The sequence below is a fragment of the bacterium genome, assembly GCA_035691305.1.
GTDB lineage: Bacteria > Sysuimicrobiota > Sysuimicrobiia > Sysuimicrobiales > Segetimicrobiaceae > DASSJF01.
The window spans coordinates 1-56,574 of the sequence record DASSJF010000010.1 but is presented as its reverse complement, the minus strand read 5'-3'; the positions used below and the strand labels follow the sequence as shown (position 1 = coordinate 56,574).

Sequence of the window (56,574 nt, the reverse complement as noted above, 5' to 3'; positions counted from 1 at the left end):
CCCCGTCCGGATGAGCCTGCCCTGGGAGCTCTCCCTCAGCGAGGCCGCCGCCGCGATCGCGGCGGGACGCCTCTCGCCGGGCGAACTGCTCGACGCAACGCTCGACCGCATCGAACGCGTGGATCCGCGCGTCCACGCGTGGGCGCGCGTCCGCGCCGACGACGCGCGCGCCGCGGCCCGCAAGGCGACCGGCGGCGCGCTGCGCGGCATTCCGATCGGCGTCAAGGACATCTTCTATACCGAGGGCGTGGAGACGTCGTGCGGCTCGAAGATCATGGCGGGGTTTACGCCCGCGTACGATGCGACGGCCGTCGCCCGCCTGCGGCGCGCCGGCGCCGTCATCGTGGGTAAGACGCACACGACGGAATTCGCGTCCTTCGATCCATCGCCCGCCCGCAACCCGTGGGCGCTCGGGAACACGCCGGGCGGGTCGAGCAGCGGCTCGGCCGCCGCGCTCGCGGCGCGGATGTGCCAGGGCGCGCTCGGCAGCCAAACGTCCGGATCGATCTGCCGGCCGTCCGCGTTCTGCGGTGTCGTTGGGCTCAAGCCGACGTTCGGCCGCGTAAGCCGCTACGGCGTGCATCCGCTCGCGTGGACGCTCGACCACCCGGGCCCGATGGCCCGCACCGTTCACGACGTCGCGATGCTGTTCGACGCGATCGCCGGGCCGGATCCGAACGACCCCAGCACAGTCGCCGCGCCGTCCGCGGCCCGCGCCGCGGATGAGCTCGACGACGCGCGCGCGAGCGACGCGGCCGTCCGGGGACTGCGGGTCGGTGTGCCGGACCGCTACTTCAACGAGAACCTCGACCCGGAGGGCGCGACCGCGTACCGCGAGGCGCTGCGGGTGCTCGGCGACGTCGGCTGCCGCGTGGAGAACGTCCGGCTGCCGGACCTGTTCGAGGCGGCGATGGACGCCCACGAGATCATCCACAACACCGAGGCCGCGGCCGTCCACGCCGACACTTACCGCGCGCGCCCTGACGACTACGGACACAGGCTCCGTGCGATCATCGAAACGGGCTTCCACGTCCCGGCGCCCGCCTACCTGCGCGCGCAGCAGATCCGGACGCTGCTGATCGAAGAGATGCGCGGCCTGCTGCAGACGGTGGACGTGCTCGCCACGCCATCGGCGCCGGGGCCCGCGCCGGCGGGCCTTGCCAGCACCGGATCGCCGGTCTACAACCGGCCGTTCAGCTTCCTTGGCTTCCCGAGCGTCACGGTGCCGTGTGGATTCACCAACGCGGGGCTGCCGCTCGGGCTGCAGCTTGGCGGCCGGCCGTTCGATGAAGTGACCGTTCTACGGCTCGCCGCGGCGTATGAAACGGCGACCTCATGGCGCGCGGCGGTGCCGGTGCTCTAGACACCACGCACAAGGCGCGTCGCATTCGCCTTGCGAACCGGACGCGATCTACCGCAGGATCAAATGCCCGGTCATCGCGAGAATCAGCCCGGCAAGCAGCATGAACACGAGAAGCATCGGCCGATTCCTCCTCACAAGTGATCTTGATATGAGATTGCGGTCTTTCGCCGCGTTGCCGCGCCGACCTCTTACAAACGTGCGCCCTAGCGGGCGCCGCCGGTCTGCTGCCAGATCCGGAAGAGGACGGCCAGTGTCGCCACCATATCGGCGAGATCGATCGTCGGACTCTTGACGATGCGGGCGATCATCATGCCCGCGACGACCACGATGGCCGAGTACATCACCTTGGTCACGAACACGGCCCAGTGCTCGAGTTCGCCGCCCGGGCCTCGTCCCGCGGCGGCCGGGCCCTGCCAGGTGGGCCGGCCCGGGGTTCCGGCTCCGAATCCTCCATCGTACCCTCTCGGCGCCGTCCGGGCACGGGCTTGGTCGTAGGCGCGCCGGAGGTCCGGGTCGCCGAGGACCGAGTAGGCCTCGTTGATCGCTTTCGCGCGCTCTTCGTCCCCGCCGAGGTCCGGGTGCCCGCCCATCTCGCCCATGAGCGTGCGGTAGGCCTTCTTGACCATCTCCGCCGAGGCACGAGGGTGGACCTGAAGGATCTCGTAATAGTCGACTTCCGGCCGAAACCGCATTGGGCCCTCATTGTAACATCTCAGGGCACGACCACCCTGGGGCCGGCCGGCGAGCAGGACTTCCCCGTAACACGAAGAACGGCGTCGCGAGAATCCCCAGACTTTCCCCCCCTCAGGGAGGTCGCGGAAGGAGGCCCGTCATGTTGAGACTGTTCACCGCGTTGATCGCGGTGGCCGCGGTCGCGATTGCGGCGACGGCCGCGTTTGCGTGCAACAACAATGTCTACACGCCACCGCCGCCCCAGGTCCAGGCGCCGCCCGCCGACGGCAGCGGCTCGTAAGCACGACGACAAGACGCGACACTCGTCCACGGCGGCCGGGGCCGAATGCCCCGGCCGCTGTGCTGTCTTAGGTAACCGCGCCGGCGACTACTGCCGCGCGATCGCGGCTTTGGAGCCTCGCAGCGCGTACTTCTGAATCTTGCCTGTCGCCGTTCTCGGCAGGTCTTCGACGAAGTGGAACGCTCGCGGTACTTTGAAGTGCGCAAGCGCCCCGCGGGCGAACTCTCGCAGGTCCGCCTCGGACGCGGTCTGTCCCGCCTTCAGCACCACGAACGCGTGCGGCGCCTCACCCCACTGCTCATCTCGCAGACCCACAACGGCGGCTTCCTGGACCGCCGGATGGCGGAGCAGCGCCGCCTCGACCTCGACGGACGAGATGTTCTCGCCGCCGCTGATGATGATGTCCTTGATGCGGTCGCGGATCTCCACGTAGCCGTCGGGATGCACGACCGCCGCGTCGCCGGTGTGGAACCAGCCGCCGGCGAACGCCTTGGCCGTCGCCTCCGGATCGTTGAAGTAGCCCTTCATCACCACGTTGCCGCGCACGACGATCTCCCCCACCGTGCGGCCGTCCCGCGGGACTTCGCGGGCGTCCGGATCCACTACCCGCAACTCGCCCGACGAGAACAACTCCACGCCCTGCCGCGCCTTCACGGCCGCGCGCGCCTCCGGGGACAGCGCGGCGTGCTCCGGACGCGGCTCGCTGATCGTGATGAACGGCGACGTTTCGGTGAGGCCGTAGACGTGGATGATCTCCCACCCGAGGTCGCCCTCGATGCGCCCGATCGTGGCCGCCGCCGGCGGCGCCCCCGCGGTCACCACCCGGATGCCCTCGGGGATGCCGCGGCGCAGATCTTCCGGCGCGTTCGCGAGCCGGATCAGCACCGTCGGCGCCGCGCACATCATCGTCGCGCGCTCGGCGCGGCAGAGCGCGAAAACCTGGTCGGGCTCCACGCGCCGGAGACACAAGTGCGCGCCGCCGACCGCCGTGACGATCCAGACAAACGTCCAGCCGTTGCAGTGGAACATCGGGAGCGTCCACAGGTAGCGCTCTGCGGGCGTCATGTGGACGTGCGCGAGCGTCCCCACGACGTTCATGTAGGTATTGCGGTGCGTCATCATGACGCCCTTCGGCCGGGCGGTCGTCCCGCTCGTATAGTTGATGCTGATGAGATCGCCCTCCGCGATCTCCGGCCGCGTGAACTCGGCGTCCGACTGGGCCACGAGGCCGTCGTAGTCCAGCCACCCGTCGGCGGGACCGTCAAGCGCCACGAACTGCCTCACGTTCTCGAGCCGGGCCCGGATCCCGTCGACCGCCGCGAGATGCTCCGCCGCGGCGCAGACGATCCGCGCGCCGCTGTGGTTGATGATGTATTCGAAATCGTCCGCCGCGAGCCGGTAGTTGATCGGCACCACCACCGCGCCGATCTGCGGCACCGCGTAAAAGGCCTCCAGCAGCTCCGGGGTGTTGGGCGCGATATAGGCGACGCGGTCGCCGGGCCGCACCCCGAACGCCTGCAGGCGGCTCGACCAGCGGTCGCACCGGCTGAAGAACTCCTCGTAGGTCAGCCGCCGGTCGCCGTCGACTACGGCCTCGCGCGTCCCGTATAACGCGCGCGCCCGGCGCGCGAACTCGAGCGGGGTCAGAGGTAGTTCCATCGCGTCCCTCCGGAAAAAACGGCTGCGTAGCGAGGCGCCGGCGCGGCGCCCGCACGGTGCGCTGCGCTACGGAAGCAGGAGCAGGTACGGGTGCTCGAGCATCTGCTTGACCCGCTGCAGGAACTGCGCCGACGGCGCGCCGTCCACGACGCGGTGGTCGAACGTCAGCGACAGCACCATTACCGGCCGGACCTCCACCCGGTCTGCCACGGCGGCCGGGCGCCTGTGCACGCGGCCCACGCCAAGAATCGCGGCCTCGGGCGGGTTGAGGATCGGTGTGAACGCATCGACATCGTACATGCCGAGGTTGGTGACCGTGAACGTGCCGCCCTCCATCTCCGGCGGCTTGAGGCGGGACGTCCGCGCGCGCGCCGACAGGTCGCGCACCGCGGTCGAGATCTGAGCGAGCGTCGCACGGTCGGCGTGGCGGACCACCGGCACGACGAGTCCTTCGTCGAGCGCGACGGCCACGCCGATATGAATATCGGCCTGGAGGCGCACGCCGTCGCCGGTCCACCGGGCGTTCAGTCGTGGATGATCGCGCAGCGCAATCGCCGCGGCCCGCACGACCAGGTCCGTGTACGTTGGCCGCACGCCGCCGCGCCGCTCGAGTTCCGCGCCCACCTCGTCGCGCAGGCGGGTCGCGTCCGCCATGTCGGCCTCGGTCGTCAGCGTCAGCTGCGCCGCCTCGCGCAGGCTCTCCGTCATCCGCCGCGCGATGATGGTCCGGAGGCGCGCGGAGACCACGGACGGAACGGGCGGCCCCGCCGGCGTCGCGGTCACCGCCGAAATCGTCCGGGCCGGGGGCGCCGCGCCGCGCTGCGCGCCGTCGATCGCCCGCTGCACGTCGCGCTCGACGATGCGGCCGTCGGGCCCGCTTCCCCGGAGCGCGCGCAGATCGATCCCATGCGACTCGGCGAGCGCCCGCGCCCGGGGAGACACCCGGACTCGTCCGTCCCGCACGGGAACACCGCCGGCGGCGACACCGGCGGGAGCCGCCTGAGCGGCCGGCAGGGCGCGAACAGGCGCCGCGCCGGATTCCGCCGGCGCAGGCCGCGCCGCAGCCGCGATACGCTCGCCGGGCTCGCCGATCACGGCGATCGGCGTCGCCACCGGAGCAGTCGTCCCTTCCGGGACCAGGATCTGCAGCAGGATCCCGGAGGCCGGGGCTTCGACCTCGATCGTCGCCTTGTCCGTCAGGACTTCGAAGAGCGGCTCGCCCTTGGCGACCCGGCTGCCCTCGGTCTTGACCCAGCGGACGACCGTGCCTTCTTCCTGGGTCAGGCCGAGTTTCGGAAGCACGACCTGCGTCGCCATCAGACGATCAGGCCATCAGCGCGCGCGCCGCGGCGACAATGCCGTCCACCTGGGGAAGCGCGGCCGCTTCCAAGACTCCGCTGTAGGGCACCGGGACGTTCGCGGCGCAGAGGCGCACCGGCGGCGCGTCGAGCGCGTCGAACGCCCGGGCAACGACCTGCGCCACGATCTCGCCGCCGATGCCGCCCCGCTCGTACGCTTCGTGCGTAACGATGAGCCGGCCCGTTTTTTGAACGGACTCGACGATCGTATCGATGTCGAGCGGGACGAGCGTCCGCGGATCGATCACCTCGAGCTCGATGCCCTCGCCGGCGAGCTGCTCCGCGGCCTGCAGGGCCTTGAACACCATCGTATGCACTCCCACGACGGTGACGTGCCGGCCTTCGCGCTTGCGGTCCGCCACGCCGAGCGGCACGGTGTGCTCGCCGGCCGGGACCGGACCCTTCGTGTTGTACAGCATCTTGTGCTCGAGGAACACGACCGGATTGTCGTCGCGGATCGCCGAGATCAGGAGGCCCTTCGCGTCGGCCGGCGTGCTGGGGGTCACAACCTTGAGGCCGGGAATGTGGCAGAACCAGGCTTCCAGAGACTGGGAGTGCTGCGCCGCGTTGCCGCGGCCCGCGCCCTCCTGGGCGCGGAAGACGGCCGGCACGCGTGCCTTGCCGCCGAACATGTAGCGGATCTTGGCCGCCTGGTTGACGACCGGCTCCATCGCGAGCGTCATGAAGTCCGCGTACATGAACTCCACCACCGGCCGCGCCCCGGCCATCGCCGCGCCGACCGCGAGCGCCGCGATGGCCTCTTCCGAAATCGGCGTGTCGCGGACGCGGTCCGCGCCAAACTCCTCGACCAGACCCCGCGTCACGCCGAAGACGCCGCCGCCGCCCCACACCGCCACGTCCTCGCCCATCACGAACACGCGGGCGTCGCGCCGCATCTCCTCGCGCAGCGCCTCGTTGAGCGCCTCGGCGTAGGTCAGGACCCGCGTCCCCGCGTGCGTCTCGACCGCGCTCATGCGTACACGTCCTCGGCGAGCGTGCTCGGATCCGGCTCCGGGCTCGCCTTCGCGAAGACGACCGCGTCGTCGATCTCCCGCTCGACCTCCGCCCGCACCGCGTCGACGTCGGCCGCCGAGAGAATCCGCCGCGCAATCAGCGCCGCGCTCAGCCGCTCGATCGGATCCTTGGTACGCCAGGCCTCGACCTCGGCCTTGTCGCGGTAGTTGAGCGGATCGCCGACGTGGTGGCCGAGGTACCGGTAGGTCACGCAGACCACCATCGACGGCCCGCCGCCGGCCCGCGCCCGCGCCACCGCGCCGCCCACGGTCTGGTAGACGGCCAGCGCGTCCATGCCGTCGCATGACAACCCCGGGAAGCCGTAGGCGCCCGCGCGCACGGAGGGATCCGGCACCGACGTGAAGCGGTCCGCGCGCGCGGACATCGCGTACTGGTTGTTCTCGCAGACATAGACGACCGGCAGCCGCCAGATCGCCGCCATGTTGGCGGCCTCGTGGAAGATACCCTGGTTGAGCGCGCCGTCGCCGAAAAAGCAGACCGCGACGTCGTCGCGGCCCGCCAGCTTTGTCGCGAGCGCCGCCCCCGTCGCGAGACCCATGCCGCCGCCGACGATGCCGTTGGCACCGAGAATGCCGGCTGCGACGTCCGCGATGTGCATCGAGCCACCCTTCCCCTTGCAGTAACCCGCCGCGCGCCCCAACAGTTCCGCCATCATGAGCCGCGGATCCCCGCCCTTTGCGAGGCAGTGGCCGTGGCCGCGGTGCGTACTCGTGATGCGGTCTGACGGCCGCAGCGCCGCGCACGTGCCGACGGCGACGGCCTCCATTCCGATGTAGGGGTGCGTCGTGCCGCGCATGACGCCCTCGCGGTACAGGTCGAGCGCCCGCTGCTCGAACTGGCGAATGCGCAACATCATCCGCAGCATGTCGATCAGCTGGGCGGCGCTGAGGTCGGGAGGCGAGGCAACCGCGCTCATTCCGGCTTCTCCTCCAGGCCGAGCGAGAACGGCCGCTCCAGCAGCGACTGCGGGAACGCCCGGAACGCCAGGTGCGTGTTGGTCCGGACGATGCCGGGAACGTCCGTCATCCGGCTCGTGACGGCATCCGCGAGCTCCTCGTAGTCGTGCAGCTTGAGGATCGCGATGATGTCCCACTCACCGGTGACCGAGTAGACCTCTTCCACTCCGGGGATCTCGGCGAGCCGGCGGGCGACGTCCTGGATCCGTCGCCGCTCCGCCTGAATCATCACGAAGGCGGTGAACATCGATCGGCTCCCTTCACGCGGCCCCGGCGTACCGGTATGCGAGATCGAGATACACGGCGGTCTGCAGCACGAGGTCGCGGATCGCGACGGCTTCGTTGGGCCCGTGCGCGTGGTGGCGGCTCGGATCGCTGTCGGGGTGTCCCGGCGAGAAGCCGTATGCCGGGACGCCGATCTCCCGAACGAACCGCGAGTCGGTAAAGCCGCCGCTGAGGCTGGCCACCACCTCGACCGGGCGGCCGAGATTGCGCCGCAGTACGTCCGTCAGGGTCGCGAGCAGCGGCTCGCCCGCCGGCGATGTGTTGGCGACGGCGGTCTGGTCGACGCGCACGTCCGCCTCGCCGAGCAGGCGCTGCGCCTGCGCTTGGACGTACGACGGCCCTTGGTGAGGCAGCGCGCGTACGTCGCAGGTCAGCCGGCAGACGTCCGGGACGCTGTTGGACTTCACGCCCCCCGCGATCAGCGTCGGCGTGACGAGCATACGCGAGACCTGACGCAGGTGATCGGCGAGGCGCGGACTCGATGTGCCGAGGCGCGCGATGACGGCGTCGACGTTCGAGGGCACGACGGGTCCCACGAGGCGGCTGACCGCGTTGAAGATCGGGCCGCTCGTATCGCGCTCCGGCTCGTAGACCCGGAGGCGCTCGAGGGCCGCCGCGGCCTTGTAGAACGCGTTGTCGCCCTGCCACGGCCGGGCGGCGTGCGCGCCGCGCCCGTGGAAGGTGGCGCCGATCTCGAAGCGGCCCTTCTCGCCGACGCCGAGCACGCACCAGTCGCGGCCGTCGACGGGGATAAAGAAGCCGCCGCCCTCGTCGAGGCACAGGCCGCCGCGGATCCAGTCCGGCCGCTCGCGCGCGACCCATCCCATCCCGTACGATCCGCCGGCCTCTTCGTCGGCCACGCACACGAAGCTGACGCCGTGCGCGAGCGCGGCGCCGGACCGCTTCAAGAGGACGAGCGCCATCGCCTGGGCCGCGACGGTGCCCTTCATGTCCGCGGCCCCGCGTCCCAGCAGGTGACCGTCCTCGACGGCGCCGCCGAACGGTGGATGGGTCCACTGCTCAGGATCGCCGGACGGCACGACGTCTGTGTGGGACGCCAGCACCAGCGCGGTCTTCCCGCTGCGGCCGGGGAGACGCGCGACGATGTTGCCGCGCTCGGGAACCCGGCCGTCGACCTCGGAGTCGATCCCGGCCTCGCGCAGCACGCGCCCGAGATGCCTCGCGGCTTCGGTCTCGTTGCCGGTCGGCATCAGGCCGGTGTTCGTGGTGTCGATGCGGACGAGATCGCGGGCAAGGGCCACGAGTTCGTCCTGGTGTGCTTCCGCGAGACGTCGACAGTCGGGAGCGGCCATGGCAACAGGCACGTTCCCGGCGGCGCGAACCGCTTCCTCCCGCGGACGGCCTGCGCCTCCCGCTCCCCCCGGCCGAAGATGCCGCGAACGCCGCAAAATCCCCGGAGGGATCCCGGGGGCCGCGCCGCGCCCGGCTAGACGTTCAATTCCTTCAGGGTCCCCGTGACCATGTAGATGACGCGCTCGGCGATGTTCGTGCAGTGGTCGCCCATCCGCTCGAGCGCCTGCGCGGAGAAGAGCAGGTGCGTGGCGCGCTGGATGTTGTGCGGGTCCTCGATCATGTAGGTGAGCAGTTCGCGGAAGACCTGGCCGTACAGATGGTCGACTTGATCGTCCGCCGCGGCCATCCGCTGAGCCAAATTGACGTCGCGCTGCACGAACGCGTCGAGCCCGGTCCGCAGCATCCGCTGCACCATCTCGGCCATCCGCGGAATGTCGATCAGCGGCTTCAGGAGCGGCTGATCGGCCATCCGCTTCGTGGCCCGCGCGATGTCCTCCGCGTGGTCGCCGATGCGCTCGAGGTCCATCGTCATCGCCCAAATCGCGGCGATCGTCCGGAGGTCCTTGGCCATCGGCTGCTGGGTGGCCATCAGCATGAGGCAGCGCTCTTCGAGTTCGAGGTGGAGCGTGTCGATGGCGTTGTCGGCGGCGATCACTGCCTCTGCGCCCGGGGTGCTGCGCGCACGAAGGACGTCGACGGAACGGCGGACCGCTTCTTCGACAAGGGCACCCATGCGGAGCAGGTCGTCCTGGAGACCGGCCAGTTCCCGGTCAAACGTTTCGCGCGTGTGAATGGCGCCGTCCCCCCCGGGCCCCGCGACCGTCGGGGACGTTTTCCCGTTTCCGGAGAACAGCTCCTCTCGACCGCCGCGCATCGCTCGGCGCGCGCGATCTAACCGAAGCGCCCGGTGATGTAGTCCTCGGTTTGCTTCTCGCGCGGCCGGGTGAACATCTCCGACGTGGGGCCGTACTCGATCAGCTCGCCGTGCAGCATGAAGGCGGTGCCGTCGGAGACCCGGGCGGCCTGCTGCATGTTGTGCGTCACGATGACGATGGTCAGGGTCTCGCGCAGCGTCTTCGCCAGCTCCTCGATCTTCAGCGTCGAGACCGGGTCCAGCGCGGACGCCGGCTCGTCCATCAGCAGCACCTCGGGCTGCACCGCCAGCGCGCGGGCGATGCACAGCCGCTGCTGCTGACCGCCCGAGAGGCTGGTTCCCGGCCGGCCGAGGACGTCCTTGACCTCGCCCCACAGCGCGGCATGCCGGAGACTGCGCTCCGCGACCTCGTCGAGCACGCGGCGGTCGCGAACGCCGTTAAGACGCAGCCCGCAGACCGCGTTCTCGTAGATCGACATCGTCGGAAAGGGATTGGGCCGCTGGAACACCATGCCGATCCGCCGCCGGATCTCGACCGGATCCACCGACGGCGCGTAGATGTCCTCGCCGTCCAGCAGCACTTGTCCCTCCATCCGGGCGCCCGGCACAACCTCGTGCATGCGGTTCATCGAACGCAGGAACGTGGACTTGCCGCACCCTGACGGCCCGATGATCGCGGTAATGCGGTTGGTCGGGATCGACAGCGAGAGGTTCTTCACGGCGTGGGTCCGCCCGAAGTACAGGTTGAGGTCCTTGGCGACCAGCTGCGACGGCGCCTCGATGTCGACCGCTTGTCCTTTCGCGAGGGCGGAAGAGATGGCCTTATCCCACACCGTTATGCCGGATGACCGCAGGATCACGAGTTCGGATTCCATCGCCGGCCTACCTCCCACCGATCGTAAATCGCTGCCGGCCGGCGGCGCGCGCAGCCACGTTCAGCAGCAGCGTCATCGTCATCAATACCAGCGCGGCTGCCCACGCCTGCCGGTGCCAGTCGTCGTACGGCGCGATCGAGTAGGTGAACAGCTGCACCGTGAGCGACGAGATCGGCTGGTCGAGGCCCGCCTGCCAGAACTGGTTATTGAATGCGGTGAACAGCAGCGGTGCCGTCTCCCCGCCGATGCGCGCGATCGCCAGCGTGATCCCGGTGATCACCCCGGCGGTCGCCGTCCGCAGCACGATGCGCACCGTCGTCACCCACCAGCGGATGCCCAGCGCGAGCGACGCTTCCCTGAGCGCGGCGGGCACGAGCCGGACGATCTCCTCCGTCGTCCGCACGACCAGCGGGATCATCATCACCCCGAGCGCCACGCCCCCGGCCAGCGCCGAAAATCGGTGCATCGGCACGACGACCAGACCGTACACGAAAACACCGATGACGATGCTGGGCAGCCCGTTGAGGACGTCGGCGGTGAACCGAATCCACCACCCGAGGCGCCCGTCGCCGACTTCCGCGAGGTAAAGTCCGCCGAGGATCCCGATAGGAACACCGACGCAGGCGGCCAGCCCGATGAGGGTCAGCGTGCCCAAGATCGCGTTCGCCATGCCGCCGCCCGGCTCGCCGACCGGAGCCGGCAGGTGCGTGAAGAACGCCCAGTTGAGCGCCCCGGCCCCCTGTAGGACGACGTACCCGAGCACACTCGCCAGCGGCGCGACCGCGAGGAGGACCGCCGCGAGGCACGCCCAGCCCATAACCTGGTCGGTCAGCCGGCGGCGCCGCGCGGAGCGGTGGCCCAGGACAATCACAAGCCTATCCTCGAACCGGCCGTCACGCGCGTTACCAGCCACCGGGCCAGCGCGTTCACGATCAAGGAGACCGCGAAGAGCACCAAGGCCATCTCGATCAGCGCCGACAGGTAAAGATCGCTGGTCGCCTCCGTGAATTCGTTCGCCAGCACGGCCGCGATCGTATAGGCCGGCTGGAACAGGGAGGTCGGGATCTGCGGGCGGTTGCCGATGACCATGGTCACCGCCATCGTCTCGCCAAGCGCGCGCCCGAGGCCGAGGATGATACCGCCGATGATGCCGACCCGGCCGTACGGCACGACGGCGCGGCTGATCGCCTCCCACCGGGTCGCGCCGAGCGCGTACATCGCCTCCCGCTGCTCCTGCGGCACGGCGCGCAGCACGTCGCGCGAGACGGAAGAAACGATCGGAATGATCATGATCGCGAGGATGATGCCCGACGCGAGCAGCCCGAACCCGTACTGGGGCCCGCTGAACAGCGGCAACCAGCCGAGTGTCCGCGCCAGTGCCGGCTCCACGGCGGACCGCACCCACGGCGCAAGAACGAACACGCCCCACAGGCCCAGGATGACGCTCGGAATCGCGGCCAGGAGCTCGACGATGAACGACAGCGCGACCGCGGTCGGGTGCGGCGCGATCTCGACGAGGTAGACCGCGACGGCGAGGCTGATCGGCACCGCGATGATGAGCGCCAGCGCCGAGGACGCGATCGTACCGAAGACGAACGGCAGCGCCCCGAAGACGTTGTGCACGGGGTCCCAGCGCGACGTCCAGAGAAACGCGGGCCCGAAGCGTTTGATCGCCGGCATCGCGTCGCCGACGAGGACGAACGCGATCGCCGCGACCAGCACGATCACGCTCGCGCCAAAGACGGTCAGCAGGCCGCGAAATACCAGGTCGCTCCCGCGGCCGCCCCGGGTCCGAGACAAGGCCGGGAGGGGCGGTACTCCTCTCCCGGCCGGGACTGCGTAAGACATGAACGACGGTTACTGCGTGACGAGCAGCGCCCTGCCCTGGGACGTGACCTGCCTGATGATCCCTTCGTCGATCTTAACCACCGCGGGCGGCGCCTGCGCGTACAGCAGCGGCGCGGCGTCCTTTTCACCGTCGTGGACCGCCCACCACAAGAAGTCGACGAACGCCTTGCCCTTCACCGCGTCGGTCTGCTCCTGCGGGATCAGCAGGTAAGTAAACCCGGCGATCGGATAGTTCGTCGCTCCCGGTGCGTACGAGATGGACACGCGGACGTCGTGGGTGCGCACCATCTGCGCGGCCCCGCCCGCGGCAGCCAGCACAGTCGCGCCGAGCGAGGGAGCAACCCAGTGGCCGTCACGGTTCTTGACGAGGGCATAGGTGAGGTTGTTCTGCTTAACGTACGCCAGCTCGACGTAGCCGATGGCGCCCGGGGTCTGCTTGATCGTGCCCGCGACCCCCTCGTTTCCCTTGCCGCCGATCCCCACGGGCCACTCGACCGAGGTGCTGTGGCCGATCTTGTTCGACCACTCGGGGCTGACCAGTGAGAGGAACGACGTGAAGTGGAACGTCGTGCCGCTGCCGTCCGACCGGTGCACGACGGTGATAGGCATGTCCGGCAGCTTCGTGCCGGGGTTGTCGGCCGTGAGCTTCGGGTCGTTCCACTTGGCAATCTGCCCCATGTAGAGCGCCGCGATGTTCTGCGGCGTGAGGCGCAGGCCGGTCCCGACGTTCGGGACGTTGTAGCTCATCGCGATCGCGCCCGCGACGGTCGGCATCAGGAGAACCGGGCGGCCCATGACCTTCAGTTGCTCGTCGGAGAGCGGCGCGTCGGATGCGCCGAAGTCCACCGTGCGGTTCTTGACCTGCTCGATCCCGCCGCCGCTGCCGATCGACTGATAATTGATCCGCACGTCCGGATGCGCGCGGTTGTACTCCGAGAACCACCGCGAGTAGATCGGGTACGGGAACGTGGCGCCCGCGCCGTTCAGCGTGATGATGCCGGCGCCGCGCGCCGGCCGCAGCGCCGAGCTCGTCCCCACGACGAGGGCGCAAATCACCGCGGCTGCCAGCACGGACCGTACGATTGGAGCTGTTCTCATCGAATCCCCCTTGTGTGGTCGTGTTGTTCAGAGTGGAGCATAACGTGGGTTTATTAATCCTGCGGCCCGATACCCATTAACGGATCGTTAAGAACGCGTTAACGATGAGCCAGCGGGACTCCCCGGCGCGCCGCCCGAGTTCTTGTCCATAGATCGCGATGATGTGGTTGATCCGGTCGAGCGGCACCGCGGCGCGCGCCGAGGCGAGTATGATCGTTGGGGAAGCGGACTGCGAAAGAGACCCGAAAGTCTGGGGCCGGGCGGTGCCGCCGGCGCGCTCCGTCAGTCCGGCGCCCGCGGCAGCAGCAGGGAGAACCGTGTGCCCTCCCCTTCGACGCTGTTCACCTCCACGTCGCCCCCGTGCGACGTAGCGATGTGCTTCACGATGCTGAGACCGAGCCCGGTGCCGCCGAGCGTGCGCGACCGGGACCGGTCGACGCGGTAGAATCGCTCGAAGATGCGGGGCAGGTGCTCCGGCGCGATGCCGATGCCGGTGTCCGCCACCGAGACCGCCACCATCCCATCCCGAGGCTCGCCCTCGACCGTGACGGTGCCGCCGTCCGGCGTGTACTTGATCGCGTTCTCGACGAGGTTGGCGACCGCCTGGGTGATGCGGGCCCTGTCGGCCCACGCACGGAGCTGCCCGAGCTCCCCGCCCGCGCCGTTGCCGCGGAGCACAATCCGGCGCCGGTCGGCCATCGGGCGCAATTTCGTCACGACGTCCTCGATCACCTCACCGAGCGCGACCGCTTCCATCTCGAGTTTGGCGCTCCCGCTTTCGATCGCCGACAGGTCGAGCAGGTCGTTGACGAGCAGCGTCAGGCGGTCGATCTCTTCGATGACGCGCTCGAGGAAGCGCGGCCCCACCTCGGGATCCTTGGCGGCGCCTCCGGCCAGCGCCTCCGCGAGCGCCCGAACCGAGGTGAGCGGCGTCCGCAGCTCGTGGGAGACGTTCGCGACGAACTCGCGGCGTACGAGGTCGGTGTGGCGCCGCTCGGTGACGTCCTGGGCCACGACGACGACGCCGAGGAATTCGCCGCGCGGCCCCGAGACCGGATTGGCCCGGATCATGAGCAGACGGCGTGCAGGATGGTGCAGTTCGATCTCGCGGCTATACGGGGCCCGTTCGCGCTCGGCCCGGCGGACGAGCGCGTCGAGTTCGAAATGCCGCAAGACCTCGATGAGACGGTGGCCGATGACGAACGGCGCAACGACGCCGAAAAAGCGCTCCGCCGCAGGGTTCACAAGCGTCAGCAGGCCCTGCGCGTCGAGGACGAGCAGGCCGTCGCTCATGTGGGCGAGCACCGATTCAAGCGTGAACTTTCGGAATTCCAGCGCGGCGATCGTATGGGTCGCCTCGAGCACCAGGGCGTTGTAGGCGGCGATCGCCTCGCGGATCTCCTCGAAGGACGCTCCGGCGGACGGTTCGCGCGCCGGCCGCAGCCGGCCCTCGACCCCCGACCACGCGGCGGCGGCAAGATCACGCAGCGGCCGGCCCAAGCCGTTGGCGGCGCGACCGGCGATGAGCACCGCGGAGGCGGCCGCGACGAGCAGCGTCGCCGCGAGCGGCAGCAGGAGATCGGGAAACCGGCCGGGCCGGCCGGCCGCGGCGAGCAGGGCCGCGGCGGCGCCGAGGATGACCAACGCGTACAGGGCCAGCGCCGCCATCACCGCGCGGTGGAGGCGCATGCTATGCCCCGAGTTTGTAGCCTACTCCCCGGACGGTCTCGATGGTCGTCTCCGCGCCGGCCTCCTGCAGCTTCTGCCGGAGCCACCGCACGTGGACGTCCACCGTCCGATCGTCGCCGGTGAAGTCGTACCCCCACACGTGCTGCAGCAGTGCTGCGCGGGTCAGCACGCGGCCCGGGTTGGCGAGGAAGGCCCGCAGTAGATCGAACTGGCGCGGCGGCAGGGCCATCGGCCGTCCGCGCACGGTCGCCTCGTGGCGCGCGACATCCATCGCGATCTCGCCCACGGAGAGCAGCTCTTCGCGATCGCGCACCCCGCGCGCCGTCGTCTGCGCACGGCGAAGCGCCGCGCGGACGCGCGCGAGCGCTTCGCGAAGGCTGAAGGGCTTCGTGATGTAATCGTCGGCGCCGAGATCGAGGCCGACCACGCGGTCGGGCTCGTCGCCGCGGGCGGTGAGCATGAGGATCGGCACCGCGGATTCCTGACGGAGGACGCGGCAGACCTCGAAGCCGCTCATGCCCGGCAGCATGATATCGAGGAGCACGAGGTCGGGCGACGCCCGGCGCGCGAGATCCAACGCCTCGCCGCCCTCGCCGGCCTCGAGCACGTCGTAGCCTTCCTTTTCCAGCGCGTAGCGCAGCGATTCGACGATCGCGCGCTCGTCATCCACGACGAGAATTCGCGGCTTCTGACCCCGGCGTGCGCCGGCGGCGTCGTGCGTCAACATGATTCGCAACGAGCATAGCACGGAACCCATCCAACGTCACGCAATCGCTGCGCGCCGCTGACTCCGACGCGGTCGGCCTGTACCTCGAGGCGCGAGCCCAGATGCACCTGTACAGCGCGCGACAATCGACCTGGGAGAGTTGATGCAGGCGGCGCCGGCGACCGAGTGCGCTACGCCTGCTTCGTCCTGATCGTCTCGAGGACGTTCGCGACGTCCTCGGCCTGATCCGTCGCCTCCTCGAGCGTCTCGTAGATCTCCTTCCACTTCATGATGTCGATGGCGCTCGCGGTGCTCGCGAACAGCGCCGCGACCGCGTCGCGCTGCACGTGGTCCGCCAAGTTCTCCAACCGGTTGATCTCACGGACGGGCCCGGCGATCTTGTCGAGCGACCGAAGGTGGCCGACCGCTTCCACGATCGCTTCGGCCGCGTTGACGATGATGTGGGTCATCTCTTGTCCTTCGCGGGTCGGCCGCGCGATCCGGTAGACGACCATCCGCGCCGACGCGGCCTCGATCCAATCGACCACGTTGTCGAGCTGCCGGGCGAGCTCGTAAATGTCCTCGCGGTCGAAGGGGGTCACGAACGTCCGGTTCAGCCGCGCGATGATCTCGTGGGTAATCTCGTCGCCCTGGTCCTCGAGCGCCTTGATGGCCGCCGACCGGGCTTCGACGTCCCGGTAATCGTCGAAGAGATCGCGCAACAGCATCGCCGAATGCAGGATGTTTTCCGCGGCTCGGTTGAAGAGCACGAAGAAACCTTCTTCGCGGGAAAATAGCCGGAGCACCATGTCGTAGCCTTCTACGGCGGCGCCGGGGTCTCCTGACGCGGTCCGCGAACGGTCCCGCCGTCCGGCGCGGCGGGCGGCGCGAGCGCAGCGGCCGCGCGGCGGTAGACGTCGACCTGCCGGGCTGCCTCCTCCGGAGACCAGCCCAGCGCGGCGGCCATCAACGACGCGACAACCGGGGCTGCGGCGCCGCCCTGATCGGGCAGGAGATGCCCGAGCCGCGTCCTTCGCAGCAGCACGTCTTCGACCGTGACGGCCATCTCCTCGCGCACCGCCAGCTCGACCTCGGCGGCGACGTGCGGATGGCCGGCCGCGATCGGCGCCGCGAGCGCCGGCGTCTCCTCGATCAGGTCGAGCGCGCGCGCCGCTCGCGTGCCGTACGCGCGCACGAGATGCCGCAGCGTGCTGCCGCGCACGCCGTCGCGGCGGGCGCGGGCGCGCAGCGGCGGGATCGCGCGCATCAGATCCGCGGCGCCGTCGAGCGGCAGATTGCACGTGGGGGACGGCGCGCCGGCCGGCAGACCGAGGACGCGGTTCATCGTCTCTTCGGCCATGCGCCGGTATGTCGTCAGCTTGCCGCCGGTAATCGTGACGAACCCCGGCGGGCCGGCGAAGATCGCGTGGCGGCGCGACAACCGCGCTGTGGAGGCGGCGTCCCCCGCGGTCAGCAGCGGCCGGAACCCGGCGTAGGCGCTGAGCACGTCCGTCTCGGCCGGACGCGTTGTGAGAAACCGGCCGGCGTGGTCGAGCAGGTACGACACGTCGGACGCGGCGGCCGCGGGACGCGGTTCGGGCGGGCCGGGCCATTCGGTGTCGGTCGTTCCGATGAGCGCGGCGCCCTGCCAGGGCACCACGAACGCGACGCGCCCGTCGTCCGTTTCCGGCAGGACGAGCGCGGCGCGGCCGAGCCGGAGCCGGTCCGCGCGCACCACCAAGTGTACGCCCTTGGCCCGCCGCAGGTGAAACCGCGGCGGGCCCGCGAGGGCCGCCACCTCGTCCGCCCACACGCCGGCCGCGTTGACCGTCGTACGCGCGGAAACCGAGAAGGTCCGGCCGCTCTGAACGTCCACGATCCTCGCGCCCGCGATCCGCCCGTCGCGACAAATCAGCTCGACGGCGCGCGCGTAGTTGAGCGCTGCGGTGCCGCGCGCCTGCGCGGCGCGCAGCACCGCGATGACGAGCCGCGCGTCGTCGGTGCCGGCGTCGTAGTAGAGGTACGCGCGGCGAAGACCGTCGAGGCGCATCGCCGGGAACAGACTCCGCGCCGCGGCGGCCGGCAGCGTGCGGTGGCGACGAACGGCGCGGCCGCCGGCCAGCACATCGTATGCCCACAGCCCTACCGACACCCCTAGCGGCGCCGCCCGGCGCAGCGGCCCGGGCAGGGCGACGCCGAGCGGCCGGCGCGCGCCGGCGTAGAGCGGCAGCACGAACGGCAGCGGCCGAACGAGATGCGGCGCGTTGCGGAGCAGGTGCGCCCGCTCGGCGAGGTCTTCCCGGACCTGATGGATGTCGCCGAGCGGCAGGTAGCGCAGGCCCCCGTGCACGAGCTTCGTCGAGCGGCTGCTGGTGCCGGAGGCAAAGTCCCCCTGGTCGACGAGCGCCGCGGACAGGCCGCGGGCCGCGGCGTCAAGGGCCACGCCCGCGCCCGTGATTCCCCCGCCGATCACGAGGACGTCGAAGGACGTCGACTCGAGACGCGCGCGGCAGTCCCGCCGGGAAGCCGAATCAGGCACGGCCTGCACTTGGCGCCGCGCCGGGTCGGGTCCTGTTCGGCATGAGCGGCGTGCGACCGCGCAGAAGTACGCGGCGCGGAGCCGGATACCGGGGGTGCGAACGATGAGCGATCTTGCCCGTCTGGGGTCCGAGGGCGACCTCAATCTCTCGCCCCGGCGCGGCCGCTGGCAGGCGGAGCATCTCGACGCCGGGACCCGCGCGCTCCTCGACGAAGACGCGAAGTACTTCCTGCACCAGTCCCTCTCCACGCCCTGCCTCGACGCGCTGCGCGCCTGCGGAGGCGCCGTGATCGAAGATCTGCGGGGTCGGCGGTTCCTCGATTTCCACGGCAACTACGTCCACCAGGTCGGATTCGCCAACCCCGCCGTTGCCGCCGCGATCAAGACGCAGCTCGACGAGCTGTCGTTCTGCACACGCCGCTACACCAACCGGACCGCGGTCGCCCTGGCGCGCCGGCTCGCTCAGCTCGCGCCCGGCGACCTCAACAAAGTGCTGTTCTGTCCGAGCGGCACGGGCGCCGTCGGGATGGCGCTCAAGCTGGCGCGCGCCGCGACGGGGCGCCACAAGACGATCTCGATGTGGGAGTCGTTCCACGGCGCATCGCTTGACGCGATCTCGATCGGCGGCGAGCGCATCTTCCGCGAAGGCGCCGGGCCGCTGCTCCCCGGCGCCGAACATGTGCCGCCCCCCGACCCCTACCGCTGCGTCTGGGACTGCCATACCCGCGGCGGGTGCGACCTCAAGTGCGCGTCGTACGTCGAGTACGTGCTCGAGCGAGAGGGCGACGTCGCCGCCGTCGTCGCGGAGACCGTCCGCGCGACGCCGGTCGTCCCGCACCCCGACTTCTGGCGGACGGTCAGGCGGGCCTGCGACCGCCATGGGACGCTCCTGATCCTGGACGAGATTCCGACGGCCCTCGGCCGAACCGGCACGATGTTCGTCTGCGAGCAGTTCGGCGTCGTCCCGGACATGCTCGTCATCGGCAAGGGGCTGGGCGGCGGGGTCCTGCCGCTGGCGGCGCTGATCGCCCGGGAAGGCCTCGACGTCGCCGCGGACCGAGCGCTCGGGCACTACACCCACGAGAAGAACCCGGTGCTCTGCGCCGCGGGCCTGGCGACGCTGGATTATATTGAAGAACACGGACTGCTCGCCCGGTCGCGCGAGCACGGGCAGTATCTGCTCCGGGGCCTCGAGGGCCTCCGGACGCGGCATCCGCTCGTGGGTGACGTCCGCGCGCTCGGGCTTCTCGCCGGCGTCGAGCTCGTCGCCGATCGCGGCTCCCGCGCCCCGGCGGCGGAGGCGGCCGACGCCGTCATGTACGCGGCGCTGTCGCGCGGGCTGAGCTTCAAGCTCACGATGGGCAGCATCATCACGCTGGCGCCGCCGCTCACGGTCACGAACGACGAGTTGGACCGGGCGCTCGCGATACTCGACGAGTGCCTGACGGACGTCGAAGGCCAACGACGCTAGACGGAGGGTATCGCATGTCGGTCCGTAATCCGCTGGATCTCCCGCCCGATCTGCCCGTCCCGGTGGACGACGGCGCCGCGGCGCATCTCTCCGGCATGCGCGTGCCGCCCGTCGCGCTGGCGTCGACCGCGGGCGGCACGGTCGACCTCTCGTCGCTGAAGGGGCGGACGGTGGTGTACTGTTATCCACGCACCGGGCGGCCGGATCAGGCGGTGCCCGACGGCTGGGATCAAATTCCGGGGGCGCGGGGCTGCACCCCGCAGTCGTGCGCGTTCCGGGATCACTACGCGGAGTTCGAGCGCCTGGGGACCCGCGTGTTCGGCCTCAGCACCCAGACCACCGGGTACCAGCAGGAGGCGGTGACGCGCCTCCACCTGCCGTTCGCGCTGCTGAGCGACAAGGACCTCGAGCTCACGCGCGCGCTCCGCCTGCCCACGTTCGAGTTCGTGTGGGCCTTCGGCAACCAGCCCGCGGAGCTGATCAAACGCCTGACGATGGTGATCCGGGACGGCCGCATCGAGCACGTCTTCTATCCGGTCTTCCCGTCGAACATGGACGCCGGGCGGACCGCGGCCTGGCTCACCCAACATCCCGCGTAGTCCCGGCGCGGCCGGTAGTTGACATCAACAAATCAGTCTCTTATGATACGTACAAATCAACGTATCACGAGAGGGTGATGTATGCCATTTCCGAACGCCGGCGGCTCCCGCCGGCCGGCCCCCGCGGGGCGAGACGCCTCCGTCATCGCCCAGGCGCTCGCCGATCCCATCCGGTTCAAGATCCTGGAGCGGCTCACCGACGGACCCGCGGCCGTCTCGGAGCTCGTGCTGCTCACGGGTGAGGCGCAGTCCAACGTCTCCAACCACCTCTCGGTGCTGCGCGGCCGGGGGCTCGTGGCGGTAACCCGCATCGGCCGCCAGCGGGTCTACGAAGTGGCGAACCCGACGGTGAGCCAGGTGGTCGAGTCGCTCGCCATGATCGCCGGATGCGAGCGGGTCAGGCTGAAGATGTCCCCCTCCTTGGCGAAGGCCCGGACCTGTTACGACCACCTCGCGGGCCGGCTCGGCGTCGCGATTTTCGACTCGCTCGTCGCGCGCCGCGCGATCGCCCATCCGGGCGCGCGGTACCGCGGACCGATCGAATTGGGCCCCGCGGGCCCGGCGGTGTTCGGCGAACTCGGCGTCGGCTTGGAGGAAGCCGGGCGAGAGCGGCGCCAGTTCGCGACCGCCTGCGGCGATTGGAGCGAGCGGCGTGCGCATCTCGGCGGTGCGCTCGGCGCGGCGCTGTGGGTGCGCACCCTCGAACGCGGGTGGGTCGTCCGCAGGCCGGGCACCCGCATCATCGTCGTCACGGACAAGGGACGGCGGGGCCTCGCCAAGGAGCTCGGCGTCCGCCCGGAGGTGCTCAGCGCGTGACCCTTGGGGAGGGATCGGTCGCGGCCGGCGCCGCCGCCGAGCGCGGGACCGGACCCCGGCCGGGCCGGATTGACCCTTCCGCGCCGCAGATCTGCGGCGACGCCCGCGGGCACCACCTGTTCGGCATCGTCTTGAACCTCGCCTCGGCGGTGGCGTACAGCACGTCCGGCTTCTGGACGCGGCTCCTCCCGCTCGACCCGTGGACGATCCTGTTCTGGCGCGGCCTGTATGCCGGCGTGTTCATCGGGGGCGTCATCGTCTGGCGCTACGGCCGGCGGACCCTCGGGATCGTGCGCGGCATCGGCGCGCCGGGCATCGCCGCGGCATGTCTGTCCACGTTCGCGACGATCATGTACATCAACGCGTTCCGGCGCACGTCGGTGGCGGACGTCATGATCATGAACGCGACGACGCCGTTCATCGCCGCGGTTGCGGGCTGGCTGTGGTTGAAGGAACGTGAGCGCACGAGCACACTCGCCGCGAGCGGCGTCGCCCTGCTCGGCACGATGGTCATGGTGGGCGGATCCGTACGTGAGGGACATCTCGCCGGCGATTTGCTCGCGTTTGGCATGGCGTTGTGCATGGCCGGCATGATGCTGCTCATACGCCGGCACCGCGAGACGCCGATGCTGCCCGCGGCGTGCCTCTCCGCGTTGCTCTGTCCGATCTTCGTATGGCCGTTCGCGCACCCCGGCGCGGCCGCCGGCACCGACATGCTGAACCTTGTGCTCTTCGGCGTAACCCAGTTCGGGCTCGGCCTGCTGCTCCTCACCCTCGGCGCACGGCTGATCTCGGCGACGGAGACCGCGCTGATCCAGGCGATCGAGGTGCCGCTCGGCCCCTTGTGGGTGTGGTTCGCGTTTCGCGAAGTCCCGCCGCTCCCGACGTGGCTCGGCGGGATCATCATCATGGCCGCCGTCCTCGGCCACGTCGCGGCGGGCCGGACCCGCGGGGTCCGAAGCTGAGTCGGAGCGCGTTACGTCTGTCCGCTCTCGTATAGCCAGCGCGCGATCAGCGCGTCCGTGTCGCCGCCGAACGATTCCCGCGAGCCCTCCGACAGCACCGCGCCGGTCCGCATCACGTAGACGTAGTCCGCGATCTCGAGCGCGCGCTTGATGTTCTGGTCGACCAGCAAGACCGCTTTGCCGGCCGCCGCGAGGTCCTTGACGAGACCGTAGATCTGGGCGGCGACGCGCGGTTCGATGCCCGCGGTCGGCTCGTCGATGAAGAACACCGTGGGGTCGTACATCAGGCTGCGGGCCATCTCCAGTTGGCGCTGCTGGCCGCCGCTGAGGGTGCCGGCAGCCTGCCGGCGCTTCTCCTTCAAAATCGGAAACTGCTCGACCGCCCGTTCTACGAGCCGGTCGACCCGAGCCCGCTCTCGCTTGTGCCGCCACGCACCGAGACGGAGGTTCCACTCGACGGTGAGGTGCGGAAAGATGCTGGGCCGCTGCGGCAGGTAGGTGATGCCGTAGTCGCCCATCCGGTGCGGCATCGCGCCGCGGATCGAACGGCCGTCGAGCGTGACGTCGCCCTCCGACGCCGGCAGGAAACCGAAGAGCACCTTGAGGAGCGTCGACTTCCCGGTGCCGTTTGGCCCCAGCACGCAGGCGATTCGGCCGCGCCACGCCGTGACGGAGACGCCGCGCAGGATGTTGATGCCCGGCAGGTAGCCGGCGACCAGGTCGCGCGCGACGAGACAGGCCTCGTTCGAGCCGGCGCTCGGCGCTTCGTTCGCCGCCACGCTACAACCCCGAGTACGCGGCCAGAACGTTCTGGTCCGCGCGCACGGCGTCCGGCAGGCCGTCGGCGATCTTGCGCCCCCGCGCCATCACGACGAGCCGCTTGGCGATTCGCAGAATCGACTCCATGTCGTGGTCGACGACGACGAACGTCCGGCCCGCGGCGTGCAGCTCCTGAATGCGCTTGATCAGCTCGTCCCGCAGACGCGGGTGAACGCCGGCGAACGGCTCGTCGAGGAACAGCACCGACGGCTCCAGCATGAGCGCCCGGCCGAGCTCGAGCAGCTTTTGCTGGCCCCCCGACAGGTTCTTGGCGTCCAGCCCTTCGAGATGAATCAGGTTGAGAAACGTCAGGTACCCGCGCGCCTTCTTCGCCGCGGCCTCGCGGCTCGAACGGGGCCGCGTGAGTCCGGGCACCAGCATGTTCTCGAGAACCGTCATGCGGCCGAAGAGCTGGGTCAGCTGGAACGTGCGGGCCACGCCGCGTCCCGCGAACTCGTGCGCCGGCCGCGCCGTCATCCGGTGCCCGCGCACCTGCACCCGGCCGCCGTTCGGGCTGAGGTGGCCGGTCAGGATGTTGATGAGCGTCGTCTTGCCGGAGCCGTTCGGCCCGATCAGACCGATCAGATCGCCCGCGGAGACCGTGACGTCGACCCCGTCGACGGCCGCGATGCCCCCGAAGTGCTTGGCCAACCCGACGCCTTCGATGAGCACGCCGTCGGCAGCCGCGTGGGAGGGGCCGAGGACGCCGTCCACCGCCGGGTTCATACCGCCGATCCGCCCTGACTCGCCTCGCCGCCGATGCCCTCAGGCACCGTGGCCGCGACGGCGGGCCGGCCCGCATCGCCGAGGCGCACAAACCAGAGCCACAGCGGCGTCAACAAACCGTTGCGCGCGAACCGCATCGTGAACAGCAGGACGATACCAAAGATCTCCAACCGCCAGATGCCGAATTCGCGCAGGTACTCCTGCAGGAATTCGACGCCGATCGCGCCGCCCACGGCCGTGGGAATGCGTTCCATGCCGCCGATCACCGTCATCACGACAAGCAGGGCCATCCGGTCGAGGTCCCCGATGTCGGGCGTCAGCACCGGCGTGTAGTGCGCAAAGAACGCACCGGCCAGGCCGGCGAAGCCGCTCGCGATCGCGAACACGAGAATCCGAAAGCGCGCCACGGCCACGCCGGACGCCGCGGCGGCCTGCTCGTCCTCGCGAATCGCCCGGAGGAACAACCCCCAACGCGAGTGCACCAGAATCCCCATGAGGGCGAGCGACCCGGCTAGCAGGCCGAACGACGTGTAGAAGTACGGCAGGCGGGACGCGGTGTGAAACAGCGGGACGGTGTGGAGCCCCGTCATTCCTCGGGTGACTTCGTCCTCCGTCGAGACGGTGATGCGGACGATCTCGGAGAAGGCCAGCGTGAAGATGGCGAGGTACGGGCCGGTGAGGCGGAGGCAGACCCAGCCGATCCCGGCGCCGACCAGGCAGCAGGCGACCGTGCCGGCGGCCATCCCGAGCGGGACCGGCATCCCGGTGAACTGGACCAGCAGCGCGGACGTGTAGCCGCCCACCGACGCGAAGGCCATGTGCCCGAGCGAGAAGAGCCCGGCGTACCCGGCGAGCAGCGACCAGCTCGACGACAGAATCGCGTAGAACATGGCGATGATGAGGACGTGCATCCAGTACGAGTTCAAGAGGTGCCCGTAGCCGAGGAGCAGCCCCGCGGCGACGACCAGGATGGCCGCGTACAGTCCCCGCACCGGCCTAGTCCATTCGCAGGTGGCGCCGGCCGAAGAAGCCCGTCGGCCGGAAGATCAGCACCACCATCAGGACGAAAACGGAAAACGCGTTCGAGTACGACAGCGCGCGGGTGACATCGGGCAGGAATGCGGTGAACAGGGCCTGGGCCTCGCCGAGCGTGACACCGGCCAGCACGCTCCCCGCCACCGACCCCATACCGCCGAGAATCACGATGACGTACGACTGGATATTGGGCAGCACACCCATGTCCGGCGAGAGCGAGAAGATCGGGCCGATCAGCGCGCCCGCGGCCGCGGCCAGCGCGGCCCCGACGGCGTACGCCAGCGTGTTGAACCGGCGCGGATTGATGCCGACGATCGACGCCGAATCGCGCGACTGGCTGACCGCGTCGAGGGCCTGCCCCCAGATCGTGCCGGTCATGAAGTAGAGCAGCGCGAAGATCAACACGAGACCAAAGATACCGGCGAACAGCCGATCGTTGGTGATGACGAGCGCGCCGATCCGGTGCACGCCCGCGATGAACGACGGCGGCTTCAGCGGGAACACGCCGAACACGATGATCGCCGCGTTCCGGAGAAAGAAGGCCAGGCCGAAGGTGATGATGATGCCGTATTCGTCCTTCCGTTCGGTCCGCTCGCTGTACAGCGGCGTCAGCAGCAGGCGCTCCAGCACGACCCCGAGGATGAAAACGGCCGCCATGGCGATGAACATCGCGGCGAACGGTGGGATCCCGGCCAGCGTGATCGCGTAATACGCGGTGTAACCGCCGAGCATGTAGAGATCGCCGTGCGCGAAGTTGACGATCTTGAGGATCGAAAAGATCAGCGTGACGCCGACGGCCACCAGCGCGTAGATGATGCCGATGACGAGGCCGTTGGTGGCCTGGATCAGGAAATAATCGAGCATTGGCCGGCGGCGGCGCCCGTGAGCTCAGAAAACGGGGGAAGGCGCGTCCCGGTACATCGTGACGGCCTTCCCCCGAACGGTCCGGTTATTCCGCCGCGTGCGGGCTACTTCGGCTTCTGGTACGTGTACGCCACGGTCGCGAGGTTGCGCGGCCAGATCACCGGCGCGTCCTCAGGCTTCTGTCCGACCTTGTCGTACTGGAGCAGGTAAAGCGGCGCGTCCACGTACTGGTGATACGCCCAGTCCGGGCTGTGGCTGGTCGAGAACGCGTAGACGCCGCGCGTGCCGCTCCACTTCGACGTCTCGAGCGCGTGGATGATGGCCTTGGAATCGGTGCTGCCCGCGCGCTTGATCGCGTCGACCATGATGTACGCCGCGTCATAGGACTCCATCGACTGCGGCGTAGTCGCAGACTTGAAACGCGCCTGGAACGCCGCCACGAACGCTTTGGTCTTGGCGTTCCACTTGGCCTTCGGCAGACCGGGGTTCTCGGTCACGATGCCGATGCCCGCCTCGCCCACGTTCTTCCAGAACGCCTCGGTGGTCGCCGGGCCGCCGGAATCGTACAGGCCGGTCTGAGCGGTGGGGGCGAGTCCAAGGCTCTTCGCCTGGCTGACCAGCGGGTAGAGCCCGGCCTCGCTGTACGCCGCCGCAATGAAATCGTAGCGCGGGGCATGGGCGAGCACGCGCTGCAGCTCAGCGGTGAACTCGGTCTGGTTCAGGTCCACGCCGACGACGTCGTAGCGGATGCCGTGTTTCCTGAGGTTCTCGACGAGTACGTCCCGGTGGCCCTCGCCGCCGTCCGTCTTCTCGTACATCACGAGGATGTTCTTGAACCCGGCGGCCGCGAGCCAGTCGCCGTAGCGGTTCGCGATGATGGCCTGGCACGGCGCGACCCGGAAGACCTCTGGATAGCCCTTCGCCGTGATCTTGTTGGCCCAGACGTCGACCGCGATAATCGGCGTGCCGGTCTTGTGCACGACTTCCATCTCGGCCAGGAAGACGCCGCTGTGGAATTCGCCGAAGATGCCGACCGCGTGCTCCTGCGCGGTCAGCCGCTCGGCGCCCGCCGTGCCCTCTTCGGGCTTACCGCGGGTGTCGGCTTCGACGAGCTTGATCGGCCGGCCGAGAACGCCGCCCTTGGCGTTGATCTCGTCGATGGCCATCTGCGCCGCGTCCAGCATCAGCTTACCGTCTTCGTAGCCGCCGGGCGGCGAGAGCGGTCCCACTTCGCCGATCACGATCGGGCTCGCCGCGCTCCAGCTCATCTTGATCGGCACCAAGAGAAGCCCGGCCACCGCCAGGACGGCGAAACCGGTGATCACTCCGCGCTTCAAGACACTCATTACGTCGCGCCCCCCTTCGTCTCGAGTGCCCTGCTCTTCTGGTCCGCTGCCATCTCCCGGTGTCGTTCGGTCCGCCGCCGCGGGCACCCCCTTACGCGCCGATTTCCGTCAGTGCACCGTCGATCGCCTGCACGCCGGTCTCGATCTCGTCCTCGGTGACGACCAGCGGCGGCGCAGCGAGGAACACGTTGTAGCGGCCCATGATGTAGACACCCCGCTTGCGCGCAGCGCCGACGAGCGACTTCATCGGGCTCGGGCCGGCGCCGCGCCCCTGGAACGGCTCGAGCGGCTCCTTCGTCGTCCGATCTTTCACGAGCTCGATCCCCCAGAACAGACCGAGACCGCGCACGTCGCCGACCTTGGGGTGGCGCTCCGCCATCTTCCGCAGCTTCGCACCGAGCAGGTCGCCCATCCGGCGCGCCCGCTCCACGAGGCGCTCCTCCTCGAACACTTCGAGATTGGCGAGGCCGGCGGCGCAGGCGAGCGGATGGCCGGAGTAGGTCAGACCGGCCCACAGCACCTTGTCGTCGAAGTGGCGCGAAATCTTCTCGTTGACGAGCACGCCGCCGAGCGGGACGTAGCCGGACGTGACGCCCTTGGCAAACACGAGCATGTCCGGCCGCGCGTTCCAGTGATCGCATACGAACCATTCGCCGGTGCGGCCGAAGCCGGTCATCACCTCGTCGAAAATCAACGCGATCCCGTGGCGGTCGCAGATCTCGCGGACACCCGTGAGGTACCCGTCGGGATAGATCACGAGACCGCTGCCGCCGATCATCGCCTCGATCAGGATCGCGGCGACGCTGTTCGGCCCCTCGTACATCAGGACGGTCTCGAGGTGCTCGAGCGCCGCCTCGGTCTCGCGCTCCGGCGGCACCGAAAAGGGGCTGCGGTACGGATACGGCGTAAGGAACCGGGTGACGCCGGGAATGCCCGGTTCGACCGGCCAGCGGCGCGGGTCGCCGCTCAGCGTGATCGCGCCGTACGTCGCGCCGTGATAGCCGCGATAGGACACGAACACTTTCTGCCGGCCGGTGTACAGCCGCGCCATCTTGACCGCGTTCTCGTTCGCGTCGGCGCCGCCGTTCGTGAAGAACACCTTCGGGAAGGCGCGGCCGGGCGAGATCTTGGAGAGCTTCTCGGCGAGGCGTGCGCGCGGCTCTGTCGAGAAGCTGGGATTGACGAACGTGAGCCGCTCGGCCTGCCGCTGGATGCCGGCGACGATTTTTGGATGGCTGTGGCCGGCGTTCACATTGATCAATCCCGAGCAGAAGTCCAGGATGCGCCCGCCGTCCGCGGTGTAGAGCCAGCAGCCCTTCGCCTGGTCGATCGCGAGCGGTCCGGGGCCGCCCTGAGCCTCCCACGGGATCAGGACGTGTTCCCTCGTGAGTTGGGCGGTGGCATCGGTGGCGGGGGAAGGCTTGGTGACGGCCATGCTACACCTCCGGTGGGGACAAACTGCGACGCCGTCGCGCTCCGACGGGCGTGCATTTCACCACGGCGCCGCGCCCTACCTGCGGCGCGGCGTGATCGGAGCGTAACAAGGGGGTTAACGGACCGCGAAAATTCCGGGAGAGCCGAACATCAGTGCGCGCCGTTCAGGACGTACTCGAAGATGTCGAAATTGCGGAGCGCCGCCGCCGGCCGGGCCGCGTATTCGGCCGCCAGGCGCCGCGACACAAGGAACGGCACCGGCTGCTCGTGGAGGCTGCCGTGGGATCGCAGCCGCGCGCCGGCGAGCTGCGAGAGATCGTGGTCGGCCGCCCGCGCCCCGATCGCGCGGCCGCGCGCGCCGATGACCGTGACGTCTCCCTCGCGGTCGAACGGCAGTTCGAACCGGGCGGCCGCCTCTTCACGAACGAGCGCGAGCTCCACCCCCGGCAGCGACCGCGCGTGCCGCAGCACCGCGTCGCGGTCCAAGCCCGGCCGCATCAGGTGCACCCGCACAAACCCGCCGAGCGCGCCGTGGTGCCGCACGAACGGATCCGTGATCGGGCAGATCACGCGCGTCGCGTTTTCGCCGAAGGCCGCGTCCAGGCTATCGCCGAGGTAGAGGACATTGGGCCGGCCGTCCGGCAGCGCCATGTCCGTCATGCCGTGATCCGCCGCGACGCCGACCGTCGCGCCGAGCGCGACAAGGCCGGCGAGCCGCGCGTCGACGTCGCGCATGAACGCATTCGCCTCCGGGGTGCCCGGCGCGTACTTGTGCTGCACAAAATCCGAGAGCGACAGGTACATCAGGTCCGGCCGCCGCGCCCGCAGCAGCGCGATTCCGGCGTCCAGGACGAACAACGACAGGTCGGCGCTGTACGGGTCGGGCTCGGGCCGGCCGACGAGTTCCACCACCCCGGTGATCCCGTGCTCCGCTTCGCTCGTGGAGGCGGCGCGCTCGGCGGAGAACGCGATGCCGCGGAGATCCTTGCCGAGCGCCTTGCGCAGCTTGTCTTTGGCGGTGATGGCGACCACGACCGCCCCGGCCTCCGAGAAGCGCGCCAGGATCGTCGGCGCCCGCAGCGGCGTCGCGTCGGTCATCATGACCTCGCGTCCGGTGTCCCGATCGAGGTAGTAGTTGCCGGCGACGCCGTGCACCGCCGGCGGCGCGCCGCAGACGATGGACACGTTGTTCGGGTTGGTGAACGACGGCATCGCCGACGTTGCGATCGCGGCGAACCCCTCCCGCGCCATCCGGTCGATCGCCGGGATCATCTTCGCGGCCCGCGCGGCGTCGATGTACGACGGATCGCAGCCGTCGAAACAGACGACGACCGACGGGCGCGCCGGCCACGCCAGCGTGCGCCCGTTGACCTGGACGGCGTCCCTCCGCGGCGCGGCGCGCGTCACCGCGCGCGGGCCTCCGGGCGAAAGACGGCCGTGCTCAGGTACCGGAGGCCCGAGTCCACGATGATCGTCGCGACCGTCCTCCCCGGTCCGAGCCGCTCGGCGACCCGCAGCGCCGCGGCGACGTTCGCCCCGGTGGACGGGCCGGCGAAGATCGCCTCCTCGCGCGCGAGACGGCGCGCCATCGCCTCCGCGTCGTCCGTGCTCACGGTCAGGACCTCGTCCACCTCGGTCGGCTTCCAGAGCGGCGGAATGAACCCGATGCCGATGCCCTCGATCTTGTGCGACCCGGACGGTTTCCCGGACAGCACGGCCGATTCCGCGGGCTCGACGGCGACGACCATCACGTCGCGGTTGTGCCGGCGAAGCGCCCGCGCCGTGCCGTGAATCGAATGCGCGGTGCTGACGGCGTGCACGAACGCGTCCAGACGGCCGCCCGTCTGTATCCACAACTCGTCGCCGAGCGCGTGATAGCCCGTCTCGCCGTCGGCGTTGTTGAGCTGATCCGCCCACCAATGGCCGGGCCGGCGGCTGAGCTCCGCGGCCCTCGCGATCATCGTCTTGATCAACTGCGCGTTGATCCTGCCGTGGTCGCTCGGCACGTCGGTGATCTCGGCGCCGTACGCGAGCATCGTGTACCTCTTCTCGTCGCTGAACGCGTCCGAGAACACGAAGTGCGTCTTGTAGCCGAGCGCCGCGCAGACGAAGGCGATCGAGATCCCGGTCGTCCCGGCGGTGTACTCGATCACCGTGCCGCCGCGGGACAGGCGTCCGTCGGCCGCGGCGCGCTCGACGACCGCGCGCGCCATCCGGTCCTTCATGCTGCCGGTCGGGTTGGCCGACTCGACCTTCGCGACGACACGCGCCGCCCCGGGGGACACGACGTGACGCAGCTCGACGAGCGGCGTGTTGCCGATCGCGTCGAGGATCTGAAGGGACGCCGCCGTCTCCACGCGCCCCTAGTTCAAGGCGCGTCCGCCGCTTCCATCTTCACGCGGCCGTGAAACGTGCCCGTCGTAAAGGGTTCGTGCCCCCCGCGCTGAAGAGGAGGCTCCCATGACCGACGCCGTTCGCGGCCTTTTCACGCTCGACGAGCTGCGATCGCTCGTCGCCTCCGGCGAGATCGACACGGTGATCGCGGCGATGGTCGACATGCAGGGGCGCCTGATGGGCAAGCGCGTGACGGGCCGGTTCTTCCTCGACCAGGTCGCGGAGAGCGGCGCCCACGCCTGCAGCTACCTGCTCGGCGTGGACGTCGAGATGGAGCCGCTGCCCGGCTACCGCTTGACGAGCTGGGAGAGCGGATACCACGACCTGCACATGCGGCCCGACTTCGGCACGCTGCGGCGGATTCCGTGGCTCGAGCGCACCGCGCTCGTCTTGTGCGATCTCGCCCATGAGACCGGGGACCCCGTGGAGGAGTCGCCGCGGCAGATCCTGCGCCGCCAGGTCGAACGCGCGCGGGCCCAAGGGTACCTCGCGATGGTCGCGTCCGAGCTCGAGTTCTACATCTTCCGCGAGTCGTACGCGAGCGCGCAGCGCAAGCAGTTCGTCAATCTGGAGCCGTACGGCCGCTACATCGAAGACTACCACATCCAGCAGGGCACGAACGAAGAGTGGTTCGTCCGCCAGATCCGCAACGGCCTCGACGCCGCGGGCGTGCCGATCGAGTTCAGCAAAGGCGAGTGGGGCCCCGGGCAGCACGAGCTGAACCTCCGCTACGCGCGGCCGGTCGAGATGGCCGACCGCCACACGATCTTCAAACACGGCACGAAGGAGATCGCGGCGCTCAACGACCTCGCGGTCACCTTCATGGCCAAGTGGCGGGCCGACCTCGCCGGGTCGTCCTGCCACCTGCACGCCAGTCTGTGGGACCCCGACGGGGTCCGCAATCTCTTTTGGGAAGACGGCGCCGCGCCGCTCGGGATGTCGGCGCTGTTCCGCCACTTTCTCGCCGGACTGCTGGCCGGCGCGCGGGAGCTCGCGTACTTCTACGCGCCCTACATCAACTCGTACAAGCGGTTTCTCGCCGGGACGTTCGCGCCGGTCGCGGCGGTCTGGAGCCACGACAACCGGACGTGCGGCTTCCGCGTGGTCGGCCACGGGAACGGCCTGCGCGTCGAGAACCGCATCCCCGGCGCCGACGCCAATCCGTACCTGATGTTCGCGGCGACGCTCGCCGCCGGCCTCTGGGGCATCGAGCGCCGTCTGGAGCCGCCGGCGATGTTCGAGGGCGACGCATACCGTGCGGCGGACCTGCCCGGGATCCCGCGCACGCTGCGCGACGCGACGGCCGCGCTCGAGCGCAGCGAGATCGCGCGCGAGGCGTTCGGCCACCGGGTCATCGACCACTACCTGCACACCGCGCACCTGGAGCAGGATGCCTACGACCGCGCCGTGACCACCTGGGAACTCGCCCGCAACTTCGAGCGCACCTGATGGGGGAGCGAATCTGATGCGGCTGGAAGGCAAGGTCGCGCTGATCACGGGCGCCGGGAGCGGCATGGGTCGCCTGGCCGCGCAGGTCTTCGCGCGCGAAGGCGCCCGCGTCGTCCTCGCCGATGTCTCGCAGGACGCGGGAAAAGAGGCGGCCGCCGAAGTCGAGCGCGGCGGCGGCAAGGCCGTCTTCGTCGCGGCGGATGTCTCGCGCGAGCGCGACGTCCAGACGCTGGTCCTCCGGGGGAGAGAGGCCTTCGGCCGGCTCGACGTCCTCTACAACAACGCGGGCATCTTCCCGGCGGACGACGGCTCCGTGGTGGACGTACCCGAACAGGTCTGGGATCGCGTCATGGCGGTCAACCTGAAGGGCATCTACCTCTGCTGCAAGCATGGAATCCCGGAAATGCTGCGGAGCGGCGGCGGCTCGATCATCAACGTCGCGTCGTTCGTCGCGCTGGTCGGCTGCACGGTACCCCAGGACGCCTACACCGCCAGCAAGGGCGGCGTAATCGCGCTGACCAAATCGCTGGCCGTGCAGTTCGGTCCGAAGCACGTGCGGACCAACGCGATCGCGCCCGGACCGATCGAAACACCGCTGCTGATGTCGTGGCTGCTCACCAACCCGGCCGAGAAGAAGAAGCGGCTCGACCGGATCCCGGCCGGTCGGTTCGGCCGACCCGAGGACATCGTGAACATGGCGCTCTACCTGGCGTCGGACGAAGCGGCCTGGGTGAACGGCGCCGTCATGGTGGTAGACGGCGGCATTACGTCCAACTACTTTTAGAACATGCTGCGGACCCGCACCGGGACCCCGGCCGACGCCGAGGCGATCGCGCGTATTTATAATGAAGGTATCGAGGACAGGGTCGCGACCTTCGAGACCCGTCCGCGAAGCGCCGAGGACGTGCGGGCCTGGTTCGACGGCAGACACCCGATCGTCGTCGCGGAGGACGGCGGCCGGGTGCTCGCGTTCGCCTCGACCTCGACGTACCGGCCGCGCGACTGCTACGCCGGCATCGCGGAGTTCTCGGTGTACGTCGCGCGCGAGGCGCGCGGGCGCGGGGCCGGGCGAGTGGTCATGGCGGCGTTGATCGCCGACGCGGAGCGCGCGGGGTTCTGGAAGCTGGTGTCGCGCGTGTTTCCGCAGAACACGGCGAGCCTGGGCCTCCTGAAATCGGTGGGATTTCGGGAGGTCGGACGGTACGAGAAGCATGCCAAACTCGACGGCGTCTGGCTGGACGTGGTGATCGTGGAGCGCCTGCTGGCGGCCAACTTCCGGTGACCGCCGGACGCCGCTGAAGGGAGACCCGATGCCGGACTGGACAACGCATCCCGAGGGGGCGGCGCCGGCCAAAGTGCAGGCGCTGGCTGAGCAGATCGAGCGCGACGGCGGCCGCGTCCTGGCGGCCTACCGCGAGCCGATCGGCGAGCATTGGCAGATCTTCTGCCTGCTGCCGACCGACAAGGTGGAGGCAACGCCCTACCAGCGCGACCTCTCGCCGACGCACGTGAAGCGCCTTCAGGCCGTCGTCAAAAAGCTGGACCGCGCCGTGGATCCGATCGTCGTGATGTCGCCGGAGCCGGGCACGTACTGGACGCCGAACGGCAACCACCGGCGGGAAGTCATGCGCAAGCTGAAGGCGGAGATGATCCCGGCGATCGTCGTGCCCGAGGCCGACGTAGCCTTCCAGATCCTCGCGCTGAACACGGAGAAGGCGCACAATCTGAAGGACAAGTCGCTCGAAGTGATCCGGATGTACCGCGGGCTCGTCGAGCACGAGCCGTCGAAGGGCGAGGAAGCCTACGAATTCCAGTTCGAGGCCGCCTACTATATCACGCTCGGGCTGCTCTACGAGAAGAACAAGCGGTTCGCCGGCGGTGCGTTCGCGCCGATCCTGCGGCGCGTCGACGGGTTTCTCAAGGGGAACTTCCCGAAGACGCTGCCGCAGCGCGAAGAGCGCGCGGCGCTGGTCATGCGGGCCGACGAGGCGCTCGCCGGCGTCGTCGAGCGCCTCAAGAAGCGGGGCCTGCGCCACCCCTACGTCAAGAATTTCGTCCTTGCGCGCACGACGCCGCTCACGCGCGCGCGCAAGACGCTGCCGGGCTTCGATCAAACGTTCAAGAAGCTCGCCGCCAACATCGAGGAGTTCGACATCTCGAAAGTCCGCTACGAGGACATCCAGCGCGCCGCGATCATGGCGGTGCCGGCGGCGACATGAGAGAGCAGGCCGCGCGCCGGCAATACGCGTTCGACAATGTATGGATTCACGCGCGGCAGCGGCTGGACGGCCTTGAGCAGCTCCTCGATCCGGGGACGATTCGACATCTCGAGGCGCTCGGGGTCGCGGAAGGCTGGCGGTGCTTGGAGGTCGGCGCCGGCGGCGGCTCCGTCACGACATGGCTGTGTCAGCGCGCCGGCTCGACAGGGCATGTGACGGCCACGGACCTCGACACTCGCTTCCTCGACGCCGTGACGATGCCCAATCTCGACATCCGCCGGCACGACATCGTCACCGATGAGCTGCCGGAGATGAGATTCGACCTCGTGCTGTCGCGACTGGTGCTGGAGCACATTCAGCAGCGTGAGACGGCGCTGCGGCGGATGCTGTCCTCGCTCAAGCCGGGCGGCTGGCTGGTGTGCGAGGATACCGACAGCGCGTCCGTGACGCTCCTATCTCCAACCAACCCTGCCAGCCGGGAGCTTTTCGCCAGGGTGGAACGCGCAAAGGACGCGGTCCTGACCGCCCGAGGCCATGCGTACTGCGGTCGGCAATTGTACGGGTATTTCTGCGCGCTCGGCCTCGAGCGTGTCCGGACCGAAGGGCGCGCCCCCTTGATCTACGCCCGCACCGCACCCGCGCGGTGGAAGGCGCTCTCCGTGGACCAAATCCGCACGGACATCGTCGGCACCGGCCGCGCAACGGACGCGGACATCGATGGATATCTTGCCTTGGTCGATTCACAGGAGTTCGTCGCGCAAGGATTCACGGTCATGACGGCTTGGGGGCGGCGACCCGGCGCGTAACGTCCCGGCCGCGGTCTCAACCGCCGCTTATTTGAGCCCGTAGGCCACCACCGCGTGCGCCGCGCCGATGTAGACGCGGCCGCCATAGACGGCCGGCGTGATGAACCGATGCGTCGGGCCGGGACCGTCTCCGTTCGACGAGGCGTACAGCGGCGCGCCGGTGCGGGCGTCGAGAGCATGCAGGGAGCCGGCGGCGGTGTCGACCACCCACACGATCCCGTTGGCGCCCGATCCCGTAACCGCCGGGGCGCCGGCGTCACGCATCCCCGGGCTGCACCACGCGACGTCGAGTACCGACGCGTGGGACTGCGCCGACACGTCGAGCCGCAGCGCCACGATTCCACCGGTGCCGCGACACGGTTCAGGCTGCGACCCGCCGCCCGTTCCGGGCAGGTAGATGAACCGGCCCGCGGCTCCGCCGTCCCAGTACGCGCCCGCCGAGAAGATGCGCCCGCCCGGGCCGCGGCAGTCCCCAAACACGCACCGGCTGTACACGCCCTCGCCGCTCACGCCGTCGCCCTTCGCGACCCCGCCCATGTTGTCCCGGTTGACGAGATAGACCACACCCTGCTTGCCCGCGGCCACCACGAGGTGCGGGGTCGCGGTGCCCGGCTGGTCGGGCAGCACCATCGGCGTCGCCGACCCGAGGTCGGTGTCGGTGCCGTTGAGCGGCACGTAGTTGCTCGGTATGAAGAAGTCGCGCGCGGAGCCCGAGAAGCGGAGCGACGGCGAGGTCTCGAGCCGCACCACGGCCTCGCCGTAGTCGACCCGGCCTCCGGAATCGCTGTTGCCGGTGCCGGCGTACAGCCGGCCGTCCGCGTCCGCGGAGATGCCGCCCGTCGCCCAGATGCCGCCCATGCGCCCGGTTGGCGTCGCGTAGGATTCTTGTCTGCCCGGTGCAGCGACCGGCACCGCGACCACCCAACCGTGGTAGTCCCCGCAGTCGCCCCAGTAGCCGCCGAAGGGTATATAGATGACACCGTGCAGGAGCAAAAGCGCTCCGCGCTGCTGCTGCGGCCGGACGTCGAACTTAAGGCCGCCCGACGCCGGCGGGTCGATCGTAACCGGCCAGCCCCGGCGCACCGCGCCGGTGTCGAGGCCGAGCGCCGCGATCCGATACGAGCGCGTGCGGCCGCCGTCGGGCGTCGTCTGCGCGACGGCAAACAAAGTGCCCGACGCGCGGTCGACGACGGGCGTGCCGGTGATCCCCACCGGGTCGATGTTGCCGCAGGGCAGGCTGGACCGCGGCACGGGCGTGCCGAGCGACACGGGACCCCAGAGCCGCGTCCCGCTCTCGGCGTCGAAGGCGTAGACCGCGTCGCGCTCGGTCGCGACGTAGACGACCGTGCGCGGCTGCCCGCGGACCGTCACCCCGGGAACGACCAGCGGCGACGCGTAGACATCGCCGTCGACCGGTTCGCTCCACAGCCGGCGCGGCGACCGCGACCGCACGGCTTCCGGCGTGAGCGCGCGCTCGCCCGGATCCCAGCCGGTGCGCGCCGGATCGGAGTGAAACATGAGGATACCGGCCGGCGCGGCGGGGGCGGCCGCCGAAGCGCCGCCGCCGAGGCTCAGCACGAGGACGGCCAGCGGAACGAGGAACCACGAGGCCGGCCGTGAACGCTTAGCCATCACACGCACCTCCGGACGGTTCGGCGGGGAAAAAGATCACGTATGGCCAGAGCGATCCGCATACCCACCGGGCTGAGAGACGGCGAGCGTCCCTCGGGCGGCGCCGTTGCGCGCGCCGGCCGGACCTGCCTGCGCGCGGCGCGGCGGTTCGTCCGGCACGGGGACTTTTTCCCAGCCGCGGCGATCAGTTATTACGCCATCTTCTCAATGCTGCCGCTGGCCATCCTGCTGCTCGTAACCCTTCAGTTCATCTTCAACGTGCCCGACGCAAACGTCAGCAAAGGGATGGGCCGGCTGTTCGGGGGACTCACCGACACCGACATCCTGCTGCAGACGATTCGCAGCGCGTACACGCAGCACGCGCGGCTCGGATGGCTCGGGGGGATCGCGCTGATCGCGGCGGCGGCCGGCGTCTTCAGCGCGGTGCAGGTGGCCCTCAACCGAGTCTGGGAAGTGCCCGGGCGGCGCTTTCACTTCCAATTCCTGCTCGGCATCGTGATGATGGCGACGTCGCTGCTCGTGTTTCTCGGGATGCTGCTGCTCATCTTCAATACGATGCGCTTCCTGCGGGTCAGCGAGATCGGCGCCCTGCTGGGCCATCCGCGCCTGCCGCGCAGCGGGCCCCTGAGCGGACTGTCGATCACCACCGCGGTGGCCCAGTTCGTCGTGTTCTGGGTCGGCTACCGCATGCTGCCGAACGTGCGCGTCCGGTGGCGCGACGCGTGGCTCGGCGCGCTCGTCGGGGCGGTCCTCTGGCACATCATCGCGATCGGGCTCGGCTGGTACCTCACGGCGATGTCGGACTATTCGACCCTGTACCATCAGGTCGAAGCGATCATGGTGCTGATCATCTGGGTGTACGCGCTCTCCTGCTGCTTCCTCTTCGGCGCCGAGTTCGTCGCGGAGTGGACGCCGTATCCGCACGTGATCCGGGAAGTGGAAGAGCCGCATGCGGCGCCGTCTTCGGCCCAGGAACGGGTGGCCGCCGGCGGCAGTTGATCCCCAACGCCGTGAAGGTGAGCGCCGGTCCCTCGCGCTCGATCCTCGCGATCGCGCCGCGGGCTAAGCCCGGGCGGCCACCGCTTTATACACCGGCGTGAGCCAGTGCCGGTACTCCGGCACGCGGCCCTCCGCGACCGAGAAGTAGACTTCCTGAAGCTTGCGGGTCAGCGGCCCCGGCCGGCCCGACCCGATCGCGTAGTGGTCGATCGTGTTCACCGGCGTGACCTCGGCGCCGCTGCCGCAGAAGAACGCCTCGTCCGCGATGTACAGCTCGGTCCGGTCGATTTCGCGCTCCTCCACCGGGATCCGCAGCACGTCGCGCGCGAGCTCCATCACCGTCGTGCGCGTGATCGACTCCAGGATGTTCGCGGTGATGGGCGGCGTGACGAGCCGGCCGCCGCGGATCATCATGAAGCACGAACCCGGTCCCTCCGAGACCTTGGCGCGCTCGTTCAGCATGATCGGCGAGCCGTTGAAGCCGTTCAGTCGCGCCTCGGTCCACGCAAAGCGCGAGTTGTGGTAATTCGCTCCGGACTTTACGCGCGGCGGCACCGCGTTGTCCGAGATGCGCGTCCAGGTGCTGATGCATGAATCGCAACCGTCCGTGACGGCCTTGGAGTGCGGCGCCAGCCGAGGGACGATGAAGCCGCCGGTCGGTTCCTTGCCCGCGTCGGCGGAGCTGCTGTGCTCCTCCTCGCCGACGTACAGGGTCAGGCGGAACCACACCGTCCCCTGGAATTTGTTCGCGCGGATCGTGTCGATCTCGGCCCGGGTCAGCTCGTCCGCCGACCACGGAATCGGCATGCGCATGATCTTCGCGGAGTTCCACAGCCGCGCCATGTGGTCGGCGTTCCGGAAGATGTAGAGTTCACGCTCGTCGCTGTTCCAGTACGCGCGGACCCCTTCGAAGATGTTGGCGCCGCGGAGCACCGTCGCCGTCGAGACATGGACCTTCGCGTCCGCCCAAGGCACGACCTTGCCGTCGAACCACACGAACTCCGCCCGATCTGCCATCGACTACGCCTCCAGCTAGTTCCGGGATTCTTCCACTATAGCGCTTTTGCCGGCCGCGCGCACGCGCTCGTTCCCGCGTCGCGTTAGCCGCGCGCACCGCCGCCGAGGCTGAGATCCTGCGCGTCGTCGAGCAGGTGCACCCACAAATCGCCGACCCGGGCCAGGCGGTCGAACACCGTCTCGATCGTCCACCGCAGCGGGTCGAACCCCGCCTCGAGCTCCTCCCACGTCACCGGCACGCTGACCGCCGCTTCGGGGATCGGCCGCAGGCTGTAGACGCTTGCGATCGTCTTGCCGCGCACGTTCTGATTGTAATCAAGGAAGACTTTGCCGACCCGCTGCTCCACGGCCCACGCGGTGGTCAGTTGATCCGGATGCCGCGCCGTCAGCCATTCGGCCAGGGTCTTCGCGAAGGCATGGGTTTGCGCGTACTTGTAGCGGCGCCGGATAGGCACGAAAACGTGCAGCCCCGTCTTACCGGAGGTCTTGACGAACGACCGCAGCCCGAGGCCGTCCAGCGCGTCGCGCACCCACAGCCCGGCCTGCCGCGCCCCGGCGAAGCCCGTCTGGCTGTAATCCGGATCCTTTTCGCCGTGGCGGACCACGGGTTTCTGGCCCTTCGGAAAAATGAACGGGTCGACGTCGAACACCACGACGTCGGGATAGTTGAGCACGCTCGATTCAATCGCCGCCTCGGCCCCGGCAAACTTCGCCGCGGCGCGCGCGGCGCCGCGCGAACCCTCTTCGCGGCGCATCGGCGCGACGCGCGAGAACCACGCGTGCATCTCGATGCAGCCCATCTGCGCGAGCCAACGCAGGAGCAGTTCGTCCGCGCCCACGATCATCCGGATGTCACGATCGCCCTGATCGGACCAGATGCGCTCCGTCCGCACGAACGGCGGTACGTCCGGCGTGTCCTTCTGGAAGAAATCATCGCCGTGAATGCCGTTGGGCCACCGGCGCAGCGTGAGCGGCCGGTCTCGGAGGTGTGGGATGATGTACGGGGCGATGCGCCGGTAGTACTCGATGACGTCGCCCTTCGTGTAGCCCTTCTCGGGGAAGAACACCTTGTCGAGATTCGTGAACGCGATCTGCGGCGGCAGACCGGCGGCCGCCGCACCGGGCCGATCCCCGCGCGGGGTTTCGGCCGCGGCCCGGCGCGCGGCGCTGCGCGGCGCCGTCACGATGTCGCGCGGCGGGGAACCGCCGTTCGCCTCGTCCCGCGCGCCCGGGCGTGCGAGGCGCACGTCCTTCGCCGCGATGTCGTCCCGGACGCGCAGAAAGACGGGGAACCGCAGCATCCGGTCGGGCGTCCACTCGCCGTACTCGACCTCGACGACGACCTCGGGGCGCACCCACGTGACCCGGCCCGGGATCTGCGGGCGCGCCGCGAACGGAGACACCTTCGTCTCGAGGGGCGCGAGCCGCCGGCGAAACCGGTCGAGATCGGCTTCGCTGAAGCCGCCGCCGGCCTGCCCGATGTGCACGAGCTGTCCCGACTCGTCAAACTGTCCCAGCACGAGCGCACCGAACGACGTCGCTCGGCCGCCGCGTCCCGGGGTCAGCCCGCCGACGACGGCCTCCAGGGTGCGGCGGATCTTCACCTTGATCCAGTCCGCGCTGCGCAGGCCGGGCCGGTACGGGCTCGCGGCCTTCTTGGCCACGACACCTTCGAAGCCGTGCTGCGCCGCGGCCTCGAACAGCGCCTCCCCTCGCTCCTCGATCGCGTCGGCCTTGATGAGACCGGCGGGCAGCGTGAGCCCGTCCAGCGCGGCGCGGCGCTCCGAAAACGGGCGGTCGCGGAGGTCGCGTCCGTCGAGGTAGAGGCAGTCGAACACCGCGTACGCCACGTGGACGTCGCCCGCCTCCGGGCGCTCTCCCGAGGCGGCGTCGAGGTGCAGCCGCTGCTGCAGCCGGTGAAAGCTCGGCCGGCCCGCGTCGTCGGGCGCGAAGATCTCGCCGTCGAGGATCGCGCTGTGCACGTCGAGGTCCGCGAGCGCGTCCACGATCTCGGGAAACTGCGCGTTGAGCCGGCGGAGGTTGCGGCCGTAGAGCACGATTTCCTGGGCGGCCCCCTCGCGGCGGAGAAACGCGAGCGCCCGCACGCCGTCCCACTTGACCTCGAACAGCCAGCCCCGCCGGTCGAACGGCCTCTTCGCCGCCTCCGCCAGCATCGGCGTGAACGGCTTCGGCAGGGGATCGGTGCCGAGTTTGGCGCGCCCCTTCCCCGCGGCGCGCCTCTTCGGGGCGCGGCCGCGCGCCCGCGATTCCGGAGGCCCGGAGGTCCAGCGCGCCCCGCGGTCGCCGGCGATCTCCTCGATCGTCCGGCCGCTTGCGACGGAGGGCCGGCCCGCGGGGACGAACCCGGGCTCCGCGTATCGGTCCCGGCCCTTGAAAAGCAGCCAGTCCTTGCCGTCGTTGCGCTTCGTGCGGACGAAATGGAATTCGCCGCGCAGCCGCTCGCCGTCCATGTCGAGCGTCATCTTGCCGGCCTCGAACGCGGCGACGGCATCGCCTTCGCGGCACGAGTAGGCGCCTCGATCCCACAGCAGGACGGTCCCCGCGCCGTAGTTGCCGGGCGGAATGACGCCCTCGAAATCGCCGTACTCGATTGGATGATCCTCGACGAGGACCGCGAGCCGCTTGTCCGCCGGGTCGAGGGACGGCCCCTTCGGCACCGCCCACGAGCGCAGCACACCGGCCATTTCGAGCCGCAGGTCCCAGTGCAGCCGAGTCGCGTGGTGCTCCTGAACGACGAAGCGCGGCCGGCGCTCGCCGCGGGCGGCCCCGGTCCGCCGCGCGGTGCGTTCCTCGCCGCTCGGCTCCGGTGTCCGGTCGAAGCGCCGTTTCCGGCGATACGTCTCGAGGGTCATCCGCGGGCGGCCACGAGGGTCATCAGGCGCTCAGCGTACGTGACCGCCTCGGGGCCGGTGTCGTGTGTGAAGTAGCAAAAGACGGGCCGGAGATCGGGCGCGCCGGCGAGATGATCCGCCCACGCGGCCAGCTGCTCGTCGGCATACCGCAACCGGTGGAGCCGGTAGTAGCCCCAGGACGCGGTGTGCACGACGGGGTCGGTCGAGTCGTCGTCCTCGGCGATGCACAGCGCCGCCCGGTACGTCCGCAGCGTCTCGTACACCGCGTCGTCGCGCCACGACACGTGCCGGAACTCGAGCGCGACGTACGGAAGCGGCGGCAGGCCGGCGAGGAACTGCTGCAAGAGCGGCAGATCGCGCTTGAAGGTCGGCGGAAACTGGAACAAGACCGGGCCGAGGCGCGGCCCGAGAAGGCTCACGCGCTCGTAGAGCCAGCGGACGTTGTCGTCGACGTCGCGGAGGCGCTTCATGTGGGTGATGCTGCGGTGGGCCTTGATCGTAAAGCGGAACGACTCCGGCGTCTGGCTTTTCCACGCTTCGAACGTCTCCGCGGCCGGCATCCGGTAGAACGAGGCGTTGATCTCGACGGTCGGCAGCCGCGTCGCGTAGAACGACAAGAAGCGCTCGGCCGGCAGATCCGCGGGATAGAATCCGCCCTTCCACTCTTTGAACCCGAAGCCCGACGTACCGGCCCGCAGACGGGCGGGCGCCGGAGGCAGGCCGGACACCGCCGTCACCCCTCGGTGCGCATCAAGAGACCGAGTTCCCGCGCGACCCACATCACGCGGGCGAAGGCCGCCGCGGCGATCGCGAACAGCACCGCGTTCAGACCCAGCGCCCAGGCCGCGTCGCCCCACGGCAGCGGGTGCCCGCTCAGCACCGCCCGCATGCCTTCGAACGCGTACGTGGTCGGCAGCACCCAGGCGATGTGCTGCAGCGCCGCCGGCAGAATCGCGACCGGGTAGAAGACGGCGGAGAACGGCTGAAACAGAAACGCCACGGCCCACGCGAGCACCTCGGCGCCCTGGCCGTACCGGAGGATAAGCGCCGTCGTGATAATTCCCATTCCCCAGGCGGTCAGAATCAGGTTGGCGGCGAACGGCAGCAGCCCCAGGGCGTACGGAAAGATGTTGAACGTGTAGAGGGACCACGCGATCGCCGACATCAGGAGCGCGATCACGGCGACCTTCATCACCCCGAGAATCATCGTCGCGCCGAGAAATTCGGCCGTGCTCACGGGGCTGACGAAGACGTTCACCAGGTTGCGCGTCCAGATGTCCTCGAGGAAGGAGACCGAAATCGCCTGCTGCACCCGGAAGAAAATGTCCCAGAGGATCAGCGCGCCGAGCAGGTAGGCGATCGCGATGGCGCCGCCCCCGCGCAGGCGGGCGACGTAGACGCTGAGGAAGCCCCACAGCAGCAGGTCGAGCAGCGGCCAGTACACGATCTCGAGCGAGCGGATCGCGCTGCGCCGGTAGAGGTACAGCTGCCGCAGCAGCAGGCCGGACAGGCGGCTCAGGCTGAACCCGGACACGCGCGGCCCCGCGCGGACCGCGGCCAAGGTGCTCATGCCGGCCGCGCGGCCTCCTGCCGCGCGAGCTCGAGAAACATCTGCTCGAGCGTCTCCTGATCGAACTGCCGCAGCACCTCGCCCGGCGCGCCGTCCGCGATGATCCGCCCATGGTGCAGGAACAGGATGCGGTCGCTCAGCCGTTCGACCTCCTGCATGTTGTGCGACGTGTAGAAGATCGTCATCCCGCGCTCGGCCCGGACCGCCCGCAGCACCTCGCGCACCCGGTCCGCCCCGTCCGGATCGAGGCTGGCCGTGGGTTCGTCGAGGAACAGCACCTCCGGATCGTTGAGCAGCGCCTTGACGAGTCCGAACCGGGTGCCCTCGCCCGACGAGAGCTGGCCGGTGCGCCGCTTCCACACCCCGGGGAGGCCCATCCGCTCGAGCAATTCCTCCAACTCGGCGCGCGGCTTGCGCACCCCGTAGAGCCGTGAAAACACGGCCAGGTTCTCGCCCACGGTGAGGTTGCCCGGCAGCGAGACGTAGGGCGACGTGAAGTTGACGCGCGCGAGAATCGCCTGGCGCGCCGCCGGCATCGGCAGGCCCAGGACCTCGACTTCACCGCGCGTCGGCCGCAGCAGGCCGAGCAGCATGCCGATCGTCGTCGTCTTGCCGGCGCCGTTCGGGCCGAGGAATGCGACGATCGCACCGGCCGGCACGGCAAACGACACGTCGTCGACGACGACAGAGCCGCCGAAGCGCTTGGTGAGGTGACTGGCGACGATCACCCCGGCCCGAGGACCGGGGGAGATGGTGCGGATCACGGCTGCATTATACACTGGGAGTGACCGTGACCGTCCCTCCACCGAACATCCGCCGCGGCCAGTTCTACGCGATCGCCGCCATCGTCATCTGGAGCACGAACTTTATCATCGGCCGGGAGCTGCGCGACGCGCTCAGCCCGGGGACGATCGCCGCGTTCAGGGCGCTCGTCGCCGGCGTGCCGATGGGCGTCTGGATCCTCGCGACGCACGGATGGCCGGCGGAAGGCCGCCGCCACATCGGACCGATGGTGGGCCTCGGCCTGCTCGGCATCGTCACGAGCCAGTACATGACGTATCTCGCGCTGCACTGGAGCTTCGCGACCAACGTCATCATCTTGAACGCCGCGAGCCCGGTCGTCACCGCGACGATCGCGGTCCTTGTCGGCGCGGCGCCGTTCTCCCCGGGGCTGTTTCGCGGACTGGCGATCTCGGTGGCCGGCGCGTTCCTCGTAACGGCGTTCGGCGCCACCGGCGGGGCGCGCCTCCAGGCCGATCCGGGCGCTCTACTCGTGATCGCCACGATGGTCACCTGGGGCTTCTACAACCTCGGGGTGCAGCGCATGAGCCTCACGCTGTCCCCGCTGGTCGTAACGTCCGGGGCGATGCTGGCCGGGTCTCCGTTCCTGCTCGGGGTCGTCGCGCTCGAACACCCTCCGCATCTGTGGGCCGCGGTCGCCGCGCATCTCCCGGTGCTGGTGTACCTGGCGATCGGGCCGTCGGCGATCGCCTACGCGTGCTGGAGCGCCGCGGTGCGGGACCTCGGGGCCGATTACGCGATGCTGTTCAATAATCTACTGCCCGTCTTCGGGATGGCCCTGGGCGCCCTCGCCCTGCACGAGCGGATTACGCTCGTGCAGATCGGCTCGTCCGCGCTGATCATCGCCGGGATCGTGTTCGCGTTTCGCTCGCTCACCGGAGGCGCGCGGTCGGGCGCGGAGGCCTAGCCCGCCGCGCGGGTCATCGTCGCAAGCATTTCGGCGGCATCAGGCTCAGCGCGGCGTACCCGCAGGCCACGTCTACGATGGCGGTAATCACGGCGCCGTGCAGGGCGCCGATGGTGCGGAGGAACCCGTGCTTGGCAAAGCTCGACCGGACGGCGGCGGCGAACTCCGGGTTCCGCGGCCGAAACGCGTCCGGCAACCCGCTACGCGGCGCCCGGCTTACGCGCCCTGACAAACGCGCTCATGAACTTCTTGTCGACCAGCGGGGCGATCGCGTCCGCGTCGATCCCGCGGCCGGAGAGCAGTTCCCGCGCGTCGCCGGCGGCGTAGACGCGCGTCGGCTCGAGGGACACGTCCTTGAACCCCGCCGCGGCCAGCTTCGCCGCGTAGTCGGATTCTTCCAGCGCGCCGGCGACGCAGCCGATCCAGAGCTCCATGTCTCGCCGGATGGCGTCCGGCACCTCGCCGCGGACGACGACGTCCGAGACCGCGAACCGCCCGCCCGGCCGCAGCACGCGGAACGCCTCCGCGAAGACGCGGTCCTTGTCGCCGGAGAGGTTGATCACGCAGTTCGAGATGATCACGTCTACGGAGTTGTCGGGGAGCGGGATCTGCTCGATCTCGCCCTTGAGGAACTCGACGTTGTCGAGACCGGCCCGGCGCTGATTTTCCCGGGCGAGCGCGAGCATCTCGTCGGTCATGTCGAGGCCGTACGCCCTGCCCGACGGGCCGACGCGCCTCGCCGAGAGCAGCACGTCGATGCCGCCGCCGGAGCCGAGGTCCAGCACGACCTCTCCGGCACGCAACTCCGCCAGCGCGGTGGGGTTGCCGCAGCCGAGCGACGCCGCGACCGCTTCCTTCGGCAGATCCGCGACCTCGTGCCCGGCGTACAGGTTGGAGGTGATCACACCGCCGCAGGCATCCGCCGCGCCGGCCCCGCACGAGCCCCCGCAGCAGGCGCTCCCGCCTTCCGCCGCGCGGCGTGCCGCGTTCGCGTACTTTTCCCGGACGACCACCTTGATCTCGGTCATGTCCGCCATCTTCCCGTCACCTCGCTCCGCGACGCCCTACCCAGACGATTGCTTTCGGATCAACGGCACCGCTGCGCGTGCAGCACTCGGCATACAGGAAGCCGAGCAGTTCCCGGAGCGTCTCCGTGCCGGCGGCGTAGCGGAGGAACGTGCCCTCGCGCCGCACGGTCACGAGTCCTTCGTTCCGGAGCTTCTCCAGGTGGTGCGACAGCGTGGAGGCGGGGATGTCCAGCCCGGCCTGGATCTCCCCGGCCACGAGTCCGTCTGGATGCGCGGCGAGGAGCAGGCGCAGAATGCGCAGGCGCGGCTCCGTGCCGATCGCCGCGAACATGTCCGCGTAGCGTGTGACATCGTCAAGACGGGCCTGGGTCATACTTCGATTATATTAGAACCATGGAATCGACGTTGTCAAGCGGGGATCACCGCGTCCGCCTCGATCTCCACGAGCAGCGCCGGATCGACAAGCCGCGCCACCGCCACCAGCGTGCACGCCGGCCTGATGTCGCCGAACACCTCTCCGTGCGCGCGGCCGACCGCCTCCCAGTCCTCGATGCGCGTCACGAAGATCCGGGTGCGAACAACGTGCTCGAGCCGGGCTCCCAGCTCGCGCAGCGCCGTTTCGATCGTCTTCAAACTCTGCACCGTCTGCGCATACGCGTCGCCCTCGGCCGCCGCGCCGCCGGCGCCCGCCGCGGTTGTCCCCGCCACGTATACCGTCTGCCCGACGCGCACGGCCCGTGAGTACCCGACAACCGGCTCCCATTTTCCGCCCGACGAATAGTTCTTCCGTTCCATCCTCCACCTCCGGTCAGCGCGTAGCCCGCCGGCTCCATCCCCCGGCTACCGGTTGAGCGGCGTCCTCTCGAACGCGAGGAACGAGTCGTCGAGAGTCTCGGCCCGCACGCCGCACCGCCGCAGCATCGCCATGACCTGCGACCTGTGGTGCACCTCGTGCAGCGCCATGTGCAACGCGATCTCCCCGGCCGCTTCGGGTCTGCGATCGACGCGATCGCCGCCGCGGTCCGCGGCTCCTGCGCCTTCCACGCGCGCACGAGCGACTCGAACTCGGCGATCCGCTCCTCGGTGAACGGACTGTCGGCGAGCGGAAAGTCGCGGCCGGTCGGCCGCTCCACGTATGCCCACTCCGCGGCCGCGATGTGGAGCGACGTGGCGCGCTGACGCGAGGTACTCGAACACGCCCGGCATATCGATCTCCAATGCGCCACCTCCGCCACAACCCCGTGCAGGGCAGTTCGATGCTGTCGCGCGCGCGTCCCGTCCGCGCCGCCCCGACGTCCATAGGCACACGCGCGATGCAGAAAACGGAGGAGCGTTTCCACCTCTCCCCGAAGGCGATTGTTCAGTCGCCGTCCGGCCGCCGCGCATCGACGAAGCACTTCCGGACGTGCCCAAGGAGGTCGGTCCTCGCCATGGACTCGGACAAGGTGGAACTGCTGATTCCCGGCCCGATTCCGGTCTCGGACAAGGTCCTGGCGGTCATGAGCCACCAGGTCGAGCAGCACTACGGCCCCGATTGGATGCCCGTGTACGAAGCGTTCACCGCCCGGCTGCGCCGCGTGTTCATGACCGCCGGAACCGTGTATCCTATTCCGGCGTCCGGCAGCGGCGGCCTCGATGCGATGATCGGCAGCCTCGTCGGGGCGGACGGCAAGGTGGGCGTTATCACGAACGGCTTCTTCGGCGCCCGCGTGGTGGAAATTGCCCGCGCGTACTCGCCCAACGTCGAGGTGATGGAGCTGCCGTGGGACCAAGCGGCGGATCCCGACGAGGTGCGCCGCTGGGTGCGGACGCACAAGCTGCCGCTGGTTGCCGTCGTGCACAGCGATACGTCGACCGGCGTGCTGAACCCCGTGAAGGAAATCGCCGCGGCGGTGCGGCCGGAAGGGGCGGCCGTCGCGGTCGACGCCGTCTCGTCGCTCGGCGGCGCGCCCGTGGAAACCGACGCGTGGGGCCTCGCCGCGGTGTCCACCGCATCGCAGAAGTGCCTCGAGAGTCCGCCGGGGCTCGCGCCGGTGGCGATCACGAGGGCGGGGTGGGAGGTTGTCGATCGTCAGCCCAAGTCCCACGGCTGGTACCTGAATCTCCGAACCTGGCGGCGGTTCGAGCGCGAGTGGGGCGCGCATCACCCCTATCCGGTCACGCTCCCCAGCAACCTGATTCGCGCGCTCGACCGGGCGCTCCAGCTCATCTTCGACGAAGGGCTCGAGAAGCGCTTCGAGCGGCACCGGCGCGCCCAAGCCGCGCTCCGCGATGGACTCGAGCGGATCGGCTTCAAGCCCGCGGTCGAGCCGAAGTGGGCGTCGCCGACGGTGACCGTTGCCTATCCCCCTGCCGGCGCGGACGCGAACGCCGTAATCCGGAACATGCGTGCGCGGGGGTTCGCGATCTCGGGCGGCCTCGAGAAGCTCTCCGGCAAGGTGATCCGAGTCGGCCACCTCGGGACGCAGGCCCACCCCGAACTGATGCGCCGGGTCGTGGACGCCCTGGAGGCGACGCTGCGGGAAGGCGCGGCCGCGAAGCGCTAGGCGTCGCGCCGCGTCCACGGCGCCGGGCGGCGCTCCGACCATGTCACGAGCTCGGTCACCGCGCGCCGAAGAGCGAGACGAAGATCGCGAGGGCCATATCTCGGGCGGTCCGCGGTCTCCTGCCGGCGGCGGCTATCCGGCCCGTCTCCGCATCCTGGGGTCGAGCGCGTCGCGCACGCCGTCCCCGAGCACGTTGAAGGCGATGATCGTAATCGTGATCGCAAGGCCGGGGAAAACCGCGGTCCACGGCGCGAGCACGAGGTTCTGGCGCGCGTCGGCCAGCATGACGCCCCACTCGGGCGCGGGCGGCTGGACGCCGGCCCCGATGAACGACAGCCCGGCGAGCGCGCCGATCACGCCGCCCAGGTCGAGCGTACTGTACACCGCGATCGTGCCGGCGAGGTTCGGCACGATGTGGCGGCGCAGGAGGCGAGCGCGGGAGGCGCCGAGCGCCGCCGACGCGGTGACGAACTCGCGCCCGCGCAGCGCGAGCACGGTACCCCGGACCATGCGCGTGTAACGCGGCAGCCGGCTGAACGCGAGGATGCCCACGACGCTCGGGATGCTCGGCCCGACGAAAGCCACGAGCGCGAGCGCCAGGAGCAGCTCGGGAATCGCGAGGAAGACGTCGACCGCCCGCATCACCACCTCGTCGAGCGCGCCGCCGCCGTAGCCGGTCACGACACCCAGCGCGATCCCGCCGAGCGACGCCACCAGCACGGCGACGACGGCGAGGCTGAGGTCCACCCGGCCACCCCACAACACGCGGCTCCAGACGTCGCGGCCGAGCGCGTCCGTCCCGAAGATGTGCGCCGGCGCGGGCGGTCCGTAGGGGCTCGCCAACGCCATCGCGGTCGGGCTCTCGTGCGCGAGAAGCGGCGCGGCGGCGCACGCCGCGGCCGCGAAGACGAGGAACGCCCCGCCGGCGAGGGCGAGCCGGTTCCGGGCGAACCGATCCCACGCCTCGCGGCGGCGGCGCCGTGGCGGACCCTCCGCCCCCGGCGCACGCGGCAGCACGACGCTCATTCCTGCCCCCCGCGCAGCCGTGGGTCGAGCACCGGGTACGCGAGGTCCACGAGGAGGTTCACGGAGATGAAGAGGACGATGGTCACGAGCAGCACGCCTTGCAGCAGCGGGTAGTCGCGGCGCACCATCGCGTCGACGGCGAGGCGGCCGACGCCCGGCCACGAGAACACCGTCTCGGTCAGGAAGGCGCCGCTCAACAGAATGCCGATCTGCAGGCCGAGGTTCGTGACGATCGGGATCAGCGCGTTGCGGAGCGCGTGGCGGATCGTCACGACGCGCGGCCGGAGACCCTTCGCCCGCGCCGTGCGCACGTAGTCCTCGTCGAGCACCTCGAGCATCGTGGCCCGGGTGAGACGCGCGGTGGACGCCGCGAGACCGAGCCCGAGCGCGAGGGCGGGCAGCACGAGATGCGCGAGGCCCGGCACCGTCCACACCGGCCCGCCTCGTCCGGACGCCGGCAGCCAGTGCAGGCGCACCGCGAAGAGAAAGATCAGCATGATCGCGAGCCAGAAGACCGGCACCGCCACTCCGGCGACCGCGGCCGCCGTCGTGGTGTAGTCGGTGGCCGTCTGCGGCCGGAGCGCCGCCGCGAGGCCGAGCGGCAGGGCAATCAGGAGCGAGACCGTGAGCGCCGCGGCCGCAAGTTCCGCGGTGTTGGGCAGCGCGCCGGCGACCAGACGCAGGATCGAGTCTTTGTAGTAGTAGGACTCGCCGAGATCGCCGTGCAGCGCGTGGCTCATGTAAATCCAGTACTGGACGGCGAGCGGCCGGTCGAGGCCGAGGTGGTGGCGCAGCACCGCGACGTCCTGCGGTCGCGCGTCGAGCCCGAGGTAGACGGTGGCCGGGTCGCCCGGCACCAGATGAATCAACGCGAAGACGAGCACCGAAGCCCCGACGAGCGTCGGGACCGCTTCAGCCAGGCGCTTTAGGGCGTATGCCGCCATCGCCGCGGCGCGACCGGCGCATCCCGGCCGCGGGGTGCGTCAACCCGCGAGTTGCACCGTAGCCCAGGGCGTCGCGATGTCCCACCGTCCGAAGACGATCGCCGGCTTGAAGCCCCGCACGCGGCGGCCCCACGCCTGGGTGTTGTTCAGGTAGTAGCCAGGAACCTGGTAGATCTTCTCGAGCAGCACGTACCGCTGGATCTCCGTGTACAGGCGGCCGCGCGCCTCGCGCCCCGTCGCCTGCCGCGCCCGCAGCAGCCGCGCGTCGAGCTCCGGATCCTTGATGTTCATGAAGGTCGCGTGCGAGCCGCCCGAGTGGAACAGCCAGTAGAGGGTCTGGTCGGGATCGGGCGCGCCTCCGCCCCCGACCAAACTGAAGATGTAGTTGTCGTTGGTCACGAGGGTGTTGAGCAGCGTGGCGAGATCGGTCACCTGCAGGGTGGCGCGGACGCCGATCTGATTCAAGTTCGAGACGAGTACCTCGGACAGGCGCGCGCGGTAGTCGGCGAGCGAGATTACCTTCACCGTGTAGTCCCGCGGCATCACACCCGACTCCGTTAGCTGGCCGAAGAGCGTCTTGGCCCGCGCCGGATCGTGCCCGAAGGCGTGCTGTGTGAGGTACGCTGTATCATCGGGCCAGATCGGCGGCGAGACGCAGGCGTAGGCGCGGCGGCCGACTTCGGACGGGAAGACGGCCTTGACGGCCGCGTCCAGACTCCACGCCCGGTAGAGCGCCTCCCGGAACCGCACGTCGGTAAAGGGGGGCCGGACCGCGCGGTAGCCGAAGTAGCCGTAGGACGTCGTGTTCTGCGTGGCGATCGTGATGCCGGGGGCGCCGCGCAGTTGCGCGAGCGTACCGGGCGTCACCTGCTGCACGATGTCCACGCCGCCCGAAAGCAGCTCGGCGGCCGCCGTCGATGCCTCGGGAATCGGCCGGAACAGCAGCCGCTCGACCGCCGCCGGACGGCCCCAGTACTGAGGGTTGCGCGCGAACGTCACGTGATCGTTGGGGACCCATTCAACGAACTGGAAGGGGCCCGAGCCGACCGGGTGCTTCGTGAACTGGTCGCCCCATTTCTGCGCCGCCTGGCGGCTGACGATGTTCTGCAGCGCGATCGCGGCTGGAAACGGCGAGTACGAATACTGCAGCGTGATCCGCACCGTGTACGGGTCGGCCGCCTCGACCCGATCGATCATGTCGATTTGCGGGCGCTTCTGCGACGAGTTCTTCGGATCGAGAATCCGGTTCAGCGAGAAGACGACGTCGTCCGCGGTCAAGGTACCGCCGTCGTGGAAGCGCACCCCGCGCCGGAGGTGGAAGGTCCAGACTTTGGCGTTCGGCGACGCGTCGAACCGCTCCGCGAGCTGGGGAATGGGCTGCATGTTCTGGTCCGGCACCAGCAGCCGGTCGTACAGCTGGTCGTACACGGCCGACGACGCCGTGTCGTTGCTGCGCATCGGATCGAGCTGACTGACGTCCTGGTACGCGGCGATGCGCAGTTCGCGCGCCGGAGCCGTCTCGCCGCGGCGCGGCAGGAGGATCGTCGCGATTCCCGCGCCGGCCGCCGCGGCCTGCCCGAGAAACCGCCGCCGTGTCGTCTTCATGATGAGTGCCTCCCCCCAGGAGGATAGCCCCGCAGGACTGGTTTCGATACGTACTCAAATATCCTGCGGTCTATGTCACGAAGCCGCTGCATCGAACCGGAGGGGACCGCGTCCGTGACGGCGCCGCCGCCCGGCCTGCGGGCCGGAGCCTTTGAGGTTGATATCACGCCGCCGCTGGACGTGCCGCTCGGCAGCGGATTCAACCCGCCGGCCGTCGGCGGCATCGCCGATCCGTTGCGGGCGCGCGCCCTGGTGATCGGCGACGGCACGACCCGGGTCGCGGTCGCGTGCGCCGACATTCTTGCCGTCGACCCGCAGCTCTCGCGCGACGTGCGGCGGCTCGTCGAAGCGCGGACCGGGATCACCCCGGCGCATACGATGGTCTGCGCGACGCACACGCACACGTGCGGCGGGCGGCTGCAGCCGTCCCGCGGCAACGGCGACCCCGCGCTGATGGAGCTGCTGGCGCGCCAGATTGCCGGCGCCGTCGCCGGCGCGGCGGAAAGATTGAACCCGGCCCATGTCACGGCCGCGCGCGCAACCGTCGAAGGCATCAGCGTGAACCGACGGGATCCCGCCTTACCCGTCGACCGGACGCTGCGCGTGCTGCGCGTCGATTCCGGCGGCGCGCTCCTCGCCGTCCTCACCGCCTTCGCCTGCCACCCCACGCTGGTTTCGAGGGAGCGCCCGGTGCTCAGCGCGGACTTTCCCGGGACGCTCGCGGATTCCGTCACCGCAATCTTCGGCCGGCGCGTCGTCGTCCTGCCGGCAAACGGCGCGTGCGGTGACGTGAATCCCGTGATGGCCGGACGGGACGGGCTCGAGGCGGCGCGCCGCATCGGCCGCATCCTCGGCGGCGAGACGGTCTCCTTGCTCGCGCGCCTCGACCGCGCCGGAGAGGCCCCGCGCGCCGAGAACACCCGTCTCGGCGCGGCGCTCGCGGTCGGCCCCTCGCGCGCAGACGACACGGCGCGGGCGCGCCCGCCGGTGCGGGCCGCCACCGCGACGGTGCAGGTACCGTACAAGCGGTTCCGGTCGGCGGACGAAACGGATGCCGAAGCGGCGGAGGTCGCGCGCCGGCTCGCCGAGGCCGGGGTGCCGGCCTCCCGCGTCGCGGCGTGGCAGGCGGGACGCACGGTCGACGCCGCGGACGCACCCCCCGCAGAGGGAGAAACGGCCCGGCTGGTCGGACGGCTGCTGCGGCTGCGCTCGGAGGCGTGGTCGGCGCGCGTGGCCCAATTTCAGGGCGTCGTCGGACGCGAGGTCCGCGAGCTCGAGCTGCAGGCGTTCGCGTTCGGGCCGGACGTCGCGCTGCTCGCGGTGCCGTTCGAACTGTTCAGCCGGATCGGGCTCGACGTCATGACGGGAAGCCCGTTCCGGCACCTGTTCCTGATTGGCTACGCGAACGACCTCGGCGGCTACCTGATGCCGGACGACGAGTACGCCCGCGACGGGTTCGAGGCCGGGATCACGTTCTACGGACCCGGCGCCGCGGACGCCGTGCGCGCCTGCGCCGCCGGCCTGCTCGGCGCGCTGGCGCGCTGACCGCCGCCGGCCGACGCACCTAAGGCCGGCGGTACACCTCGGGCGCCGGCGCAAACGACACCTCGTCGTCCAGTGGAAACATCGGCCGCCGGCAGACCCGGTGTCCCAGCGAGCGGAGATCCGCGCTCGTCGAGCCGGGCGCGTCGACGTTGAAGTCCTTCTCCGCCCATTCGTCAAACATGTGCCACTCACAGTACGGCGACTTCACGACGGTGAGGTGGTACGCGCGCGGGTCCCGCCCGTGCGCGAAGAACATCGCGCGGTCGAAAAGGCTGACCGACCGGCTCATCACGATGATCGTCATGTTTCCCACGAGCAGGACGGCGCTCGGCCCGGCGTCGAGCGCGTTGCCGCTGGTCTCGAGCTTCGCGCGGCCCGACGACAGCATGTCGACGGTCGCGGTCACCTCGACGGGCGTGAACCGCTCGTCGAGCGCGCCGCCCAGCCGAACCCTGATCGTCTCTCCGACGCCGGCGCGGTGCGCCTCGGCCGCCGCGGGCGGGTCCACGATCGGGACCAGCACCGGCCGCTCGTAGCCGGCTTTGAGCAGCGCCGCGAGAATCGCGTTGCTGTCGCCGGGCGCGCCGGAGGACGTTGCGTCGGCCGCGTCGGTGAAGATGACGGGGCCGGCCATCCGGCGGGCCTGCGCGATCGCGCGGTCGAGCGTGATCAGCTTCGCCTGCATCCGGAAGCGGTTGGGCCAGAACTCCCGCGCGAGCCGGACCGCCTCCGCGGACGCCGACGCCGCGTCACCGTCCGCGACGACAACGGCCTGGCTGCACAGCTCCGGAACATCCGTGAACGGGTTGCCGATCATCACCGACGCCGCCAGCGCGCGTCCCTCGCCTTCGAGCCGCTGCGCCTCGCGGATGACGTCCCCGTAGCATCCGGTTTTGGTGAGCAGCTCGTCGCCGCGCACGAGCGCCGGGATCGTCACCCGCGCGATCACCGGCCGGAGGCGCTCGTCCATGACCCGGAGCAGGAGTCGCGCCGCGCGCGCGCCGGTGTCGGCGAAGTCGACATGCGGGTAGGTATGGTAGACGGCCAGTCCGTCGATCTGCCGCAGCATGCGGGCGGTGAGGATGCCGTGGAGATCGAGCGAGATGACAACCGGCCGGTCCGGGCCCGCGGCCTCGCGCACGCGCTCGAGAAGAAAGCCTTCCGGATCCGGCTCGCCGTCCGCGCCCATCGCGCCGTGCATCGACACGTAAACGGCATCGGCGTCCGCGATCCGCGCCGCGACGCCCCGGGTGAACTCGTCCGAGAGCCGCGCCCACCCGGCGCGCGACAAGAGGCCCGCGCTGCCGGCCCGGGCGCTGTAGACCGGGAGCACCGCGACGTCGGACCGCGCGCCGAAGATCGCCAGCGCGCCCCCGACCGCGGTGTTGCGCCCGCCCTGCTCCAGGATCTCCCGGCCGCGGCGCACGGTGAAGTTGTCGTACTCGCTCGGCACCGGATTGAACGACGAGATTTCCTGCATGCATTCGGTAATCAGGATCCGTCGCATCGACGGGGAACCTCGCCCGGCGTGCCCGCGTGACGCGCGCTACGCGACGCGGTGGGGGTCGACGGCGTCGCGGAGGCCGTCGCCCAGATAGTTGATCGCGATCACGGTCAGGAAGATCATGAGGCCCGGATAAATTGCCGTCCAGGGCGCGCTCGTCATCTGGTCCTGGGCGGCGTTCAGCATGTTGCCCCAAGTCGGCGTCGGCGGCTGCACGCCGAATCCGAGGAAGCTCAGGCCCGACTCGGTGATGATCGAGCTCGCCACCCGCAGCGTCGCCGCGACGATGATCGGCCCGAGGCTGTTCGGCAGCACGTGCCGGGCGATGATGCGTCCGTTGCGGACTCCGAGCCCGCGCGCCGCCTCGACAAACGTCGCCTCCCGCAGCGACAGAAACGTCGCCCGCACCAGCCGCGCGACCGGCATCCACGAGGTCACCGCGATCACGAGCACGATCGGCAGCACGCTGCCGGCGCTTCCCCGGAACACCGGCAGCGCGAGGTTGCGCAGGACCAGCGCGAGCACGATCAGCACGAAGAGCTGCGGGAACGAAAGCACGAGATCCGTGAACCGCATCAGGACGTTGTCGACCCAGCCGCCGTAGAAGCCGGCGAGTGCGCCCGCCGCGGTCCCGAGCGTCACCGCGAGCGCCATGGCCGCGACGCCGATGGTGAGCGACACGCGGCCCCCGTAGAGGATGCGGGTGAGCAGATCCCGGCCGAGGTCGTCCGTGCCCATCGGGTGCGCCCACGTCGGCGCGGCGAGCCGGTGGTCGAGGTCGGACGCCTGCGGGTCGTACGGGGACACGAGGCGCGGCGCCGCGGAGGCCAGCGCGAATGCGGCGACCACCGTGAGGCCGGCGAGCGCCATGCGGTGGCGGCCGAACCGCTCCCACGCCATCCGCGCGGCGCCGCGGTGCCGGCGTCCGCCGGCCTCCGCCCCGGCGGGTGACGCGGCGGCCTTCAGCGCCGCGGCGGGCGCGGGCCGTCCCATCAGGCGTACCGGATCCTGGGATCGAGCAGGGCGTAGCCGACGTCCGCGGCCAGGTTCGAGAACACGATC

55 protein-coding genes are annotated in these 56,574 nt (G+C 70.0%); 16 read left to right on the top strand and 39 right to left on the bottom strand.

Features of this window, described 5'->3' with window-relative positions; genetic code table 11:
* Positions 1-10: 10 nt before the first annotated feature.
* Positions 11-1,363, top strand: a complete 1,353-nt coding sequence (locus VFL28_02110) for an amidase (GenBank protein HET7263435.1) — start codon at positions 11-13, stop codon at positions 1,361-1,363.
* Positions 1,364-1,566: 203 nt separating this feature from the next.
* Here VFL28_02110 and VFL28_02105 read toward each other — a convergent pair whose 3' ends face one another.
* The gene (locus VFL28_02105; protein ID HET7263434.1) at positions 1,567-2,055 is read right to left on the bottom strand and encodes a J domain-containing protein; all 489 of its coding nucleotides are present in this window, start codon (positions 2,053-2,055) and stop codon (positions 1,567-1,569) included.
* A 140-nt stretch (positions 2,056-2,195) separates the two neighbouring features.
* Between VFL28_02105 and VFL28_02100 the strand changes: the two genes are divergently transcribed.
* On the top strand, positions 2,196-2,336 hold the full coding sequence (locus tag VFL28_02100) for a hypothetical protein (protein HET7263433.1): 141 nt from the start codon (positions 2,196-2,198) through the stop codon (positions 2,334-2,336).
* Between the two features lie 87 nt (positions 2,337-2,423).
* Here the strand turns inward: VFL28_02100 and VFL28_02095 are convergent, their stop codons facing one another.
* The 15 genes from VFL28_02095 to VFL28_02025 all read right to left on the bottom strand — a co-directional run bounded on the left by VFL28_02095 (position 2,424) and on the right by VFL28_02025 (position 18,572).
* Entirely contained in the window at positions 2,424-3,995 is a 1,572-nt protein-coding gene (locus tag VFL28_02095) for a long-chain-fatty-acid--CoA ligase (protein HET7263432.1), read from the bottom strand.
* A 66-nt stretch (positions 3,996-4,061) separates the two neighbouring features.
* On the bottom strand, positions 4,062-5,312 hold the full coding sequence (locus tag VFL28_02090) for a dihydrolipoamide acetyltransferase family protein (GenBank protein HET7263431.1): 1,251 nt from the start codon (positions 5,310-5,312) through the stop codon (positions 4,062-4,064).
* Positions 5,313-5,319: 7 nt separating this feature from the next.
* Positions 5,320-6,327 carry an alpha-ketoacid dehydrogenase subunit beta gene (locus VFL28_02085; GenBank protein HET7263430.1) on the bottom strand — a complete coding sequence of 336 codons (1,008 nt, stop codon included), beginning with the start codon at positions 6,325-6,327 and terminating at the stop codon, positions 5,320-5,322.
* Positions 6,324-7,304, bottom strand: coding sequence for a thiamine pyrophosphate-dependent dehydrogenase E1 component subunit alpha (locus tag VFL28_02080; GenBank protein HET7263429.1), 981 nt, complete (start codon positions 7,302-7,304; stop codon positions 6,324-6,326). Before VFL28_02080 ends, VFL28_02085 begins: the two co-directional genes overlap by 4 nt.
* The gene (locus tag VFL28_02075) at positions 7,301-7,591 is read right to left on the bottom strand and encodes an Lrp/AsnC ligand binding domain-containing protein (GenBank protein HET7263428.1); all 291 of its coding nucleotides are present in this window, start codon (positions 7,589-7,591) and stop codon (positions 7,301-7,303) included. Before VFL28_02075 ends, VFL28_02080 begins: the two co-directional genes overlap by 4 nt.
* A gap of 13 nt (positions 7,592-7,604) precedes the next feature.
* On the bottom strand, positions 7,605-8,891 hold the full coding sequence (locus VFL28_02070) for a M20/M25/M40 family metallo-hydrolase (GenBank protein ID HET7263427.1): 1,287 nt from the start codon (positions 8,889-8,891) through the stop codon (positions 7,605-7,607).
* Between the two features lie 185 nt (positions 8,892-9,076).
* Positions 9,077-9,817 (bottom strand): phosphate signaling complex protein PhoU, encoded by a 741-nt coding sequence (phoU, locus tag VFL28_02065; protein HET7263426.1) that lies wholly within the window; start codon positions 9,815-9,817, stop codon positions 9,077-9,079.
* A gap of 17 nt (positions 9,818-9,834) precedes the next feature.
* Positions 9,835-10,692 (bottom strand): phosphate ABC transporter ATP-binding protein PstB, encoded by an 858-nt coding sequence (gene pstB / locus VFL28_02060; GenBank protein HET7263425.1) that lies wholly within the window; start codon positions 10,690-10,692, stop codon positions 9,835-9,837.
* A gap of 7 nt (positions 10,693-10,699) precedes the next feature.
* Positions 10,700-11,563 carry a phosphate ABC transporter permease PstA gene (gene pstA, locus VFL28_02055; protein ID HET7263424.1) on the bottom strand — a complete coding sequence of 288 codons (864 nt, stop codon included), beginning with the start codon at positions 11,561-11,563 and terminating at the stop codon, positions 10,700-10,702.
* Positions 11,560-12,492, bottom strand: a complete 933-nt coding sequence (pstC, locus tag VFL28_02050; protein ID HET7263423.1) for a phosphate ABC transporter permease subunit PstC — start codon at positions 12,490-12,492, stop codon at positions 11,560-11,562. The genes pstA and pstC overlap by 4 nt, the downstream gene beginning before the upstream one ends.
* A 57-nt stretch (positions 12,493-12,549) precedes the next feature.
* Positions 12,550-13,638 carry a phosphate ABC transporter substrate-binding protein PstS gene (pstS, locus tag VFL28_02045; GenBank protein HET7263422.1) on the bottom strand — a complete coding sequence of 363 codons (1,089 nt, stop codon included), beginning with the start codon at positions 13,636-13,638 and terminating at the stop codon, positions 12,550-12,552.
* Positions 13,639-13,920: 282 nt separating this feature from the next.
* The gene (locus tag VFL28_02040; protein HET7263421.1) at positions 13,921-15,327 is read right to left on the bottom strand and encodes an ATP-binding protein; all 1,407 of its coding nucleotides are present in this window, start codon (positions 15,325-15,327) and stop codon (positions 13,921-13,923) included.
* Between the two features lies 1 nt (position 15,328).
* The gene (locus VFL28_02035) at positions 15,329-15,997 is read right to left on the bottom strand and encodes a response regulator transcription factor (protein ID HET7263420.1); all 669 of its coding nucleotides are present in this window, start codon (positions 15,995-15,997) and stop codon (positions 15,329-15,331) included.
* A gap of 227 nt (positions 15,998-16,224) precedes the next feature.
* The gene (locus tag VFL28_02030; protein HET7263419.1) at positions 16,225-16,842 is read right to left on the bottom strand and encodes a DUF47 family protein; all 618 of its coding nucleotides are present in this window, start codon (positions 16,840-16,842) and stop codon (positions 16,225-16,227) included.
* Positions 16,843-16,853: 11 nt separating this feature from the next.
* Entirely contained in the window at positions 16,854-18,572 is a 1,719-nt protein-coding gene (locus tag VFL28_02025; GenBank protein HET7263418.1) for a glycerol-3-phosphate dehydrogenase/oxidase, read from the bottom strand.
* Positions 18,573-18,675: 103 nt separating this feature from the next.
* Here VFL28_02025 and VFL28_02020 point away from each other — a divergent pair, with 103 nt between their 5' ends.
* The 4 genes from VFL28_02020 to VFL28_02005 all read left to right on the top strand — a co-directional run bounded on the left by VFL28_02020 (position 18,676) and on the right by VFL28_02005 (position 22,423).
* Positions 18,676-20,043 carry an aspartate aminotransferase family protein gene (locus VFL28_02020; GenBank protein HET7263417.1) on the top strand — a complete coding sequence of 456 codons (1,368 nt, stop codon included), beginning with the start codon at positions 18,676-18,678 and terminating at the stop codon, positions 20,041-20,043.
* Positions 20,044-20,057: 14 nt separating this feature from the next.
* Entirely contained in the window at positions 20,058-20,642 is a 585-nt protein-coding gene (locus VFL28_02015; protein HET7263416.1) for a peroxiredoxin, read from the top strand.
* Between the two features lie 81 nt (positions 20,643-20,723).
* A complete protein-coding gene (locus tag VFL28_02010) occupies positions 20,724-21,458 on the top strand; it encodes a metalloregulator ArsR/SmtB family transcription factor (GenBank protein HET7263415.1) in 735 nt (244 codons plus the stop codon).
* The gene (locus tag VFL28_02005; protein ID HET7263414.1) at positions 21,455-22,423 is read left to right on the top strand and encodes a DMT family transporter; all 969 of its coding nucleotides are present in this window, start codon (positions 21,455-21,457) and stop codon (positions 22,421-22,423) included. The genes VFL28_02010 and VFL28_02005 overlap by 4 nt, the downstream gene beginning before the upstream one ends.
* 11 nt (positions 22,424-22,434) lie before the next feature.
* Here VFL28_02005 and VFL28_02000 read toward each other — a convergent pair whose 3' ends face one another.
* The 8 genes from VFL28_02000 to VFL28_01965 all read right to left on the bottom strand — a co-directional run bounded on the left by VFL28_02000 (position 22,435) and on the right by VFL28_01965 (position 31,004).
* Positions 22,435-23,202 (bottom strand): ABC transporter ATP-binding protein, encoded by a 768-nt coding sequence (locus tag VFL28_02000; protein HET7263413.1) that lies wholly within the window; start codon positions 23,200-23,202, stop codon positions 22,435-22,437.
* Between the two features lies 1 nt (position 23,203).
* Positions 23,204-23,968, bottom strand: a complete 765-nt coding sequence (locus tag VFL28_01995; protein HET7263412.1) for an ABC transporter ATP-binding protein — start codon at positions 23,966-23,968, stop codon at positions 23,204-23,206.
* The gene (locus tag VFL28_01990) at positions 23,965-24,960 is read right to left on the bottom strand and encodes a branched-chain amino acid ABC transporter permease (GenBank protein ID HET7263411.1); all 996 of its coding nucleotides are present in this window, start codon (positions 24,958-24,960) and stop codon (positions 23,965-23,967) included. Before VFL28_01990 ends, VFL28_01995 begins: the two co-directional genes overlap by 4 nt.
* 4 nt (positions 24,961-24,964) lie before the next feature.
* Positions 24,965-25,867, bottom strand: a complete 903-nt coding sequence (locus VFL28_01985; protein ID HET7263410.1) for a branched-chain amino acid ABC transporter permease — start codon at positions 25,865-25,867, stop codon at positions 24,965-24,967.
* A 104-nt stretch (positions 25,868-25,971) separates the two neighbouring features.
* Positions 25,972-27,213 carry an ABC transporter substrate-binding protein gene (locus VFL28_01980; protein ID HET7263409.1) on the bottom strand — a complete coding sequence of 414 codons (1,242 nt, stop codon included), beginning with the start codon at positions 27,211-27,213 and terminating at the stop codon, positions 25,972-25,974.
* A gap of 91 nt (positions 27,214-27,304) precedes the next feature.
* Complete coding sequence (locus VFL28_01975) at positions 27,305-28,648, bottom strand: aminotransferase class III-fold pyridoxal phosphate-dependent enzyme (GenBank protein ID HET7263408.1); 1,344 nt, start codon at positions 28,646-28,648, stop codon at positions 27,305-27,307.
* Positions 28,649-28,797: 149 nt separating this feature from the next.
* On the bottom strand, positions 28,798-30,054 hold the full coding sequence (phnA, locus tag VFL28_01970) for a phosphonoacetate hydrolase (protein ID HET7263407.1): 1,257 nt from the start codon (positions 30,052-30,054) through the stop codon (positions 28,798-28,800).
* Entirely contained in the window at positions 30,051-31,004 is a 954-nt protein-coding gene (locus VFL28_01965; protein ID HET7263406.1) for a cysteine synthase family protein, read from the bottom strand. The genes phnA and VFL28_01965 overlap by 4 nt, the downstream gene beginning before the upstream one ends.
* Before the next feature lie 103 nt (positions 31,005-31,107).
* On the opposite strand from VFL28_01965, the gene VFL28_01960 reads away from it, so the two are divergent.
* The 5 genes from VFL28_01960 to VFL28_01940 are packed head-to-tail and all read left to right on the top strand — an operon-like array spanning position 31,108 to position 35,515.
* A complete protein-coding gene (locus VFL28_01960) occupies positions 31,108-32,490 on the top strand; it encodes a glutamine synthetase family protein (GenBank protein ID HET7263405.1) in 1,383 nt (460 codons plus the stop codon).
* Between the two features lie 16 nt (positions 32,491-32,506).
* Positions 32,507-33,274 (top strand): glucose 1-dehydrogenase, encoded by a 768-nt coding sequence (locus tag VFL28_01955; protein HET7263404.1) that lies wholly within the window; start codon positions 32,507-32,509, stop codon positions 33,272-33,274.
* Positions 33,275-33,277: 3 nt separating this feature from the next.
* Entirely contained in the window at positions 33,278-33,772 is a 495-nt protein-coding gene (locus VFL28_01950; GenBank protein HET7263403.1) for an arsinothricin resistance N-acetyltransferase ArsN1 family A, read from the top strand.
* Positions 33,773-33,800: 28 nt separating this feature from the next.
* Entirely contained in the window at positions 33,801-34,709 is a 909-nt protein-coding gene (locus tag VFL28_01945) for a chromosome partitioning protein ParB (GenBank protein ID HET7263402.1), read from the top strand.
* A complete protein-coding gene (locus tag VFL28_01940) occupies positions 34,706-35,515 on the top strand; it encodes a methyltransferase domain-containing protein (protein HET7263401.1) in 810 nt (269 codons plus the stop codon). The genes VFL28_01945 and VFL28_01940 overlap by 4 nt, the downstream gene beginning before the upstream one ends.
* A gap of 27 nt (positions 35,516-35,542) precedes the next feature.
* Here the strand turns inward: VFL28_01940 and VFL28_01935 are convergent, their stop codons facing one another.
* A complete protein-coding gene (locus tag VFL28_01935; GenBank protein HET7263400.1) occupies positions 35,543-37,147 on the bottom strand; it encodes a PQQ-binding-like beta-propeller repeat protein in 1,605 nt (534 codons plus the stop codon).
* Between the two features lie 42 nt (positions 37,148-37,189).
* Between VFL28_01935 and VFL28_01930 the strand changes: the two genes are divergently transcribed.
* On the top strand, positions 37,190-38,146 hold the full coding sequence (locus tag VFL28_01930) for a YihY/virulence factor BrkB family protein (GenBank protein HET7263399.1): 957 nt from the start codon (positions 37,190-37,192) through the stop codon (positions 38,144-38,146).
* A 63-nt stretch (positions 38,147-38,209) separates the two neighbouring features.
* Here VFL28_01930 and VFL28_01925 read toward each other — a convergent pair whose 3' ends face one another.
* From VFL28_01925 to VFL28_01905, 5 genes are all read right to left on the bottom strand, one after another.
* Positions 38,210-39,163, bottom strand: coding sequence for a branched-chain amino acid transaminase (locus VFL28_01925; GenBank protein HET7263398.1), 954 nt, complete (start codon positions 39,161-39,163; stop codon positions 38,210-38,212).
* An 83-nt stretch (positions 39,164-39,246) separates the two neighbouring features.
* Complete coding sequence (gene ligD, locus VFL28_01920) at positions 39,247-42,036, bottom strand: non-homologous end-joining DNA ligase (protein ID HET7263397.1); 2,790 nt, start codon at positions 42,034-42,036, stop codon at positions 39,247-39,249.
* Positions 42,033-42,764, bottom strand: coding sequence for a DUF72 domain-containing protein (locus VFL28_01915; protein HET7263396.1), 732 nt, complete (start codon positions 42,762-42,764; stop codon positions 42,033-42,035). The genes ligD and VFL28_01915 overlap by 4 nt, the downstream gene beginning before the upstream one ends.
* Before the next feature lie 5 nt (positions 42,765-42,769).
* A complete protein-coding gene (locus tag VFL28_01910) occupies positions 42,770-43,606 on the bottom strand; it encodes an ABC transporter permease (GenBank protein HET7263395.1) in 837 nt (278 codons plus the stop codon).
* Entirely contained in the window at positions 43,603-44,370 is a 768-nt protein-coding gene (locus VFL28_01905; GenBank protein HET7263394.1) for an ABC transporter ATP-binding protein, read from the bottom strand. Before VFL28_01905 ends, VFL28_01910 begins: the two co-directional genes overlap by 4 nt.
* Before the next feature lie 26 nt (positions 44,371-44,396).
* Here VFL28_01905 and VFL28_01900 point away from each other — a divergent pair, with 26 nt between their 5' ends.
* On the top strand, positions 44,397-45,314 hold the full coding sequence (locus VFL28_01900; GenBank protein HET7263393.1) for a DMT family transporter: 918 nt from the start codon (positions 44,397-44,399) through the stop codon (positions 45,312-45,314).
* Between the two features lie 200 nt (positions 45,315-45,514).
* On the opposite strand, the gene VFL28_01895 is transcribed toward VFL28_01900, so the two are convergent.
* From VFL28_01895 to VFL28_01880, 4 genes are read right to left on the bottom strand one after another with little or no spacing between them, the layout of a single operon-like run.
* Complete coding sequence (locus tag VFL28_01895; GenBank protein ID HET7263392.1) at positions 45,515-46,351, bottom strand: arsenite methyltransferase; 837 nt, start codon at positions 46,349-46,351, stop codon at positions 45,515-45,517.
* 7 nt (positions 46,352-46,358) lie between these two features.
* On the bottom strand, positions 46,359-46,715 hold the full coding sequence (locus VFL28_01890) for a helix-turn-helix domain-containing protein (GenBank protein HET7263391.1): 357 nt from the start codon (positions 46,713-46,715) through the stop codon (positions 46,359-46,361).
* A gap of 35 nt (positions 46,716-46,750) precedes the next feature.
* Positions 46,751-47,137 (bottom strand): RidA family protein, encoded by a 387-nt coding sequence (locus tag VFL28_01885; GenBank protein HET7263390.1) that lies wholly within the window; start codon positions 47,135-47,137, stop codon positions 46,751-46,753.
* Between the two features lie 45 nt (positions 47,138-47,182).
* Complete coding sequence (locus tag VFL28_01880) at positions 47,183-47,305, bottom strand: DinB family protein (GenBank protein HET7263389.1); 123 nt, start codon at positions 47,303-47,305, stop codon at positions 47,183-47,185.
* Here VFL28_01880 and VFL28_01875 point away from each other — a divergent pair, their 5' ends adjacent.
* Positions 47,306-47,521 carry a hypothetical protein gene (locus tag VFL28_01875; protein HET7263388.1) on the top strand — a complete coding sequence of 72 codons (216 nt, stop codon included), beginning with the start codon at positions 47,306-47,308 and terminating at the stop codon, positions 47,519-47,521.
* 251 nt (positions 47,522-47,772) lie between these two features.
* Positions 47,773-48,888: an alanine--glyoxylate aminotransferase family protein gene (locus VFL28_01870; GenBank protein ID HET7263387.1), complete on the top strand. Its 1,116-nt coding sequence runs from the start codon at positions 47,773-47,775 to the stop codon at positions 48,886-48,888.
* 132 nt (positions 48,889-49,020) lie between these two features.
* On the opposite strand, the gene VFL28_01865 is transcribed toward VFL28_01870, so the two are convergent.
* From VFL28_01865 to VFL28_01855, 3 genes are read right to left on the bottom strand one after another with little or no spacing between them, the layout of a single operon-like run.
* Complete coding sequence (locus VFL28_01865; protein HET7263386.1) at positions 49,021-49,914, bottom strand: ABC transporter permease; 894 nt, start codon at positions 49,912-49,914, stop codon at positions 49,021-49,023.
* The gene (locus VFL28_01860; protein ID HET7263385.1) at positions 49,911-50,858 is read right to left on the bottom strand and encodes an ABC transporter permease; all 948 of its coding nucleotides are present in this window, start codon (positions 50,856-50,858) and stop codon (positions 49,911-49,913) included. The genes VFL28_01865 and VFL28_01860 overlap by 4 nt, the downstream gene beginning before the upstream one ends.
* 39 nt (positions 50,859-50,897) lie before the next feature.
* The gene (locus VFL28_01855; GenBank protein HET7263384.1) at positions 50,898-52,463 is read right to left on the bottom strand and encodes an ABC transporter substrate-binding protein; all 1,566 of its coding nucleotides are present in this window, start codon (positions 52,461-52,463) and stop codon (positions 50,898-50,900) included.
* A gap of 114 nt (positions 52,464-52,577) precedes the next feature.
* On the opposite strand from VFL28_01855, the gene VFL28_01850 reads away from it, so the two are divergent.
* Positions 52,578-54,008 (top strand): neutral/alkaline non-lysosomal ceramidase N-terminal domain-containing protein, encoded by a 1,431-nt coding sequence (locus tag VFL28_01850; GenBank protein HET7263383.1) that lies wholly within the window; start codon positions 52,578-52,580, stop codon positions 54,006-54,008.
* A 19-nt stretch (positions 54,009-54,027) separates the two neighbouring features.
* On the opposite strand, the gene VFL28_01845 is transcribed toward VFL28_01850, so the two are convergent.
* Both VFL28_01845 and VFL28_01840 read right to left on the bottom strand, forming a co-directional pair.
* Positions 54,028-55,515, bottom strand: coding sequence for a M81 family metallopeptidase (locus tag VFL28_01845; protein HET7263382.1), 1,488 nt, complete (start codon positions 55,513-55,515; stop codon positions 54,028-54,030).
* A gap of 39 nt (positions 55,516-55,554) precedes the next feature.
* Positions 55,555-56,505 (bottom strand): ABC transporter permease, encoded by a 951-nt coding sequence (locus VFL28_01840; GenBank protein ID HET7263381.1) that lies wholly within the window; start codon positions 56,503-56,505, stop codon positions 55,555-55,557.
* Between the last annotated feature and the right edge of the window lie 69 nt (positions 56,506-56,574).

Coding starts and splice junctions, on each gene's coding strand:
- VFL28_02110 (HET7263435.1), top strand. CDS start 11: ATGAGCCTGCCCTGGGAGCTCTCCCTCAGCGAGGCCGCCGCCGCGATC.
- VFL28_02105 (HET7263434.1), bottom strand. CDS start 2,055: ATGCGGTTTCGGCCGGAAGTCGACTATTACGAGATCCTTCAGGTCCAC.
- VFL28_02100 (HET7263433.1), top strand. CDS start 2,196: ATGTTGAGACTGTTCACCGCGTTGATCGCGGTGGCCGCGGTCGCGATT.
- VFL28_02095 (HET7263432.1), bottom strand. CDS start 3,995: ATGGAACTACCTCTGACCCCGCTCGAGTTCGCGCGCCGGGCGCGCGCG.
- VFL28_02090 (HET7263431.1), bottom strand. CDS start 5,312: ATGGCGACGCAGGTCGTGCTTCCGAAACTCGGCCTGACCCAGGAAGAA.
- VFL28_02085 (HET7263430.1), bottom strand. CDS start 6,327: ATGAGCGCGGTCGAGACGCACGCGGGGACGCGGGTCCTGACCTACGCC.
- VFL28_02080 (HET7263429.1), bottom strand. CDS start 7,304: ATGAGCGCGGTTGCCTCGCCTCCCGACCTCAGCGCCGCCCAGCTGATC.
- VFL28_02075 (HET7263428.1), bottom strand. CDS start 7,591: ATGTTCACCGCCTTCGTGATGATTCAGGCGGAGCGGCGACGGATCCAG.
- phoU (HET7263426.1), bottom strand. CDS start 9,817: ATGCGCGGCGGTCGAGAGGAGCTGTTCTCCGGAAACGGGAAAACGTCC.
- pstB (HET7263425.1), bottom strand. CDS start 10,692: ATGGAATCCGAACTCGTGATCCTGCGGTCATCCGGCATAACGGTGTGG.
- pstS (HET7263422.1), bottom strand. CDS start 13,638: ATGAGAACAGCTCCAATCGTACGGTCCGTGCTGGCAGCCGCGGTGATT.
- VFL28_02040 (HET7263421.1), bottom strand. CDS start 15,327: ATGCGCCTCCACCGCGCGGTGATGGCGGCGCTGGCCCTGTACGCGTTG.
- VFL28_02030 (HET7263419.1), bottom strand. CDS start 16,842: ATGGTGCTCCGGCTATTTTCCCGCGAAGAAGGTTTCTTCGTGCTCTTC.
- VFL28_02020 (HET7263417.1), top strand. CDS start 18,676: ATGAGCGATCTTGCCCGTCTGGGGTCCGAGGGCGACCTCAATCTCTCG.
- VFL28_02015 (HET7263416.1), top strand. CDS start 20,058: ATGTCGGTCCGTAATCCGCTGGATCTCCCGCCCGATCTGCCCGTCCCG.
- VFL28_02010 (HET7263415.1), top strand. CDS start 20,724: ATGCCATTTCCGAACGCCGGCGGCTCCCGCCGGCCGGCCCCCGCGGGG.
- VFL28_01995 (HET7263412.1), bottom strand. CDS start 23,968: ATGAACCCGGCGGTGGACGGCGTCCTCGGCCCCTCCCACGCGGCTGCC.
- VFL28_01985 (HET7263410.1), bottom strand. CDS start 25,867: ATGCTCGATTATTTCCTGATCCAGGCCACCAACGGCCTCGTCATCGGC.
- VFL28_01980 (HET7263409.1), bottom strand. CDS start 27,213: ATGAGTGTCTTGAAGCGCGGAGTGATCACCGGTTTCGCCGTCCTGGCG.
- VFL28_01975 (HET7263408.1), bottom strand. CDS start 28,648: ATGGCCGTCACCAAGCCTTCCCCCGCCACCGATGCCACCGCCCAACTC.
- VFL28_01960 (HET7263405.1), top strand. CDS start 31,108: ATGACCGACGCCGTTCGCGGCCTTTTCACGCTCGACGAGCTGCGATCG.
- VFL28_01955 (HET7263404.1), top strand. CDS start 32,507: ATGCGGCTGGAAGGCAAGGTCGCGCTGATCACGGGCGCCGGGAGCGGC.
- VFL28_01950 (HET7263403.1), top strand. CDS start 33,278: ATGCTGCGGACCCGCACCGGGACCCCGGCCGACGCCGAGGCGATCGCG.
- VFL28_01945 (HET7263402.1), top strand. CDS start 33,801: ATGCCGGACTGGACAACGCATCCCGAGGGGGCGGCGCCGGCCAAAGTG.
- VFL28_01940 (HET7263401.1), top strand. CDS start 34,706: ATGAGAGAGCAGGCCGCGCGCCGGCAATACGCGTTCGACAATGTATGG.
- VFL28_01935 (HET7263400.1), bottom strand. CDS start 37,147: ATGGCTAAGCGTTCACGGCCGGCCTCGTGGTTCCTCGTTCCGCTGGCC.
- VFL28_01930 (HET7263399.1), top strand. CDS start 37,190: ATGGCCAGAGCGATCCGCATACCCACCGGGCTGAGAGACGGCGAGCGT.
- VFL28_01925 (HET7263398.1), bottom strand. CDS start 39,163: ATGGCAGATCGGGCGGAGTTCGTGTGGTTCGACGGCAAGGTCGTGCCT.
- ligD (HET7263397.1), bottom strand. CDS start 42,036: ATGACCCTCGAGACGTATCGCCGGAAACGGCGCTTCGACCGGACACCG.
- VFL28_01910 (HET7263395.1), bottom strand. CDS start 43,606: ATGAGCACCTTGGCCGCGGTCCGCGCGGGGCCGCGCGTGTCCGGGTTC.
- VFL28_01895 (HET7263392.1), bottom strand. CDS start 46,351: ATGGCGGACATGACCGAGATCAAGGTGGTCGTCCGGGAAAAGTACGCG.
- VFL28_01890 (HET7263391.1), bottom strand. CDS start 46,715: ATGACCCAGGCCCGTCTTGACGATGTCACACGCTACGCGGACATGTTC.
- VFL28_01885 (HET7263390.1), bottom strand. CDS start 47,137: ATGGAACGGAAGAACTATTCGTCGGGCGGAAAATGGGAGCCGGTTGTC.
- VFL28_01880 (HET7263389.1), bottom strand. CDS start 47,305: ATGGCGCTGCACGAGGTGCACCACAGGTCGCAGGTCATGGCGATGCTG.
- VFL28_01870 (HET7263387.1), top strand. CDS start 47,773: ATGGACTCGGACAAGGTGGAACTGCTGATTCCCGGCCCGATTCCGGTC.
- VFL28_01865 (HET7263386.1), bottom strand. CDS start 49,914: ATGAGCGTCGTGCTGCCGCGTGCGCCGGGGGCGGAGGGTCCGCCACGG.
- VFL28_01860 (HET7263385.1), bottom strand. CDS start 50,858: ATGGCGGCATACGCCCTAAAGCGCCTGGCTGAAGCGGTCCCGACGCTC.
- VFL28_01855 (HET7263384.1), bottom strand. CDS start 52,463: ATGAAGACGACACGGCGGCGGTTTCTCGGGCAGGCCGCGGCGGCCGGC.
- VFL28_01845 (HET7263382.1), bottom strand. CDS start 55,515: ATGCGACGGATCCTGATTACCGAATGCATGCAGGAAATCTCGTCGTTC.
- VFL28_01840 (HET7263381.1), bottom strand. CDS start 56,505: ATGGGACGGCCCGCGCCCGCCGCGGCGCTGAAGGCCGCCGCGTCACCC.